Source organism: Achromobacter sp. NPDC008082, assembly GCF_042957345.1.
Classification (GTDB): Bacteria; Pseudomonadota; Gammaproteobacteria; order Burkholderiales; family Burkholderiaceae_B; genus Achromobacter; species Achromobacter kerstersii_A.
The window spans coordinates 967,854-1,023,087 of sequence record NZ_JBIBIB010000002.1; the positions used below are offsets into that span (position 1 = coordinate 967,854).

Here is a 55,234-nt window from a genome sequence, read left to right on the forward strand (position 1 = left end):
TCAGGTTGCGCAGCTGATAGGGCGGCAGATTGGCCAGAATGGGCTTGGCCGTGGCGCCGCGGAACATCGGGAACGGGCGGCCGCGCGCGTAGCTGGATTCAATGGAGTGATCGGTCCAGTAGCGGTCCACGCACATGACCTTGTCGCCGTAATAGCTGCACAGCATCAGGTTGGCGTGGAGTTCGTCGCCGGTTGCGCGCATGACGTCGCGCGCGGCGCGCATCAAAGGATCGTGCTGGCGCAGGTGGCGGTCCAGCTCGATGATGCGGGAACCCAGCACATAGGCGCCGCCGGCGGTGGGCGCCAGCAGGCCGCTTTCGGTCAGCGATTTTAGATAACGGTAGGCCGTGGCGCGCGAGCACTCCAGATGCGCCATGACGTCCTCCTGGAACGCGGCGGTGGTGTCGTCGCGAAAGAGGTCGAGTATGGACAGCATGCGATCGGGAGTGCTCATTGCTTCTGGGTTTGCCTAGTGAATGTGGAAGCCGCCGTTGACGTCGACCACGATGCCGGTTGAATAAGAGGACAGGTCCGAGGCCAGGAAAACGATGGCCTGGGCAACTTCAGCGGGCGAGCCGAAACGTTGCAGCGGAATGCCCTGTTTGAGTTCTTGTTCCCAATTTTCGCCGAATTTGCCCAGCGTCATGTCCGTTTCGATAATGCCGGGGGCCACGCAGTTGGCGCGGATGCCTCGGGGGCCCAATTCCCGCGCCAGCGCCTTGGTGAAACTGATGACGCCGCCCTTGGACGCCGCGTAATGCGAGCCGCCCAGCAAGCCGCCGCCGCGCAACGCCGCGGTGGAGCCCAGGTTCACGATGGCCGGGCGCCGCGTGCTTTCCAGCAGGGCAGGCAGCGCCGCGTGCGTGACGTTGTAGGTGCCGGTCAGGTTGACGTCGATCATGCGGCGGAACTCGTCTTCGGGCAGGTCCCAGATGCGCGTGGCGGCAACGATGCCCGCGTTGTTGACCAGCACATCGATGCCGCCCAGCGCCATGCGGGCCTGCTCGATTGCGGCCTCGCACGAGACGCCGCGCGACACGTCGCAGTGCAGGTCCACGCGGCCGTTGGCGAGCACGCCCGCGCCGCCCTCGGGGTAGGCGTAGTCCAGCACCGCCACCGTGGCGCCGTGCGCCAGAAACAGGTCTACCACGGCCGCGCCGATGCCCCGGGGGTTTGCCCCCCCGGTGACAACGGCGCGCTTGCCGGCCAGCAGTGCAAGCGCGCCGCCCATCACGACTTCACCAGCGAGCAGCCGCCGTCCTTCAGCGGGCGGAACGCCTGTTCGGCGGGAATCTTGCGCACCAGGTTGTAGTAGTCCCAGTCGCGCTTGGATTCCGCTGGCTTCTTGACCTGGAACAGATACAGGTCGCGCATGACGCGGCCGTCTTCGCGGATGCGGCCATTCTCGGTCATGAAATCATTGATGGGCGTGTCGTGCATTTTCTTCAGCACGGGTTCGGACGCGTCCGTGCCGGCGGCCTTGACCGCGTTCAGGTAATGCATCGTGGCGCTGTAGTTGCTGGCTTGCACCATCGACGGCATGCGCCCCGTGCGCTTGAAGTAGCGCTCGGACCATTGGCGTGCCTTGTCGTCCTGGTCCCAATAGAACGGCTCGACCAGATTCAGCCCCTGCGCGTATTCCAGCCCCACGCTGCGCACGTCCACGATGCTCATGAAGAGGGCGGCCACGCGCTGCTTGCTGCCCATGATGCCGAATTCAAATGCCTGCTTGATGCTGTTGATGGTATCGCCGCTGCCGTTGGCCAGGCCGATCACCTGCGCCTTGGAGGCTTGCGCCTGCAACAGGAACGACGAGAAATCCGAGCTGGCGATGGGGTGGCGCACGCTGCCTACCACTTGCCCGCCCTTGGCTTTCACCACCGCCATCGCGTCGCGTTCCAGCGAGTGGCCGAACGCGTAATCGGACGTGATGAAGTACCAGCTCTTGCCGCCGTCTTCCATCACGCCGTTGGCCACGCCGGTGGCGTACGCATAGGTGTCGTACGTCCAGTGCATGCCGTTGGGCGAACACGCCTTGCCCGTCAGGTCGGCCGACCCGGCGCTGGTGAAGATGACGACGCGCTTCATCTGGCGGGTCAGGTCCTGCACGGCCAGGGCGATAGCCGAATTGGGCACGTCCAGAATCAGGTCCACCTTGTCGTTCTCGTACCAGCGGCGCGCAATTGACACCCCGATGTCCACCTTGTTCTGGTGGTCGGCCGAGATCACTTCAATGGGCTTGCCCAGTACGGTGCCGCCGAAATCCTCAACGGCCATCTTCACGGCTTCCACGCCGAACTTGCCGGACAGATCGGCCATCATGCCGGACTGATCGCCCAGCACGCCGATCTTCACGACGTCATCGGACACCTGCGCCATGGCGGGCAGGGATACGGCGCCCAACACGCAGGCAGCAAGGCTGTTCTTGAAACGGGTCTTCATGGGGGTGTCTCCTTGGGGGGCTTGGTTCTTTTGCGCGCCGCCCTGTGCCGGGCGGTCATGCGGTCTTGCGGATTCACGCTGAATCCTGCCGGGGCAGGCGGACTTACTCCAGCGTCTGGCCGGCGTAAGCGTCGATAAACAGATTGGGTTTCAGGAAAAAGCTGAGCACCAGCGCGCCATTGGGCGCACGCGCCACGTGCTGATTGCCGCGGGGGCGCCAAACATAGTCGCCCGCGCAGACCTCGCCTTCGGCGTCCACGATGGAGCCTTCCAGGACGTAGGTCTGTTCGACTTCAACGTGTTCATGCAAAGGCAGCTCGGTGCCGGGCTGCCAGCGAAACAGCGCGGTGAGCAGGCCGGATTCCTTGTCCTGCATCAGCACCTTCATGTCGATGCCTTCCACCTGCGTGGGTTTCCAGGGCAGATCAGCCACTTTCAGGAAGCGTGAGGCCAGTGGCGGCAGCGCGTTGGCCGCAGGGCAGCCGGGGGTTTCGAGGGCCATGATTGTCTCCTAGCCAGAACTCGTTATGGAAGAAAAAGCAAAAATCTTGTTATTGAGTGTTTAAAAATAGTCGCGTATATTGAGATTGATGTCAACTTTGTTTTTGCATCGGGAAAGCAGGGGCGACATAGGCCGGGCCTAGAGATCCGGTGCATATAAGACAAGGAGACAAGCTTGAAACACGACTATCTGGACCAGACATTTGGTCTGGCGGGACGCGTCGCGCTGGTGACGGGCGCGGCCAGGGGATTGGGTTACGCCATCGCGCAGGCCTTGGGCCGCGCGGGCGCGCAGGTGGTGGTCAACGATCTGTCGCAGGACGCATGCGACGCCGCCTGCGCGCGGTTGGCGGCTGACGGCATCACAGCGCATGCGTCGCCCTTTGATGTGGCCGATGCCGCCGCCGTGGCATCCGCCGTGAGCCTGCTGGAAGACGCCGGCCTGTCCATCGACGTGCTGGTCAGCAACGCCGGCAATCAGAATCGCAAAGCGGTGGTTGATATGACGCCCGCCGAATGGCAGGCGCTGCAAAACGTGCACGTGAACGGCGCGTTCCATTGCGCGCGCGCCGTCTTGCCCGGCATGGGCAAGCGGGGCTTTGGCCGCATTGTGCTGATGTCGTCCGTGGCGGGGCAGGCCACCATGCCGAACATCGCCGCTTACGCCACCGCCAAGGGCGCGATTGCCGCGTTCACGCGCGCGCTGGCCGTGGAATACGGCGCAAGCGGCGTCACGTGCAATGCCCTGGCGCCAGGATTCGTGCGCACGGATTTCACGCAGGGCTTGCAGGACAATCCGCAGTTCCAATCATTCCTGTCGACGTCGGTGCCTGTGGGCCGCTGGGCCACCCCCGAAGACATTGCTCCCGCCGTGGTCTACCTGGCGTCGCCGGGCGCGTCGTTCGTCAACGGGCATGTCCTGGCGATCGACGGCGGCCTGCTGGCCCGCATGTAAGGAACGCCGCCATGACCCCAAGCACCCAAGCGGTTCTATCCGCACAGGGGCTGGTCAAGCGGTTCGGCGGCTTCAATGCCGTCGACGGCGTGACCCTTGCCCTGCAGGAAGGCTCTATCCATGCGCTGATTGGCCCCAATGGCGCGGGCAAAACCACCTGCTTCAATCTGCTGACCAAATTTCTGACGCCGGACGCAGGCGTCATTCACTACCGCGGACGCGACATCACGGCGCTGGCGCCCGAAGAGATCGCGCGGCTGGGCATCGTCCGTTCGTTCCAGATTTCGGCGGTGTTTCTGGGCCTGACCGTGCTGCAGAACATGCGCGTGGCGCTGATGCGCCAGCATGGCGACGGGCTGCGCTTCTGGCGCAGCCGGCGCAGCGTGGATCGCCTGAACGATCGCGCCATGGAACTGCTGGATGCGGTGGGCCTGGCGAACCTGGCCAGCACCACGGCGGCGCTGTTGCCATATGGGCGTAAGCGCGCGCTGGAAATTGCGATGACGCTGGCGCTGGAACCCGAAATCATGCTGCTGGATGAACCCATGGCGGGCCTGGGGCAGGAAGACGTCGCCCGCATCGCCGCGCTGATCCGGCGCGTGTCGGTAAACCGCAGCATCCTGATGGTGGAGCACAACCTGTCGGTTGTGGCCGACCTGTCCGACACCATCACCGTATTGGCGCGTGGCGCCGTGCTGGCGCAAGGCGACTACGCCGCGGTGTCGCGCGATGAGCGCGTCATCACCGCCTACATGGGCTCTGACGAGGAGGCGCACTGAGATGCTGGCCATCAAAGACCTCAACGCCTGGTATGGAGAATCCCATGTGCTGCATGGCGTGGACATCAATGTGAACCGGGGCGAACTCGTCACCATCCTGGGCCGCAACGGCGCGGGCAAGACGACGACGCTGCGCGCCATCATGGGCATCCTGGACAAACGGCGCGGCTCGATCCGGCTGAACGGACAGGAAACCGTGGGCATGGCGCCGCATCGTATCCCGCGTCTGGGTGTGGTGTATTGCCCCGAAGAACGGGCGGTGTTCCGCAGCCTGAGCGTGACCGAAAACCTGATGCTGCCGCCGCGTCTGGCGGCAGGCGGCATGTCGCTGGACGAGATCTACACGCTGTTTCCGAACCTGCGCGAACGCAGCGACAGCTCGGGCGGCAACCTGTCGGGCGGCGAACAGCAGATGCTGGCGATTGCGCGCATCCTGCGCACGGGCGCCCAACTGATCCTGCTGGACGAACCCACCGAAGGCTTGGCGCCGGTCATTGTGCAGCAGATCGGGCAGGCCATCCGCACGCTCAAAGAGCGGGGGTTCACCATCGTGCTGGTTGAGCAGAACTTCCGTTTCGCGACCAAGGTGGCGGACCGTCACTACGTCATGGAGCACGGTTGCGTGGTCGACCAGTTGTCGGCGGATGAGGCGCGCCGCGATCCCGCCCGGATCGCGCGCCGTCTGGGCGTCTGAAAGGAGAAGGCCTGTGTTCGAAATTTTCGGTGTGCCGTCCACGGCACTGTTCGGCCAGCTCCTGCTTGGCCTGATCAACGGATCGTTCTACGCCTTGCTCTCGATCGGGCTGGCGGTGATTTTCGGCCTGTTGAACATCATCAACTTCGCCCATGGCGCGCAGTACACGGCGGGCGCGTTCCTGGCCTGGATGCTGCTGAACTATCTGGGCGTGAACTACTGGGCCGCGCTGGTGCTGGTGCCGCTGATCATGGCGGTGTTCGCGGTGGTGGTCGAACGTTTGCTGATCTCGCGCACGTATCGCATGGATCACCTGTACGGCTTGCTGCTGACGTTTGGCATCGCCTTGCTGATCGAGGGCGGATTGCGGCAGGCCTATGGCGTGTCCGGGCTGCCTTACACCATCCCCAAGGCATTGACCGGCGGCGTGAACCTGGGCTTCATGTTCCTGCCCTGGTATCGCGGCTGGGCGGTAGCGGTGTCGCTGGTGCTGTGCCTGGCGGTATGGGTGCTGATCGAGAAAACGCGCGTGGGCGCCATGCTGCGCGCGGCGACCGAGAACCCGACCATCGTGCGTTCCTTCGGCATCAACGTGCCGCTGCTGATCACGCTGACCTACGCGCTGGGCGTGGCGCTGGCCTCGGTGGCGGGCGTGATCGCGGCGCCCATCTATCAGGTCAGTCCGATGATGGGGTCGAACCTGGTGGTGGTGGTGTTCGCCGTGGTTGTCATTGGCGGCATGGGCTCCATCATGGGCGCCATCATCAGCGGCTTTGGCCTGGGCATCATCGAGGGCCTGACCAAGGTGTTCTATCCCGAAGCCGCGAATCTGGCGATCTTCATCATCATGGTGCTGGTGCTGCTGTGCAAGCCCGCGGGGCTGTTCGGCAAACCGCTGCAAGTCCAGAACGTGCTGGCCGCCGAAGCCACGCGCGAGCCCGTGCAACTGAGCCGGCGCGCAATGCGTATCGCCATGGCGGTGCTGGCGGTGGTGGCGTTGGCGGCGCCGTGGTTTGTGTACCCGACGTTCCTGATGAAGGTGCTGTGCTTCGCGCTGTTTGCGGCGGCGTTCAACCTGCTGGTGGGGTACGTGGGCCTGCTTTCGTTTGGCCACGCGGCGTTCTTCGGCGCGGCCGCCTACGCCACCGGCATCGTGATGAAGCTGCTGGGCGCCACGCCCGAACTGGGGCTGTTGGCGGGCGTGTTGACGGGCGGACTGCTGGGCCTGCTGTTCGGCGCCATCGCCATCCGGCGCCAGGGCATCTATTTCGCGATGATCACGCTGGCGCTGTCGCAGCTGGTTTACTTCATCGCCGTGCAAGCCGGGTTCACGGGCGGCGAAGACGGCTTGCAGAGCGTGCCGCGCGGCAAGCTGTTCGGCCTGATCGACCTGGAAGGCGTGATGCCGATGTACTACTTCACGCTGGCCGTCTTTGCGCTGGGCTACGCGTTCGTGCTGCGCGTGCTGAATTCTCCCTTTGGAGAGGTGATCCGGTCCGTGCGCGATAACGAGCAGCGCGCGCGCTCGCTGGGGTATTCGACGTCGCGCTACAAGCTGCTGGCGTTCACGCTGTCGGCCTCGGTGGCGGGCCTGGCGGGCGGGCTGAAGGTGCTGGTGTTCGGCGTGGCCTCGCTGACGGACGTGCACTGGCACGCCAATGGCGAGGTGGTGCTGATGGCGCTGCTGGGCGGCATCGGCACGGTGTTCGGCCCGCTGGCGGGGGCATTCACCTTTGTGTCGCTGCAAAACTATCTGGCGCCGCTGGGTTCGTGGGTGCTGATTGTCCAGGGCGTGATCTTCGTCTTGTGCGTGCTGCTGTTTCGAGACGGCATCATGGGGTTGGTGTCGCGTGCCTGGCTGGCCGCGACCCGCGTGAAAAAGGAGTCCTGATGTTTCTGCATGTCGTGATGTTGCAACTGTCGGCCGCCGCCGACGCCCAATTCCATGCGCGCGTCCAAGGCTATTGCGACCGCATCCTTGCCGAATGCGACGGCGTGGCGGGCTACGCGTTCCGGCCCAACCAGGCCAGCCGCGCCGACGGGCTGACCCACGCCGTGGTGGCGGCCTTTGCCGACGGCCCGGCGCATGACCGCTACCAGGTCTCGCCCGCGCACCAGGAAATGAAGGCCTATATGGCAAACTTCATCGAACGCCTGGTGGTTTTTGACGGGGATATCCCTACGTTTTCCTGAACAAAACAGCGCAGCGCGTTCCTCCCGGAAAGGGATAAACTCGCGGATGATTTTTCACGTATCTGTCATAGGTTGATCACTCATGGACTACGTATTGCCTCCCCAGCCGCCCGTGGCGGCTCCTGTTGCCGGCAGCGCCGCGCTGTTCCCGGTGCGCCGTGTGTACTGCGTCGGCCGCAACTACGCCGAGCACGCCAAGGAAATGGGCTTCACCGGCCGTGAAGATCCGTTCTTTTTCTGCAAGCCGGCGGATGCCGTGCTGAGCGTGGCTGACGGCGAAACCGGCAAGATGGCCTATCCGCCCAAGACCTCCAACTTGCACTACGAGATGGAACTGGTCGTGGTGCTGGGCAAGGGCGGCCGCGACATTCCCGTCGAAGAAGCCAACGACTGCGTGTGGGGCTACGCGCTGGGTCTGGACATGACGCGCCGCGACCTGCAAGGCGAAATGAAGAAGCAGGGCCGCCCCTGGGAAATCGGCAAGGCGTTCGATCAATCCGCGCCGATGGGCCCGATCCACCCGCGCAGCGTCGTGGGCACGCTCGACAAGGGCGCGATCTGGCTGGATGTGAACGGCCAGCGCAAGCAGTCCAGCGACATTTCGCAAATGCTGTGGAACATTCCGGAAAGCATTTCGTATCTGTCGGGCCTGTTCGAACTGCAACCGGGCGACATCATCTTCACCGGCACCCCCGAAGGCGTGGGCGCGGTGGTGCAGGGCGACGTCATCACGGGCGGTGTGGAAGGCTTGGGCGAACTGCGCGTGCAGATCGTCTGACCCGTCTCGGCCTGGTTTTAGTTTCTATTGTTCAGGAGTTGACAGCATGCGCGGCAAGATCGTGCTGACCGCCTTCGTCGTATTCGGATTCGTGCTGGCCGGTTGCAATACCGTTGCAGGCATGGGTAAGGATATGTCCCGGGCCGGCAATGCCATCACCAACGCGGCCGATAAGTAATCATCGGCATCGTTGTTTGCAGGCAAGAAAAAACCCCTTGAGCCATCAAGGGGTTTTTTTTATGCGAAGCAGAATCGTGCTTTACAGCACATCCCCCGCATAGTCGGCCAGACGCGAACGTTCGCCGCGCTGCAAGGTGACGTGGCCCGAATGCGGCCAGCCCTTGAAGCGGTCGACGACGAACGTCAGGCCCGAACTGCCTTCGGTCAGATACGGCGTATCGATCTGGGCGACGTTGCCCAGGCAGATCACCTTGGTGCCGGGGCCCGCGCGGGTCACCAGCGTCTTCATCTGCTTGGGCGTCAGGTTCTGCGCTTCGTCGATGATCAGGTACTTGTTCAGGAAGGTGCGGCCACGCATGAAGTTCAAGGACTTGACCTTGATGCGCGAACGGATCAGGTCCATGGTGGCGGCGCGGCCCCAGTCCCCGTTGCCTTCGCCTTCGCCCATGTTGAGCACATCCAGGTTGTCTTCCAGCGCGCCCATCCAGGGCAGCATCTTTTCTTCTTCCGTGCCGGGCAGGAAACCGATGTCTTCACCGACAGGCACCGTGACGCGAGTCATGATGATCTCGGTATAGCGCTTGGTTTCCAGCACCTGCGTGATGCCCGCCGCCAGCGCCAGCAGCGTCTTGCCGGTGCCGGCCTGACCCAGCAGTGAGACGAAGTCGCACTCCGGGTTCATCAGCAGGTTCATGGCGAAGTTCTGCTCGCGGTTGCGCGCCGTAATGCCCCAGACGTTGTTCTTGCCGTGGGTGTAGTCGCGCAGGGTGGCCAGCACCGCCATCTTGCCGCTGACTTCGCGCACTTGCGCGTACAGCGGCATCTGGCCTTCGAAGTAGACGAACTGGTTGACGACAAACTGCGAGCACAGCGGGCCGTGGATGCGGTAGAAGGTGGTGCCGCCCTGCTGCCAGGATTCCACATCCTTGCCGTGCTTGTTCCAGAAGTCTTCGGGCAGTTGCATCACGCCCGAATACATCAGGTCGGAATCTTCCAGGACGTGGTCGTTGAAGTAGTCTTCCGCGGCCATGCCCAGCGCGCGCGCCTTCAAGCGCATGTTGATGTCTTTCGACACCAGCACCACTTCGCGCTGCGGGTACTTTTCCTGCAAGGCGCGCACCACGCCCAGAATCTGGTTGTCGGCCTTGCCCATGGGCAGGTCGGACGGCAGGGTGCTGTGAATGGCGGTTGTCTGGAACAGCAGACGGCCGGTGGCGTCCTTGTTGCCCAGCTTGGCAAGTTCCAGCCCTTCATCCAGCTGCGTGGCGTCTTGCACCAGCGCATCCAGCGAACGGCTGACCTGACGCGCGTTGCGCGCCACTTCCGACATGCCTTTCTTCTGGTGGTCCAGCTCTTCCAGCGTCATCATCGGCAGGAAGATGTCGTGCTCTTCAAACCGGAACAGCGAGCTGGGATCGTGCAGCAGCACGTTCGTGTCCAGAACGAACAGCTTGCGCGGTTCGTTCTGCGCACGAGGCTTGGCGCGCTTGGCGGGGGCGGGCTTGGCCGGGCGCGTTTCCGTGCGGGGGGCGGCAGCGGCGGGGGCAGGGGGCGGAACCTGGCGCGCGGGCGCGGGAATCTGCGCCTTGCGGGCCGGAGACGCCATGCCGTCGAGTTCGGGTTGGACGAGAAGCTCGTCCTCGTCGTCGTCAGCAAGAACGGCTTGGGTGTTGGACCGCGCAGCGGCGGTCTTGGTGGTGCGGGCCTGCGCCCGGGCGGTTTCGCCCGAGGGGAAGGTCAGGATGGCTGCGGGACGGGTGGGCAACTTCGGAAGCGGCATATGCGTCACTCTCCAGGGTGGGCCGGCTTAGCGCCTGACGGGTATTCCTGTACAGCTAACCGATGCTTTTTGCGGCCTGCAGGACTTCCTTGGCGTGGCCCGGGACCTTCACCCCGCGCCACTCCTGCACCAGCACGCCATAGGCGTCGATCAAAAAGGTGCTGCGTTCAATACCGCGCACCTGCTTGCCGTACATATTCTTCTGCTTGATGACGCCGAACAGATTGCACACGGTTTCGTCGGCGTCGGAGATGAGCGGGAAAGGAAGTTCGTACTTGGCCTTGAAGTTCTCGTGCGACTTCAGCGAGTCGCGCGAGATGCCAATCACCACGGCGCTGGCCGCCAGGAATTCGGCGTTCAGGTCGCGGAAGTCCTGGCTTTCGGTGGTGCAGCCAGGCGTGTTGTCCTTGGGGTAGAAATACAGGATCACGGCGCGGCCCTGGCATTGTTCCAGGCTGATCGGACCAATGGTGCTTTCAGCGGTGAACAGCGGGGCGGGCTTGCCGATACTGGGCGTCATTTCTGGGGTTCTCCGTTCGGGGGGATGAGGGCCACGACTACGCGCCGGCCCTCCGCCATCAGGATGTTGTAGGTGCGAGAGGCGGCGTGCGTGTCCATGATCTCGACGCCGATACCCATGGTCAACAGGGGACGCAGCACTTCAGGACGCAGGAACTGTTGCCGGGCGCCCGTGCCTACCAGCAGCACTTCGGGCGCATTGGCCGGGCGGCTGGGGCTGGCTTCTGGTTCGTCCAGAAAGGCCATGGGGTCGCGGACGGGCTCGACTAAGCCGGCCGCCTGATGCAACAGGGAAGAGGTGATGTCGGCCGGCGACTCAACGGGCCATTCGGACACTTCGCCTTCGGGGCCAAAAGCGACCGAGGAGGAAAAACGTACCTGGTTGACCTCGATATAACCCTCACCGTACGCGGTGACAGTGTTCAGAGCGGCCGTCGCAGGATCGGTATGCAGCTTCAATAAAAACTCCGGCTTTATGGGCTTGATAATAGCGCATCAAGATGACCTGATGTTGCGCGGTATCCACTCGGGAAATGGGGGTTTTTCCGCCCCATTTGCCGCCTAGGCGTCGTTGCGCTAGATTACAGGGTTTTGTTGCGCTGCAAACGTATGCGGGCGCGGCGTTCAGCCCCTGCGTTTTACCCCTGAAGGATTCCCCATGAGGAAGTTCTCTCGCATCGAGCGATTGCCTCCGTACGTTTTCAACATTACCGGCGAGCTCAAGATGGCGGCGCGTCGGCGGGGCGAGGACATCATCGACATGTCCATGGGTAATCCGGATGGCGCAACGCCCCAGCACATTGTCGACAAGATGGTGGAAGCGACCTCGCGTCCGACCACCCACGGCTACTCGGTGTCCAAGGGCATCCCGCGTTTGCGCAAGGCGATCTGCGACTGGTATCAGCGCCGCTACGCGGTAGAGTTCGACCCCGATTCCGAAGCCATTGTCACCATCGGCTCCAAAGAAGGCCTGGCCCACTTGATGCTGGCCACGCTGGACCGCGGCGACACCGTGCTGGTGCCGAACCCGAGCTACCCCATTCACATCTACGGCGCCGTCATCGCCGGCGCCAACATCCGTTCGGTGCGCATGACTCCGGGCGTGGATTTCTTCGAGGAACTGGAACGCGCCGTGCGCGAATCCTTCCCGAAGCCCAAGATGATGGTGCTGGGCTTTCCCAGCAACCCCACCGCGCAGTGCGTGGACCTGTCATTCTTCGAACGCGTGGTGGCGCTGGCCAAGGAACACGATATCCTTGTCGTGCATGACCTGGCCTACGCCGACATCACGTTCGATGGCTATGTGGCCCCGTCCATCATGCAGGTGCCCGGCGCGCGCGATGTCGCCGTCGAGTTCTTCACGATGAGCAAGAGCTACAACATGGCGGGTTGGCGCGTCGGCTATATGGTCGGCAACCGCGAGCTGGTCAACGCGCTTGCGCGCATCAAGAGTTATCACGACTACGGTACCTTCACGCCGATCCAGGTGGCGTCCATCGCTGCGCTGGATGGCCCGCAAGATTGCGTGAACGAGATCGTGGCCCAGTACCAAAGCCGCCGCGACGTGCTCGTGCGCGGTCTGCACGAAGCAGGTTGGAATGTGGAAATTCCCAAGGCGTCCATGTATATCTGGGCGCAAATCCCCGAGCCCTACCGGGCAATGGGCTCTTTGGAATTTGCCAAGCGTGTCCTGTCGGATGCGAAAGTAGCCGTGTCCCCCGGGATCGGCTTCGGCGAGTACGGCGACGACTACGTACGCTTCGCTCTTATCGAAAACGAGCAGCGCACCCGCCAAGCGGTGCGCGGCATCAAAGATATGTTCCGCAAGGACGGATTGCTGAAATGAATACCCCCCTACGCTCACCCGTCTCGCATGGCCCCGAGGGCAGCGCGATGAATCCCATGAAGGTGGGCCTGCTCGGACTCGGCGTGGTTGGCGGCGGCACGTGGACCGTGCTGTCGCGCAACGCGGAAGAAATTGCGCGCCGCGCCGGCCGCCGCATTGAAGTCACGCGCGCCGCGGTGCGCGATGTGGCCAAGGCGCGCGCCCGCGTGGGCGACTCGATCCTGGTCGACACCGATGTGCACGCGCTGGTTCGCGACCCCGAAATCGATATCGTCGTTGAGCTGATTGGCGGCGACACGCTGGCGCTGGAGCTGGTGATGGAAGCCATCGCCAACGGCAAGCATGTCGTCACCGCCAACAAGGCCCTGCTGGCCAAGCATGGCAACGAGATCTTCGCCGCCGCTTACGAGCGTGGCGTCATGGTCACGTTCGAGGCCGCAGTGGCTGGCGGCATCCCGATCATCAAGGCGATCCGTGAAGGCCTGACCGCCAACCGCATCCAGTGGGTGGCCGGCATCATCAACGGCACCACCAACTTCATCCTGTCCGAAATGCGTTCGCGCGGCCTGCCGTTTGCCGACGTGCTGGCCGAAGCCCAGCGCCTGGGCTACGCCGAAGCCGACCCGACGTTCGACGTCGAAGGCGTGGACGCCGCGCACAAGCTGACGCTGCTGGCCTCGCTGGCCTTTGGCGTGCCGGTGCAGTTCGACCGCGCTTACATCGAAGGCATCTCGAATCTGGCCGCCGAAGATATCGAACACGCCGAACGTCTGGGCTATCGCATCAAGCTGCTGGGCGTGACCAAACGCCGCCCCGACGGTATCGAGCTGCGCGTGCACCCTGCGCTGGTGCCGTCCGAGCGCCTGCTGGCCAACGTGGAAGGCGCGATGAACGCCGTGCTGGTCAAGGGCGACGCCGTTGGCCCCACGCTGTACTACGGCCAGGGCGCGGGCGAAGAGCCCACCGCATCGGCCGTGGTTGCCGACTTGGTTGACGTGACGCGCCTGCACACGGCCGACCCGGGCAACCGCGTGCCGCATCTGGCGTTCCAGCCGGACGCCATGTCTGACACGCCGATCTTGCCGATCGAACTGGTCAGCACGTCGTACTACCTGCGCCTGCGCGTGGACGATCAGCCCGGCGTGCTGGCGGATATCGCCCGCATCCTGGCTGACCGCTCCATCTCGATCGGGTCGATGATTCAGCAGCCTTCGCACATCGGCGGCGCCGACATCATCTTCCTCACGCACGAGGCCGTGGAAGGCAACGTCAACCAAGCCATCGAGCGCATCGAGTCCCTGCCGTTCGTGCGGTCCAAGGTCACGCGACTGCGCGTGGAGAACTTGACATGAAATACGTCTCTACCCGTGGCGGCATGGCCGCCCTGGAGTTTTCGGACATCCTGCTGGAAGGCCTGGCGCCCGATGGCGGCCTGGCCATGCCGGAGCAGTTGCCGCAGGTGTCCGAGCAGACGCTCGAATCCTGGCGCGGCCTGTCCTACGCGGATTTGGCGTTCGAAGTGTTGTCGCTGTTCGCCACCGACATTCCCGCTGACGACCTGCGCCGTTTGACGCGCGCCGCCTACACGCAAGAAATCTTCAACAGCGAAGACATCGTTCCGCTGCGTCCGCTGGACGGCGGCCTGTCGCTGCTGGGCTTGTCCGAAGGCCCGACGCTGGCCTTCAAGGACATGGCCATGCAGTTCCTGGGCCAGGTCTTTGAATATGTGCTGGCCAAGCGCGGCACCACGCTGAATATCGTGGGCGCGACTTCGGGCGACACGGGTTCCGCGGCGGAATACGCCTTGCGCGGCAAGCAGGGCGTGGCCGTGTTCATGCTGTCGCCGCACGGCCGCATGAGCGCCTTTCAGCGCGCGCAGATGTATTCGCTGCAAGACGAAAACATCCACAACATCGCCGTGCATGGCGTGTTCGATGAAGCGCAGGACATCGTCAAGGCCCTGGCTGGCGATCTGGAATTCAAGACGAAGTACCGCCTGGGCGCGGTGAACTCCATCAACTGGGCGCGCATTGCAGCCCAGGTGGTGTACTACTTCCACGGCTGGCTGCGCGCCACCGACAAGCCGGGCCAGCAGGTGTCGTTCGCCGTGCCTTCGGGCAACTTCGGCAACATCCTGTCGGGCCATATCGCGCGCAGCATGGGGCTGCCCGTGCGCCGCCTGGTGCTGGCCACGAACGAGAACAACGTGCTGGAAGAATTCTTCCGCACGGGTATCTACCGCCCTCGTCCGGCCGAGCAAACCTACGCCACATCCAGCCCGTCCATGGACATCTCGCGCGCGTCGAACTTCGAGCGTTTCGTGTTCGATCTGGTCGGCCGCGATGCCGCCCGTGTGAAGGCGTTGTGGACCGCGCTGGCCAAGGATGGCTCGTTCGATCTGTCCGCCATGCTGCCGGAATTCGAATCACGCTACGGCTTCGTGTCGGGCCAGAGCTCGCATGAAGACCGTCTGTCGACGATTCGTTCGGTCTACGAAGAAACCGGCGTGCTGGTCGATCCGCACACTGCCGACGGCGTGAAGGTGGCGCGCGAATTCGTTGAGCCGGGCGTGCCGATGCTGGTCCTGGAAACCGCCTTGCCGGCCAAATTCTCCGAGACCATCGAAGAAGCGCTGGGCCGTCCGGCCACGCCGCCGGGCAATCTGGCGAATCTGGAATCTTTGCCGCAGCGCGTGGAAGTCATGGAATGCAGCGTCGCCGCAGTGCGCCGTTTCATCGAGGCCAACGCCAAGGTGTAAACCTGCATCGCGCAAACCTGTAACCGCTTGCGGTTTGTGTAAGCGCAAAACCCCACCCAGGCTTGTCCTGCGTGGGGTTTTTTTACGATGTGGGACAGGGTGATTACGTTCTCATGCATTTTGACCACAACCCGACACGGATTAGGGGCCAGATTACCGATACAGTGATTCCACCTAATCACACTTGGAGAACACGCCCATGAACCTGAAGACCATGACGTTGGCCCTGGTGGTGACCGGAGTTGGGGTGCTGGCCGGATGCTCGTCGCCCTCGGTCATTCAGAATCGGGACGGAAGCTCGACCGTAACGCCCGACGCGCCGTCGTACGATAAAAAGTCTGGCATGTACGAATACGACAAGGACGGCAAGAAAGTTCAAGTCAACAAGGACGACGTGAAGTCCATCGAAGAAGTGAAGTAATCGCCACTGCGGAAGTAATCGCCACTGCGCCACTCGCGCAATGAAAAAAGCCCCTTGAGAAATCAAGGGGCTTTTCAATGGGGCGACGATTATTTCGCCGCCGCTTCCGAGTGGTAGCGGCCAACGCGTTCGACTTCGTTCTTCGAACCCAGGATCACGCTCACGCGCTGGTGCAGCGTGTCGGGCTGGATTTCCATGATGCGCTGCGTGCCGGTGATCGACGCGCCGCCTGCCTGTTCGATCAGGAAGCTCATGGGGTTGGCTTCGTACATCAGGCGCAGCTTGCCGGCCTTGCCGGGTTCGCGGGCGTCCCAGGGGTACATGAAGATGCCGCCGCGGGTCAGGATGCGATGCACGTCCGCCACCATCGAGGCGATCCAGCGCATGTTGAAATCCTTGCCCAAGGGGCCGGTCGACCCTGCCAGGCAATCGTCGATGTAGCGCTTTACGGGCGGGGCCCAGTGGCGCATGTTCGACATGTTGATGGCGAATTCCTTGGTGTCTGCCGGCACCTGGATGTTCTCGTGCGTCAGCACCCACGAACCCATTTCGCGATCCAGCGTGAAACCCACCACGCCGTTGCCGATGGTCAGCACCAGCATGGTCTGCGGGCCGTAGACGGCATAGCCGGCCACGACCTGCTTGTCGCCCGGTTGCAGGAAGTCCTGCTCGCAGACGGGGGCGCCCGACACGTTATGGGGGGCGTGCAGCACCGAGAAAATGGTGCCGATGGACACGTTCACGTCGATGTTCGACGAGCCGTCCAGGGGATCAAACAGCAGCAGGTATTCGCCCTTGGGGTAGCGGTTCGGGATGAGATGGATGGTTTCCATTTCTTCCGACGCCATGGCCGCCAGGTGGCCGCCCCATTCGTTGGCTTCGAGCAGGATTTCGTTGGACAGCACGTCCAGCTTCTTCTGCACTTCGCCCTGGACGTTTTCGCTTTCCAGGCTGCCCAGAACGCCGCCCAAGGCGCCCTTGCTGACAGCGTGACTGATGGCCTTGCAGGCGCGGGCAACCACTTCGATAAGCAGTCGCACTTCCGGCGCAAGGGCTTGGGCGGAGCGTTGTTGCTCCACCAGGTATTGAGTCAGAGTTTTACGTTTCAAAAAGGTCTCCCTATGCTGCGAATTCTAATGCCTTGGATACGATTTCCTGCACGTTGCGCGACAGGCCCTCATGCGCGCGCACCTGTTGCAGGGCGGCCTGCATGGGCGTGCGCAGCGCCGGTACAAAGCGCGACCAGTTGTCCAGCGCGCGGGCAAGGCGCGCTGCGATTTCCGGATTCAGTGCGTCCAGCGCCAGCACCTGCTCGGCCCAGAACGTGTAGCCGGAACCATCCGGATGGTGCATGCCGCGCGCGTTGTTCAGGCAGAACTGGAAAATCAGCGCGCGGGCGCGGTTCGGATTGCGCAGCGTGAAGGCGGGGTGCGTCATCAGCTCGCGCGCCGTTTGCACGGTGGTTGAACGGGCGGCGGCCTGCAAGGCGAACCACTTGTCGACCACCAGCGGATTGTCGCGCCACTTGTCGTAGAACGCGGCCAGCGCTTCCTGCGGGAAGTCGCCCTGGCCGTAATTGATCAGGGCCGACAGCGCCGCCATGCTGTCCGTCATGTTGCCCGCACGTTCGTACTGCTGTTCAGCCAGGCGCTGGGCATCGTGCTCGCCAGCGGCCATCAGGTGGCCGAGCGCCAGGTTCTTCAGCGCACGCATGCCGGCCGGCACGGGGGCGGGGCTGTATTCCCCCGGCGTCTGGTTCTGCTCGAATGCCTGGCGGAATTCGGCGGCCAGTTGGCGGCCAAGTTCGGCGCGCAGGAAGTCGCGGGCAACGGCCAGCGCGGGCGGGTCCACGGCTTGCATGCGTTCGGCCAGCGTCTTCTCGGACGGAAGCGCCAGCGCGCGGGCGCGGTAGGCGGCGTCGATCACCGGGTCGGTCAGCAGGGCGCGCCAGGCTTCGATGAAGGCGGCGTCGGCGTGCAACGTGCGGCCGGCTTGGCGGGCTTCGGCCAGCGCCAGGATCTGGCGCGTGGCCAATTCCTGGCCGGCTTCCCAGCGGGCGAACGGGTTCGTGTCATGGGCGGACAGCAGCGCAAGCTCTTCGTCGGTCCAGTCGTAGTCGACGATGACCGGGGCCGAGAAGTCGCGCAGCAGCGACGGCACAGGGCGTTCGGCAATGTCTTCGAACACCCATTGCTGGCTCTGCGTGGTGAGCTCGAGCAGCGCGGTTTCGTTCGCCGCGCCGTCATGGCGCAGCAGCAGGGCGCGGCCGTCTTTGTCCAGCAGGCCGATGGCAAACGGGATGTGGTACGGCGCCTTGACGTAGTCGGCGCCAGCCTTTCTTTCGACGCCTACCGGCTGGCAGTCCTGCGTCAGCGTGACTGTGCAGCGGCGGGCGGCGGCGTCATGGTCCAGGCGGACGGTGACGCGCGGCGTGCCGGCCTGGCGATACCAGCGGCGAAACACCGAGAGATCGCGGCCGGGGTGCTGGCGCACATACACCGATTCCATGGCGTCGACGAAGTCGTCGCAGGTGACGGCCTGGCCGTCGTGGCGGCGGAAATACTCGTCCATGCCGGCGCGGAACCCGGCTTCGCCCAGCAGCGTGTGCTGCATGCGAATGACTTCGGCGCCTTTCTCGTACACGGTGGCCGTGTAGAAGTTGCCGATTTCCTGGTAGCTCTCGGGCCGGATGGGGTGAGCCATGGGGCCGGCGTCTTCGGGGAACTGAGCGGCGCGCAGGGCGACGACGTCGTCAATGCGCTTGACGGCGCGGGCGCTGGCGGCAGCCGCCTCGTCCATGCCGTGCGCCATCATGTCAGCGCTGAATTCCTGGTCGCGGAAAACGGTCAGGCCTTCTTTCAGGCTCAGTTGGAACCAGTCGCGGCAGGTGACGCGGTTGCCCGTCCAGTTGTGGAAGTATTCGTGTCCGATAACGGATTCGATGCCTTCGTAGTTGGCGTCGGTGGCGCTGTCGGCGTCGGCCAGCACGTAGGCGGCGTTGAAGATGTTCAGGCCCTTGTTCTCCATCGCGCCCATATTGAAGTCGTGCACGGCGACGATCATGAAACGGTCCAGATCCAGCTCCAGGCCGAAACGGGTTTCGTCCCAGCGCAGCGCGCGCACCAGCGAATCCAACGCCCATTCGGTTTTGGTTTCGGAGCCCGGGTCGCTATATACCTGTAGCAGCACGTCGCGGCCGCTGGCCGTCTTGACCGTGGTTTCGCGATGCGTGAGGTTGCCGGCAACCAGCGCGAACAAATAGCAGGGCTTGGGGAACGGGTCTTCCCATTCGACCTCGTTACGGCCGTCGGGCAGCTGGCGCGACGCCATCAGGTTGCCGTTGGACAGCAGCACCGGGTATTGCGGCTGCGCCCGCAGCGTCACGCGGTAGCGCGACATTACGTCGGGGCGGTCGGCAAACCAGGTGATGCGGCGAAAGCCTTCGGCTTCGCATTGCGTGAAGAAATTGCCACCCGATACGTACAAACCCATCAACGTGGAGTTGGCCGATGGCTTGCAACGGCTGACGATTTCCACGGTGGCGTCTTGGGGCAGGCCGTAAATGGCCAGGTTGTGATCCGACAGGTGATAGCCGTCGGCGGCCAGCGCCTTGCCGTTGACGCCTACCGAGACGAGTTCCAGATCTTCTCCATCCAGGATCAGAGCGGCGTCGGCGCTGGCGCCGGACTTGCGCTGCACGTGCATCGTGCAGCGCACTTCGGTGGCGTCGGGCGCCAAGTCGAAGGCCAGAGCGACTTCGGGAATGTCGTAGGGGTAGGGCTGGTAGTCCTTGCGATAAACGGTAATGGGCGTGTCGGTGCGCATGGAGTTGCAGTCCTGGTTGAACGAGGAGTCTATTGTAGTAGGTGGTCGCGGGCGCAAGGCTGGGGCGTGCGGACTAGGGCAAACTTTTTGCCGTCGCCCCAGTCAAAGCTCAGTATGATGGCGCCGTCGCGCGCTACAGGAGTCGCAATATGTCCAGAATGTCCATGTTCAGAGTTGGCCGTTGGGCCGGATTATTGGCCGTGGCGGGGGCGCTGACATTGACGGGCTGCGCAGCCCCTACGGTGTCGGCTCGGGTCACTTCATTCCAGCAATGGCCAACCGGCGTTGAAGGCCAGACCTATCAGTTCGTCGCGTCCGATCCGAATCAGGTCAATAATCTGGAATACCAGTCTTATCAGGATATGGTGCGCGCCGGCATCGGCGCGACCGGGCTGGTCGAAGCGCCACCCGGAGCCAAAGGCCGTTTTGATGTGTCGTTCACTTACGGCACCAGCCAAACCCAAATCATGGTGCGCCGCCCGTATGACCCGTACTTCTATGGCGGTTATGGCTACGGCGGCCCGTACGGCCCGCGCCCGTGGGGTCCGGGCTACGGTTATTGGGGCCCGGATTGGGTCGACGTTCCCATGGCGGTCCAGCGCAATACGCTGAACTTGAAGATCCGCGATACCCAGCGGGGCGGCGCCGAGGTATATCGTTCCACGGCCTTCATACTCAGCCAGGGTGATGATTTCATGCACACAATGCCCTATCTGGTGCGTGCAATATTTGACAATTTCCCCGGAAATAACGGGGCGGAACGCGAGATTGAATTCCCGCTTCGCTAAGTCTGACTGCCTTCTGAAGACGTTCCATAAATAAAATCGGCGCACCAATTTGGTGCGCCGATTTATTTCTTACTGCGGAATAGCTTTTATTCTTTGATGAGAAAACTGTCGCGTGTGGCGCCAGTTGCTTCCTCAGCGGCGAGCCAGCGCGGGGCTTTACCGCGGCCGCTCCAGGTCTCGCCCGTTTGCGGGTGGCGATACTTCGGAGCAACGGCGCGCTTGGCAGCGTTGGCGGGGCGGGGAGCCGCGCCAGCCTTGCGTCGGCCGCCAGTGGCAGCGCGGGCCGGCTTGCCGGCGCCATAGGCGGCGATGATTTCTTCAGGCGTGATGTCGTATTCACGCATGGAGGTGATGATGGAAGAGATCACGGGCTTGCGACGCTTCGTTTGAAGGACTTCCGCCTTCTTTTGAAGCTTGTTGATTTCTTTCTCGATCTTTGCTTGCAGTGCTGCGTATGTTTCTCGGGCCATGGTTTATTCCTGATTATGGAACTGCTTTAATCGCCGGCGAAGTTATGTTTATTTGTTGTGCTTCGCATAATACAGAAGTTACGCCTTGACTTCTCTATTTTCGGACTAATTACTTTGTATCAAAAGAGTCGCATAGCCTTTAGGCTTGCGGATGTCCCCCTGGAACAAGTATTGGGAAAGATATTCCCAAATTTGGGACGGGTTGAAACAAATCTACGTTTGGCTCACAGGGCGTACGAATGCGCCGTACAGGCCCCAATCAAGAGCGGTTTTGTTTCATTTGACGCGCGGATCGAGGCGCGGAAGGCGTCAAGCGCAGAAGGTGGAGACGGTTGCTCCGTTTTAAAGTCTACGAGGTATACCTGTTTTCAGAAGCGAGGTCAGACGACCGAACTGGCCCTACTTGTGTTGATGAACCTTGTCGCTATGCATTTTGGCATTCCTGGTTTATGAGAATGGTATGGGCCACAGAAGTGCCGTCAGGAGCAGGGTGGACTGCATTTTCTTACCACTTGTATGACGACCTGGAACGACGCGGCGCCCCTTGTCTGCCAAGATCGTGGATGCCATGTTGTAAGCAACGTGTAAGCGATTCACGTGCAAAAAACTGTTATGTGATCGAACAATCTTTAGTTGTAATTACTTAACTTGATACTCAGTATTGCGGCCCCATCTGATTCATCTGTGAATAATCGACGGCATTTTCCGCCGCCGCCAGTCCGCACGCGATCCGGGGCGGCGCGGCCGGCAAGCCCCTTTGGGGTGTGTCTCTTTTGTCGCTTGCGCAGGACGCCGGACCCCGGTCGGCGGTACGATACGATCTTGAGCGTCCACGCATGTGCGCACCCGTGCCGCGCCGATGCCCCCTGAATAGAGCCTATGAAAATCATTGATCCCGCCATTGCATCCCTTGCCACCGCCAAATCGCTGCTGCTCGACCCCTGGGGTCTGACTGAAGCCGACATGGCGCGCGCACTGGGTGAAATCTTCACCCATAAGGTCGACTACGCCGACCTGTACTTCCAGTACACGCGCAGCGAGGGGTGGAGCCTGGAAGAGGGCATCGTCAAAACGGGCAGCTTCTCCATCAGCCAGGGCGTGGGCGTGCGCGCGGTAAGCGGCGAGAAAACCGCCTTCGCCTATTCCGATTCGCTGTCGGCGGACGCGTTGCTGTCGTCCGCGCATGCCGTGCGCGGCATTGCGCGCCGTGGCGCCGGCAAGGTCAAGGTGGCGGCGCAGGTCGAAGCCGAAATGGGCCGCAGCCTGTATGCCGACATTGATCCCGTCGCGACGCTGAGCGCACCGGAAAAGGTCGCGCTGCTGGAACGTATTGAACGCATGGCGCGCGCTCGCGACCCGCACGTCATTCAAGTCATGGCAGGCCTGGGCGCTGAATACGATGTGGTGCTGGTGGCCGGCAGCGATGGCCGCCTGGCCGCTGACGTGCGCCCGCTGGTGCGCCTGTCGCTGACCGTGATCGCCGAGCGCAACGGCCGCCGCGAAATGGGTCACGCAGGCGGCGGTGGCCGCCTTGGCCTGGCCTACTTCACCGACGAAATGCTGCAAGGGTATGTGGAACGCGCCGTGCACGAAGCCATGGTGAACCTGGAAGCGCGCCCCGCGCCCGCCGGTGAAATGACGGTGGTGCTGGGTTCGGGCTGGCCCGGCATCCTGCTGCACGAGGCCGTGGGCCACGGCCTGGAAGGCGACTTCAACCGCAAGGGTTCCAGCGTGTTCTCGGGCCGGATCGGTGAGCGCGTGGCGTCCAAGGGCGTGACGGTGGTGGATGACGGCACGCTGCCTGACCGCCGCGGCTCGCTGAATATCGATGATGAAGGCAACGCCACGCAACGCAATGTGCTGATCGAAGACGGCATCCTGCGCGGCTACATGCAAGACACGCTGAACGCGCGTCTGATGAAAACCGCCGCTACCGGCAACGGCCGCCGCGAATCGTTCGCGCATCTGCCGATGCCGCGCATGACCAACACCTACATGCTGGCCGGCGACAAGCCTGCTGAAGAAATCGTGTCGTCCGTCAAGCGCGGCCTGTACGCGGTGAATTTCGGCGGCGGCCAGGTCGACATCACCAGCGGCAAGTTCGTGTTCTCGGCCTCCGAGGCCTACATGATCGAAGACGGCAAGGTGACGTACCCCGTCAAGGGCGCCACCCTGATCGGCAACGGCCCTGACGCCATGACCCGCGTCACCATGATCGGCAATGACTTGCAGCTGGATTCGGGTGTGGGCACGTGCGGCAAGGACGGCCAGAGCGTGCCGGTGGGCGTGGGCATGCCGACCGTGCGCATGGAAGGCCTGACCGTGGGCGGCACCGCCTGAGCGTGAATTTCGGCCGTCGCATCCTTAAAAAACGATGTGACGGCCAAAAAGTTTTGTGCTAGAGTCAATCCCCATGAAATTCGCGTCCCCCGCCTTTTACTTTTATTTTTATAAGTTTCTGAAGCCGCTGGCGGAGGAAGGGACGCGCTCAATCTGAAGTTTGGAAAGAATCCCCCCCAAAAAAGCCGCCAGCGAACTGGCGGCTTTTTTTGTGCCGCCGGGATCGGGAGACCGATCGGGATGGACCCCGTTGGCGGGCAACCCAGGAGCAGTACCGTGTCACACAATACCGACGACCTTCGCATTCGAGAAATCAAGGAACTGAATCCGCCCGCGCACGTGATGCGCGAGTTCGCATGCACGAAAGAGGCGTCCGATACCGTTTTCGCCGCCCGCCAAGGCATGCACCGCATCTTGCACGGCATGGACGACCGCATGATCGTCGTGATCGGGCCGTGCTCGATCCACGACACGCGGGCTGCCATCGAATATGCGAAGCGTCTGAAGCCGGTACGTGACCGTCTGAGTGCTGACCTGGAAATCGTGATGCGCGTGTATTTCGAGAAGCCGCGCACCACCGTCGGCTGGAAGGGGCTGATCAACGATCCCGACCTGGACGGCAGCTTCGACATCAACAAGGGCGTGCGCGTGGCCCGTGAACTGCTGCTGGACATCAACAGCCTGGGGCTGCCGGCAGGTTGCGAGTTCTTGGACATGATTACGCCGCAGTACATCGCGGATCTGGTCTCCTGGGGGGCGATCGGGGCTCGGACGACGGAAAGCCAGGTGCATCGCGAGCTGGCTTCCGGCCTGTCGTGTCCGGTGGGGTTCAAGAACGGTACGGATGGCAATGTGAAGATTGCGGTCGACGCGATCAAGGCGGCGTCGCAGCCGCACCATTTCCTGTCGGTGACCAAGGGCGGGCATTCGGCGATTGTGTCGACGGCCGGCAACGAAGACTGTCACGTCATCCTGCGCGGCGGCAAGACGCCGAACTACGACGCGGCCAGCGTTGACGCGGCCTGCCAGGACGTGTCCAAGGCCGGTCTGGCGCAACGCATCATGGTGGACGCCAGCCACGCCAACAGCAGCAAAGACCCCGAAAACCAGCCGCGCGTGATCGAAGACGTAGCGCGCCAAATGGAAGCGGGCGACGCGCGCCTGGTGGGCGTCATGGTGGAAAGCCATCTGCTGGGCGGCCGCCAGGACATGGTGCCCGGCAAGCCCTTGGTGTATGGCCAAAGTATCACTGACGGCTGCATTGATTGGGATGCGTCGGTGGCGGTGCTGGAGCGTCTGGCGCACGCAGTGCGTGAGCGCCGCCGCGTCGCGCTGACCTCTGGCAAATAAGGCAAGACACACCGCAAGCCGCCTGCCTGGGGCGGTTTGCGGTGCAGCATGCGTTGCGGCGTAGAATATTCCGGTTAACGAACCCGAGAACACGCTGATCATGAACGCTCCTTTGCACGCTGAAACGTTGCGCCGCGCGGTGCCGGCCGCCTGTCTGGATGCCCTGCGCGCGCGCTTTGGCGACCGCCTGTCTGAGTCCTCTGCCGTGCGTGAACACCACGGCCGTGATGAATCGCCGTATCCGGCCATGCTGCCGGACGCCGTAGTCTTCGCGCACACCACCGAAGAAGTCGCCGAGGTCGCCAAGCTGTGCAATGAGCATCGCGTTCCGTTGATTCCGTACGGCGCGGGCTCGTCGCTGGAAGGCCACATCCTGGCGATCCAGGGCGGCATCAGCCTGGACTTGTCGCAGATGAACAAGGTCTTGGCGATCAACGCCGAAGACCTGACCGCCACGGTGCAGGCCGGCGTGTTGCGCAAGCAGCTCAACGAAGAAATTCGCAGCACCGGTTTGTTCTTCCCGATTGATCCGGGCGCCGACGCCAGCCTGGGCGGCATGGCCGCCACGCGCGCATCGGGCACGAACGCCGTGCGCTACGGCACCATGCGCGAAAACGTGATGTCGCTGACGGTGGTGACCGCCGATGGCCGCATCGTCCGCACGGCCGGGCGCGCACGTAAATCGTCGGCGGGCTACGACCTGACGCGTATCTTCATCGGCAGCGAAGGCACGCTGGGCATCATTACCGAAGTGACCGTGCGCCTGTACCCGCAGCCCGAAGCCGTGTCGGCCGCCGTCTGCAACTTCCCCACGCTGGATGACGCCGTGCAAAGCGTCATCGAAATCATCCAGATGGGCGTGCCGGTTGCGCGCGTCGAATTCATGGACGCGGCCAGCGTGCGGTCGGTGAACCAGTACAGCAAGCTGACCCTGCGCGAAACCCCGCTGCTGGTGTTTGAATTCCATGGCAGCCCGGCCGGTGTGCAAGAGCAGGCCGAAACCGTGCAAGCCATTACCGCCGAACATGGCGGCATGGACTTCGAATGGGCTGAACGCCCCGAAGACCGCAGCCGCCTGTGGACCGCGCGTCACAACGCCTACTTTGCGGGCTTGCAACTGCGCCCCGGCTGCCGCGCCAGCACCACCGACGTCTGCGTGCCGATCTCGCGCCTGGCGGATTGCGTGCGCGACACGGTTGAAGAACTGGACCGCGCCAGCTTCCCGTACACCATCGTCGGCCACGTGGGCGACGGCAACTTCCACGTGCTGATGCTGCTGGACGCCGACAACCCCCAGGAATGGGAAGAGTCGGAAACCATCAACCACAATCTGGTGCGCCGCGCGATTGCCGCCGACGGCACCTGCACGGGCGAACACGGCGTGGGCCTGCACAAGATGCAATTTATGGCGGAAGAGCATGGCGAAGATGCGCTGGATTTGATGCGCAGCCTGAAGCACGCGTTTGATCCGAACAACATCCTGAACCCGGGCAAGATCGTGTCCTGGTAGTGGGTCAAGGGAAAGCGGCGCGCCTTTCCCCGCGAATTCCGAAAAGCCGACGGCCTTGCCCGTCGGTTTTTTTTGCCTGATCGCCCCCCGCGCATTGCATCCACCGCCGCTAGTTTTCCAGTGACACGGCAAGCCAAATCCTTTATTCTGAATTTTCGTAGACAATTGTCCACAATATGGACAAACAGAAATGCCGTCTGCGCATCCCACAAAGCGGACTGGGTTTCAACAGAAAACCCGGCCATGACAAAGGAGACAAGGATGTTGATGAGACAAGGCTTGATGGTGGCCAGCCTGCTTGCGGCGGGCTTGACGGCTTCGTTGCCGGCGCATGCGCAGGCGGCGGATGCTTATCCGAATCAGCCCGTCACGCTGGTGGTGCCGTTCCAGCCGGGCGGCGGCACGGATGCCGTGGCCCGCACCTTCGCCAAAGTGTCGGCGCAGTATTTCCCGAAGGGCATGGTGGTGCTGAACAAGTCCGGCGCGGGCGGGGCGGTGGGCTGGAAGTATGTGCTGAACAGCAAGAACGACGGCCACACGCTGACGGTTGTGACCGCGGAATTCGTGATCCTGCCGCTGCTGGGCCTGTTCGATCACACGTACAAGGATTACACGCCGCTGGTGCAGTTGAACGCCGACCCGGCAGCCATCGTCGTGCCGGCCAATTCGCCGTACCAGACGCTGGAACAATTCATGGCGGCCGCGAAGAAGGCGCCCGCTACCTTGAATGTGGGCACGTCCGGCACGGGTTCCATCTACGACGTGGCGCTCAGCGCGTTCGAAGTGAAGTCGGACACGCGCTTCACGCACATTCCGTTTCCCGGTTCGGGGCCTGCGCTGCTGAACCTGTTGGGCGGCCAGCTGGATGCGGTGGCGACGAGCCCCGCCGAGGCCTCGGAATATGTGCGGTCCGGCAAGCTGCGGCTGCTGGTTTTGATGAGCGACAAGCGCGTGCCCGAATTTCCCGACGTGCCCACCGCGAAAGAGAAGGGCCTGGATGTGGCCTATGGCACCTGGCGCGGCATAGCCGGCCCCAAGGGCATGCCCCCCGCAACGGTGACCAAGCTGAAGGAAGTTTTTGAAAAGGTGGCGCAGGACCCGCAACTGATCTCGGCGATCAAGGCGCAGAACCTGGGCTATGTGTACGCCGATAGCGACACCTTCGAAAAGAAGATGGCGGCCGAGACCGCTGATTACGCTCAGGTCCTGAAAACCTTGAGCATCAAGTGAGCCGCGATGACGACGACATCTGCTATCCCCACCCCATACCGTTACCCCAACCCCAAGGAAGCGTTGCCCGACATCGTCGTGCCAAGCGTCATTCCGGATGACGAGCGCGTCTGGGTGCCGCAGGCCGACAACGTCTGGTTCCGGCCGCTCTGTCTGAACGTGTCGCAGGGTTATTGGATGAACCTGTTGCGCGTGCGCAAGTCGGGCGTGCTGAGCTGCCACCGCCATCCCCAGGCGGTGCACGGCTACGTCATCAAGGGATCGTGGCGCTATCTGGAACACGACTGGATCGCGCGCGAAGGCAGCTACGTCTTCGAGCCGCCGGGCGAAACGCATACCTTGTATGTGCCTGACGACGTGGAAGAAATGATCACCATGTTTCAGGTCAACGGCGTCATGTATTACTGCGACAGCGAAGGCCGCCACACCGGATACGAAGACGTGTTCACCAAGCTGGACATGTGCCGCAAGCACTACGAAAGCGTGGGCCTGGGTACAGACTACGTCGACCAATTCGTGCGCTGAGGACATCCCCCATGAGTTTTCAGACTGACTTGTTCAAGGGCAAGACCGCCGTGGTGACTGGCGGCACGCAAGGCCTGGGCCATGGCGTGGCCGAGGCCCTGGCACGATTGGGCGCGCGTGTGATTGCGGTGGGCTTGCCTTCGTCTGACGCGCCGCCTGCGGGCGTCGAGGTGGTGACGGTGGACGTCACGCATGCGGAAAACGTGGCGGCGTTTGCCGCTACGCTGGACCGCGTGGACATGCTCATCAACTGCGCGGGCGTGATCTTCCGGCAAGAAGAATTCAAGCTGCCGGTGTTCGAACGTGTGCTGGACATCAACCTGACGGGCACCATGCGCGTGTGCGAAGCCTTGCACCCGCAATTGGCGCGCGCCCAGGGTTGCATCGTCAACACGGCGTCGATGCTGAGCTTTTTTGGGGGCGGGCTGGTGCCGGCGTATAGCGCCAGCAAGGGCGGGGTGGCGCAACTGACCAAGTCCTTGGCCATTGCCTACGCGGATGCGGGCATCCGCGTGAACGCGGTGGCGCCGGGCTGGATCGCCACGCCGTTGACGCAAGCGCTGCAAAACGATCCCGCGCGCGCCTCGCGCATTCTGGAACGCACACCGCTGAAACGCTGGGGGCTGCCCGCCGATGTGGCGCAAGCCGTCGTGTTCTTGTGTTCGCCTGCCGCCGCCTTTATGACGGGGGTGGTGATGCCGGTGGACGGGGGCTACATGGTAACCTGACCCGCGTGAAAATCGCTCGCGACAAGCCTTCGTCAAGCCCCGCCTCCAGCGCCAAGCCGGTCGCCGGCACGGCCTCGTTTTCCAAGTTCATGCGCGTGCTGGATGTCATCGCATCCAGCGGCGAAACGGCTTGGACGGTGAACGAACTGAGCGCCCGGCTGGACTACCCGCGGCCCACTATTTACCGCATCGTCGATGCGCTGCTGGCCGAACAATTGATCGTGCAGCAGCGCAACGGCCAGACGTTTGGCTTGGGGCCGCGGCTGGTCAGCCTGGCGAGCCGTGCGCTGGAAAGTTCCGACATCCGGCAACTGTGCAAAGACCATCTGTTCGATCTTAAAGCGCACACGCAAGAGACCGTGCATCTGGCGGTGCCGGACCGCGCCGAGATGACCTACATCGACAAGCTCGAAAGCCCGAAGGCGGTTCGCATGAATTCGCGCCTGGGCAGCCGCGTCACGATGTATTCCAGTTCGGTCGGCAAAGCGTATCTGGCGCATCTGGACCCCGACGCGCGTGACGCCATCATTCAAACCTTGGATTTCAAGGTGTTCACCGCGGCCACGCTGCGCACGCCGGACGCGTTGCGCAAAGAGCTTGAGCAGATCCGCCGCCAGGGGTTTGCGGAAGACCGCGAAGAAAACGAGAAGGACATCTTCTGCTTCGGTTGCGCCATTACCGACAAGCAGGGCCAGCCCGTGGCGTGCGTCAGTTTGAGCATTCCGGCATTTCGCATGAGCGAAAACCGGGTGGACAGTTATATCCAGCCGCTGGTCGACACCTGCGCCGCCATCTCCCGAAAACTGGCGCTGCTGGATTATTCCGCCTGATTGCGTGCGGCTTTTCAGCGACAAAAATCGCACCTATTACGGCTGGTTACGTGTCGCTTTGCCCCGGTCGTTGCATGGATGCGGGTAAATCCCGGCCTGTTTTAACAGAGCGCTCGCGCTATTGTTGCGCTCATGAATTCACTGGTCGAAACCGGCCTGGCACAAGTGCAGGCGCCTTATTCGTTGCAGCAGCTCATCGAGGCGTTGTCGGCCGCGTTGCCCGCGCACTGCGTGTTGTTTCGCGAAGAAGATACCCGTCCCTACGAGTGCGACGGGCTGTCGTTGTATCGCGCGCTGCCGGCTGTTGTGGCATTACCCGAAACCGAAGAGCAGGTGCAGGCCGTCATGCGGATCTGCAAGCGCCTGAACGCGCCCATCGTCGCGCGTGGCGCAGGCACCGGCCTGTCTGGCGGCGCCATGCCGCACAGCCAGGGCGTGCTGTTGGGCCTGTCCAAATTCAACCGCATCAAGCATATCGATCTGGCCAGCGCCACCGCCGTCGTGCAGCCTGGCGTGCGCAACCTGGCCATTTCCGAAGCGGCATCGCCTTATGGCCTGTACTACGCACCTGACCCGTCCAGCCAGATTGCCTGTTCCATTGGCGGCAACGTGGCCGAGAATTCCGGCGGCGTGCATTGCCTGAAGTACGGGCTCACCGTACACAACGTGCTGCGTGTGCGCGTGGTCACCATCGATGGCGACATTGTTGAACTGGGTTCCGAAGCGCCGGATGCGCCGGGCCTGGATTTGCTGTCTGTGTTTATCGGCTCCGAAGGCATGCTGGGCGTGGTCACCGAAGTGACCGTCAAACTGATACCGAAGCCGGCCTGCGCCCAGGTCGTCATGGCCAGCTTTTCCAGCGTGGAAGCGGCGGGCAATGCGGTCACGCAAGTGATCGCGGCGGGCATGATTCCCGCCGGCCTGGAAATGATGGACCGCCGCGCGACCCACATGGTCGAACCCTTCGTGTGCGCCGGCTACGACATGGACGCGCAAGCCATTTTGCTGTGCGAGTCCGATGGCACGCCTGAAGAAGTCGCGCACGAAATCGCGCGCATGGAAGCGGTGTTTCGCGACGCCGGCGCCACGCGCTGCCAGGTGTCCACGTCTGAAGCCGAGCGCCTGAAATTCTGGGCGGGCCGCAAGAACGCGTTTCCGGCTGCGGGGCGCGTGTCACCCGATTATTACTGCATGGACGGCACGATTCCGCGCCGCCATCTGGCGCGCGTGCTGGGCGCCATTGAACAGATGGAAGATGAGTTCGGGTTGCGCTGCGCCAACGTGTTCCATGCGGGCGACGGCAATCTGCATCCGCTGATTCTGTTCGATTCAAATAAGCCGGACGAGGTGGAGCGCGCCGAGAAATTCGGTGCGGCCATTCTTGAGCTGTGCGTGCAGGTAGGAGGAACCGTGACCGGAGAGCACGGTGTGGGTATGGAGAAGATAAATCAAATGTGCGTGCAATTCTCTCGCGAAGAACTCGACGCGTTCCTGGCGGTCAAGCGGGCGTTTGATCCGCCGTGCCTGCTGAATCCTGAAAAAGTCATTCCCACGCTGGCCCGCTGCGCCGAATACGGCAAGATGCACGTCCATGCGGGTGAGATGCGCTTCCCCGATCTCGCCCGTTTCTAGGACGTATCTCCTATGGATTTTGTCCTGTCGGAATTGTGCGACCAGGTCATGACCGCCCGTGCCGGTCACAAGCCTTTGTTTGTGATGGGGGGCGGCAGCAAGGCGTTTTATGGCAACTACCGCCCGGTAACGCCGCAAGACGGCCACTGCCTGCTGGACATGACGCCGTATCGCGGCATCGTCAGTTATCACCCTTCTGAACTGGTGGTGACCGTGCGCGCAGGCACGCCGTTAGCCGAACTGGAGGCGGCCTTGGCCGAGAACGGTCAGATGCTGGCTTTCGAACCGCCGCATTTTGGCGAGTCCGCAACCGTAGGCGGCTGCGTGGCGGCAGGGTTGTCCGGCCCGCGCCGCATGAGCGCGGGCGCGCTGCGCGACTTCATCCTGGGAACGCGATTGCTGGATTCGGAAGGGCGCGTCCTGTCGTTTGGCGGCGAGGTCATGAAGAACGTAGCGGGGTACGACGTGTCGCGGCTATTGGCCGGATCGCACGGCATCTTCGGCGCCATTCTTGATGTGTCGATGAAGGTTGTGCCGCGTCCCATGGAAGAACTGACGCTGGTGCTGCCCGCGACCCAAGCGCAAGCGCTGGCCAGTTTTGCCTTGTGGCGCGGCAAGCCGCTGCCCATTTCCGCCACCAGTTGGACGGGCGGCGATGGCGACGGCCAGGGCGCGATGCACGTGCGGCTGTCGGGCGCGCCGCCCGCCATCGCCAGCGCGCGGCAAGTGGTAGGCGGCGACCCGATGGAGCCTGATGCCGCGCAAGCCTGGTGGCGCGCGTTGCGCGAACAGACCCACGAATTTTTTGCGCCAGACCGGCCGTTGTGGCGCCTGGCATTGCCGCCGACGGCCGCCGCGCTGGCGCTGGGGCCGACGCTCATCGAATGGGGGGGCGGACAGCGCTGGCTGACCGGTCCTTATGACGCCACCGAGCTGCGGGAGATCGCCGCGCGCTTGGGCGGCCACGCCACGCTGTTTCGTGCGGGCCATCTCCAACCGCCAGCCGATGGCGTGTTCCATCCGCTTGCGCCGGGCGTCGCGTTGATTACGCGCCGGCTCAAGCAGGAGCTCGATCCCGCCAGTTTGTTCAACCCCGGCCGCCTGGTCCTGGAGCTATAGCGCATCATGCAAACCAACCTGGCATCCTGGGCCCGCGACACCGAGCTGGGCAACGAGGCCGACGCCATTCTGCGGCGGTGCGTGCATTGCGGCTTCTGCACGGCCACCTGTCCGACCTATCAGGTACTGGGCGACGAGCTGGACAGCCCGCGCGGGCGCATCTACTTGATCAAGCAGGTGCTGGAAGGCGCTGAACCCACGCAGTCCACCCAACAACACTTGGACCGGTGCCTGACCTGCCGCAATTGCGAAACCACATGTCCGTCGGGGGTGGAGTACGGTCATCTGATCGACATTGGCCGCAAGATCGTGGACGAGCGCGTGCCGCGTTCCTGGGCGGACAAAACCAAGCGCAATCTGCTGCGCCGGACCATGCTGTCGCCGTTGTTCGCGCCAGCGATGCGGGTGGGCCAAGCCATGCGCGGCCTGCTGCCCGACGCGCTTAAACGCAAGGTGCCGGAACGCCGCGATGCCGGTGCGTTGCCTGACGTGGCGGCGCACCCGCGCCAAGTGCTGATGCTGACGGGCTGCGTGCAGCCGGCGATGATGCCGACAATCGACGCCGCCACCATTCGCGTGCTGGATGCCGTGGGCATCGGCGCGCGGCTGGCGCCGGGCGCGGGCTGCTGCGGCGCGGTCAGTTTTCACCTGGATGCGCAAGACGAGGCGCTGGCGCAGATGCGCGCCAATGTCGACGCGTGGTGGCCGCTGGTGCAAGACGGGGCGGTTGAGGCCATTGTGATGAACGCGTCGGGCTGCGGCGCCATGGTGAAGGAATATGCGCACCATTTGAAGCATGATCCGGCCTACGCGCAGAAGGCCGCGGACATCGTGGCGCTGGTGAAGGACGTGGCGGAAATTGTCGCGCCGCATGCGGAACAACTGCGCGCGCGCCTGGCGCCGGGAACGCGCGCGGCGTTTCATCCGCCGTGCACGTTGCAGCATTGGCAGGGGCTGCGGCCGCTGTCGGAGCGTTTGCTTGTGGACTTGGGATTCGAGCTGCTGCCGTTTGCCGACAAGCATTTGTGCTGCGGATCGGCGGGGGCGTACTCGGTGCTGAACCCGGAGATTGCGCTGGAGCTGCGCGACCGCAAGCTGGGCGCTATCACGGCGAGCGGGCCGGATGTGATTCTGTCGGCCAACATCGGCTGCATTGGCCATTTGCAAAGCGGCACCGACACGCCGGTGCGGCATTGGGTGGAAGTGGTGGATGCGCAACTGCAAACGTCCACGAACGCCTGATATCAGGCATTCGTGGACCCGGGCGGTTTACTCCACCGCCTTGACCATATCTTCCAGCACCTTCTTCGCATCGCCGAACACCATCATCGTCCGGTCCATGTAGAAGAGTTCGTTGTCCAGCCCCGCGTAGCCGGACGCCATCGAGCGCTTGTTCACGATGACCGTGCGCGCCTTGTAGGCTTCCAGAATCGGCATGCCGGCAATGGGCGACTTGGGATCGTTCTTCGCGGCCGGGTTGACCACGTCGTTCGCGCCCAGCACCAGCACCACGTCGGTCTGCGCAAACTCGCTGTTGATGTCTTCCATTTCGAAGACCTGGTCGTACGGCACTTCGGCCTCGGCCAGCAGCACGTTCATATGGCCCGGCATGCGGCCCGCGACGGGGTGGATGGCGTACTTGACTGTCACGCCGCGCTCGGTGAGCTTGGTGGCCAGTTCCTTCAACGCGTGCTGAGCGCGCGCCACCGCCAGGCCGTAGCCCGGCACGATGGTCACGCTTTCGGCATTGGTCATCAGGAAAGCGGCGTCGTCCGCGCTGCCTGACTTGACGCTGCGCTGCTGCCCGCCGCCCGCATCCGCCGCGCCGCCCGCCTGGCCGCCAAAGCCGCCCAGGATCACGTTGAAGAACGACCGGTTCATCGCCTTGCACATGATGTAAGACAGAATCGCGCCTGACGAACCCACCAGCGAACCGGCGATGATCAGCATCGGGTTGTTCAGCGAAAAGCCGATGCCGGCCGCCGCCCAACCCGAATAGCTGTTCAGCATGGACACCACCACGGGCATGTCCGCGCCGCCAATCGGGATGATGATCAGCACGCCCAGCACAAACGCGATCAGCGTCATGATGATGAAGGGCGTCCATTCCTGCGTCAGCATGAACCACACACCGCAGGCCAGCATCGCCAGCGCAAGCGCCAGATTCAGCATGTGCTGGCCAGGGAACACGACGGGTGCGCCCTGGAACAGCCGGAACTTGTACTTGCCCGACAGTTTTCCAAACGCGATGACCGAGCCCGAGAACGTGATGGCTCCCACAAACGTGCCGATGAACAGCTCGAAGCGGTTGCCGGTGGGAATCAGCATGCCGGCGGCGACAATGCCGAACGCATGCGGCTCCGCCACCACGGCGACAGCGATGGCAACCGCCGCCAAGCCGATCATGCTGTGCATGAACGCAACCAGTTCGGGCATCTTCGTCATCTCGACGCGGCGGGCCATCACGGTGCCGATGGTGCCGCCGACCAGCAGGCCCAGCACGACCCAGCCCAGCCCGATTGTGGCGGCGCCTTCACGCGCCAGCCCCACAATCAGCGCTGCCGTGGTCAGCACGGCAATCGCCATGCCGGCCATGCCGAACGCGTTGCCCAGCCGGGACGTCGTGGGATGCGACAGGCCCTTGAGCGCCTGGATGAAGCAGACGGACGCAATCAGATAAAGCAGGGTGACGAGGTTCAGCGAGATCATTTCGCTTCCTCCTTGCCCGGCTTTCTGTCCTTTTTCTTGAACATTTCAAGCATGCGGCGCGTGACGAGGAAGCCGCCGAACACATTTACCGCAGCCAGCGCCACGGCGAACACGCCCATGCCGCGCGCAAGCCCGCCTTCAGTCAGCGCGGCGGCCAGCATGGCGCCCACGATGATGATTGCCGAGATGGCGTTGGTGACCGCCATCAGCGGCGTGTGCAAGGCGGGCGTGACGTTCCACACGACGTGATAGCCGACATAGATGGCCAGCACGAAGATGATGAGGTTCATCAGGGTGGGGTTGATCGCTTCCATGTTCAGGTTCTCCGCAACACATTGCCGCCTTCGCACACCAGGCAGGCCGCCACGATTTCATCGTCGCGCTGGATCGCCAGCGCGCCGTCCGCATTGATGATGAGCTTCAGAAAATCCTGGATGTTGCGCGCATAGAGCGCGGAGGCATCCGTGGCGACCAGGCCGGGCAGGTTGGTCAGCCCGATGATCGTCACGCCATGCTTTTCCACCACCAGGCCTTTCTCTGACAAGGGGCAGTTGCCGCCGCGTTCGACCGCCAGGTCCACCAGTACCGAACCCGGCTTCATGGCCGCAACGGTTTCCGCCGAGACGAGCGTGGGGGCTGGCCGCCCGGGAATCAGCGCGGTGGTAATGACAAGGTCGGCCTGCTTGCAGCGTTCGGACACCAGCGCCGCCTGCCGCGCCATCCAGCTGGGCGGCATGGCGCGCGCGTAGCCGCCGGTGCCTTGGGCGATCTCGCGTTCTTCATCGGTTTCGAAAGGCACGTCGATGAACTTGGCGCCCAGCGACTCGACTTGCTCGCGCGCGGCGGGCCGCACGTCAGAGGCTTCGACCACCGCACCCAGCCGCTTGGCCGTGGCGATGGCCTGCAAGCCCGCCACCCCGGTGCCCAGCACGACGGCGCGCGCGGCTTTCAAGGTGCCGGCGGCGGTCATCATCATGGGAATCAGCCGGCCGTAGTGGTGCGCGGCGAGCAGCACGGCCTTGTAGCCGGCCAAATTGGCCTGGGACGACAGCACGTCCAGGCTTTGCGCACGAGTGATGCGGGGCGCGGCTTCCAGCGCGAATCCGACGAGTCCTGCCGCGGCCATCTGTTCCAGGCCTTCGGCGTCGAACGGATCAAGCATGCCGATGACGACAGCGCCCGATTTCATCTGGGGCAATTCAGCGGAAGAGGGCGCGCGAACCTTCAAGACGAGTTCCGCGCCCAGCGCATCCTGGGCGGAACCGAGCGTAGCGCCCGCGGCCTCATAGGCGTCATCCAGAAAGCGGGCGGCGGTGCCGGCCCCACGCTCCACGACAACGGTGTGTTTGCCGCCTACGTACTTCTTGACGGTCTCCGGTGTTGCTGCGACACGGGTTTCCCCGTCTCGGGTCTCTTTTGGTATCCCGATGTGCATCGACGCCTCTCCTCAGAAGGTTCGCCGTAGTTATACACGTTAATGCCCCCACGCTGCGCTCATTGCATTCGCTTGCTGCCTCCCGAGCGGGGCGAGGCCGCCTTGGGGCGGCCCTGCGGCGGGCTGATGAGTCCTCTGTTTGCCGGGCAAAAAAAAAGCCCCATGGCGAACCATGGGGCTCGGGGTTTACACCCCCACTTGCTCCGGCCAGTCTTACCACGCCGCTGGCCGGCACTTGCTCGCAAACGTCCGGCGTCAGGCCGTTTGCGCGCGAGTCCAGTTGATCAGCGCAGCGGTAAGGTCGCGCAGATCGGCCTTCAGGCGGCCATAGTTTTCCGTCGGACGCAGCGTGACTTCGTCCATATACAGCTTGCGGTTGATTTCGATCTGCAAGCTGTGGCGGCCTTCTTGCGGGCGGCCAAAGGCGCGCACCAGTTCGACGCCCTTGTAGGGATCGTTCACCGTCACGTTGTAGCCGCGTTCGCGCAGCCAGGCCGCGATGAATTCGCGGAAGGCCGGGTCGCTGGTGCTGCCGTCGCGGTCGCCCAGCACGAAGTCGGGGTGGACCAAGCCGGGGCGGTCGGTGGCGAAAGCGCCGGCGACGCTGGGCATGGAGTGGCAGTTGATGTGCCAGACCTTGCCGAATTTCTGGTGTGCCGAATCCAGCACTTGGCCAAGCGCCGCGTGGTACGGCTTCCAGCAGGCGTTGATGCGGTGGCGCACTTCTTCCACCGTCAGCTTGCGGTTGTACAGCGGGGTGCCGTCATCCAGCATGCGCCAGATCAGGCCCTTGCCCAGCTTGACCTTGGGCGATGCGTTGATGGCATCGGGCCAGGCTTCGTCCAGCAGCAGTTCGTCGATCTCGTCGGGGGCGCGGTTGGCGTCGATGTAGGCGCGCGGAAACGCGGCGGCAATCATCGGCACGCCCATGTCCAGCGCGTCGCCCCACAGGTCGTCAACCCAGGTGTCCTCGGCAGTGCGCAGTGCGCCAAAGTCCACCGCGGCCGCGAAATCGGGAGGGTAGGCGGTGCCGCTGTGCGGAGAGTCCAGCACAAGCGGGGCCGAGGGTTCCGAATCCGGATATTGCTGCGGAAGGTCGAGCCGGTAAGACAGGGGTTGGGTAATTCGCATATAGAGGTGTTGCGTTCGTGAATCGGAGGCCCCCGCCGCACAAGCTTGCGCGGTGGGGGCCGAAGATCGCTTAGTCGATCTTCACGTTGGCTTCTTTGGCGATGCGCTTGTTCTTGGCGATTTCAGCGGCGATCTGCTTGCCGAAGTCGGCCGAGCTGTTGGCGGCGGGTTCAGCACCCAGCGCTTCCAGGCGCGACTTGACGTCGGCTTCCGCGCTGACCTTCTGCACGGCGGCGTTCAGCTTGGCCAGAATCGGCTCCGGCAGCTTGGCCGGGGCAACCAGACCGAACCAGGACGCGTCGTTCACGGCCGGCAGGCCGGCTTCGGCGAACGTGGGCACGTTGGGCAGGCTGGCCACGCGCTTCGGCGAAGCAACGGCCATGGCGATCAGACGGCCGGACTGCACGTGCGGCAGCGTGGACGGCAGGTTGTCATACATGACGTCGACCTGGCCGGCCAGCGCGTCGTTCAGCGCCGGGCCCACGCCACGGTACGGAACGTGCATCAGGTCGGTGCCCGAGGCCATCTTGAACAGTTCGCCCATCATGTGCGAGACCGAACCGTTGCCGGCCGATGCGTACGTCAGCTTGCCCGGCTGGCTTTTGGCCAGCGTGATGAACTCGGCCATGTTCTTGGCCTGCACCTTCGGGTTGATCGTCATGATGTTCGGCACGGCCGCCAGGTTCGAGATCGGCGTGAAGTCCTTCTCGCCATCGAACGGCAGGTTCGGGTAGATGGCCGGGTTGATGCCGTGCGTGCTGACGGTAGCGATGCCCAGCACGTAGCCGTCGGGCGCGCTGCTGGCGACGAATGCGCTGCCGATCGAGCCGCCGGCGCCGCCGCGGTTTTCCACCACAACGGTCTGACCCAGTTCCTTGCCCAGCTTGTCCGCGAACAGGCGGCCGACGATGTCGGTGGTGCCCCCGGGCGGGAAGGGAACGATCAGGCGGATGGGCTTGCTCGGATACGCATCTTCAGCGTGCGCGATACCCGAGATCAGCGGCGTGGCCAAGGTCGCAGCAGCGACACAGAGGCCCAGGACTACATTACGGCGTTGCATGAATTCCCCTAATAAATGGAAAGCGGATGCGCAAAGGCAGACGCAAACGCAATGATTCTTTCCTGGCGGGGCGGTTTGCGCAAACGAAAGTTTCTCCGTAAGCTATGACTTTTTTTCATGCCTCTCTGTTGGCGTCACCGTCCCGGCGTTACTTTTGTGTAACTTTTCCGGCACGTTTCGCTGATCTGCCGGGCCGGAGCCCCACCCATGCGTGGGGGCGAACCATGCGACGTTTCTGTCCCTCTTTAACCGATCTGCAGGCCTTTGAAGTGGCCGCCAGACACAGCAGCTTCACGCGCGCGGCGCAGGAACTGTGTGTGACGCAGGGCGCCGTCAGTAAACAGGTGAAACATCTGGAAGAGTTCGTCGGCGTCGAACTATTCCTGCGGATCAGGCAAGGCCTGGTCCTGACCGAAGCGGGCCGCAGCTATCTGACGAAGATTCAGGCGGGGCTGGGCCAGATCGAGGCCGCAACCGTAGAGCTGATTGCGCATCAGGGGCAGGGCGGCACCCTTAACCTGACCTGTATGCCGACCTTCGGCGCGCGCTGGCTGATCCCGCGGCTTACCGCCTTCATGCGCCTGCGCCCCGACATCCACGTAGAGTTTCTGCCGCATCGCCAGGGCTACGATTTTTCGACGCCGGAACTGGATGCCGCCGTGCGCTTTGGCGAAGGGTTGTGGCCGGGCAGCGGGTCTGACTACATCGTTGGACGAGAGATCGTGCCCGTCTGTAGCCCGCGCCTGATCCCTGGCGGCTGCCCGTCGCCGGAAGCGTTGCTGGCGTATCCGCTGCTGCACCACACGTCGGCGCTGGAAGGCTGGCGCGACTGGTTCGAGCAAGCTGGATGCGATTCGCGCCGCAGCCTGGAGGGGGCGCGCTTTGATCAGTACGCGCTCTTGTCGCAGGCGGCCGCGGCGGGGTTTGGCGTTGCGCTGATTCCGCGTTGCCTGATCGAAGACGAACTGCGCGACGGCAAGCTGGCCGTCGCCATCCAGCTGCCCATCCGCGCGCGCATGGGCTATTACCTGTGCTATCCCGAGCAGAAGGCCAACCTGCCTACGTTGCAGGCCTTTCGCACCTGGCTGATGGAAGTCTCGCGGGCGGCTGAGCCGCAGCCGCGGGAAGATGCCGTGTCCGATTTAAAATAAGCGCCATCATGAGTCAAATATCCACCAAGAAAGGCCGCGTTGTGGTCGGCATGTCGGGCGGGGTCGATTCTTCGGTCACCGCGTGGCTGCTCAAACAGCAAGGCTATGACGTCGTTGGCCTGTTCATGAAGAACTGGGAAGACGACGACGATTCCGAATACTGCTCCACCCGCCAGGATCTGCTTGACGCCGCCAGCGTCGCCGACCTGGTGGGCGTGGACTTCGAGTTCGTCAACTTCGCCGCCGAATATAAAGACCGCGTGTTTGCGGAATTCCTGCGCGAGTATTCCGCGGGCCGCACGCCCAACCCTGACGTGCTGTGCAACGCCGAGATCAAGTTCAAGGCGTTCTTGGACCACGCCATGGCGTTGGGCGCCGAGCACATCGCCACCGGTCATTACGCGCGGGTGCGCGAGGTGCCGGCAGACGGCGGCGGCACGCAGTTCCAGCTATTGAAAGCGCTGGATGCGTCCAAGGACCAAAGCTACTTCCTGCATCGGCTGAATCAGGCGCAGCTGTCGCGCACACTGTTTCCGCTGGGGGAAATCCACAAGACCGAAGTGCGGCGCATTGCGCACGAGATCGGCTTGCACAACGCGGCCAAGAAGGATTCCACGGGGATCTGCTTCATCGGCGAACGCCCGTTCCGCGAATTCCTGAACCGCTATCTGCCGACCGAGCCGGGTCCGATCCTGACGCCCGAAGGCCAGAAGGTCGGGCGCCACGAGGGCTTGTCGTTCTATACGCTGGGGCAGCGCAAGGGCCTGGGCGTGGGCGGCGTGAAGGGCCGTCAGCGTGAAGATGGCACGGCTGAAGCCTGGTACGTGGCGCGCAAGGATCTGGAGCGCAACATTCTTTACGTGGTGCAGGGGCATGACCACCCCTGGCTGCTGTCGGGCCAGTTGCAGGCGCAAGACGCCAGTTGGGTGGCCGGGCATCCGCCCGCCATCGCCAGCTATGGCGCCAAGACGCGCTACCGTCAGGCGGACGCCGCTTGCCGCCTGGCGCGCGCCGAAGGCGATACCTTTGCGCTGGATTTCACCGAGCCGCAGTGGGCCGTGACGCCCGGGCAGTCGGCTGTGCTTTACGATGGCGAGGTTTGCCTGGGCGGCGGCATCATCCTGTAAAGGACGCTGCCGTCTGGTGCGTGTGGGTCCGGACAAGGCCCCGCGGGTGTGATCCCTGCGGGGCCTTGTTCATGAGAAGCAAGTATTCAAAACAAAACGAGAGGAGACGGTTGTGGATGTGTCGATGTTGATTTGCCTGCTGGTGTTGGGCGCGGTGGTGGGGTTTGCCGCGGGGCTGCTGGGCATTGGCGGCGGGATGCTGCTGGTGCCGTTCCTGACGATGCTGTTCGCCTGGCAGGGCATGCCGGCTGATCTGGTCGTGCACGCGGCCATCGCCACGTCGATGACGTCCATCTTGTTCACCTCTGTGTCCAGCGTCCGGGCGCACCAGCAGCGGGGCACCATCAAATGGAACATCGTGTGGGCGATGGCGCCGGGCATCATCATCGGCGGGCTGGTGTCGGGCGGGGCGGTGTTCGCCGCGCTCAGCACCTTGTGGCTGTCGCTGTTCTTCGCGCTGTTCGTGGGCTATTCGGGCTGGAGCATGCTGCGCAACAAAAAGCCCAAGCCGGCGCGCCAGATGCCTGGCGTGGTGGGCACCAGCGCGGCCGGGGCAGGCATCGGTTTCCTGTCGGGCCTGGTGGGGGCGGGCGGCGGTTTCCTGTCCGTGCCGTTCATGGTCTGGTGCAACGTGGCCTTGCATAACGCCGTGTCGACGTCGGCCGCGCTGGGCTTTCCCATTGCGCTGGCCAATAGCGTGGGCTATGTGGTGTCGGGCCTGAACGAAGGCGCATCGCGCCCCGGCATGCTGGGCTATATCTATTGGCCGGCGTTGCTGGCGCTGGTGTGCACCAGCGTGCTGACGGCGCCGATGGGCGCGCGCATGGCGCACCGCCTGCCCGTGCAAACCTTGAAGCGCGTGTTCGCCTGCCTGCTGTTCGCCCTGGCCGCCTACATGTTGTTCAAGGCCTGGCAGACGTTTGCCGCCCAATAGCGCGGGTTCGACAATACGCGGCCGGAATCTGTCGGCCGCCGCAATGAAAATCGGCCGCAATGCGGCCGATGTCTTATCAGGCGCCCATCGTGGATGGGCGGTCTGTGGCGGTCAGGCGGTCTTGGGAACCGTGTCGAGGAACGATTGGCGCTGGGACAGCTTGTCGTACAGGCGGGCCAGGTTCAGGTGGTTGGCACGCCAGTCAAGCTCGGCGAAGCGCAGGTCCAGGTAGCCCAGCGCGCAGCCGACGGCGATGTCGGCCAGGCTGTAGTTGATGCCCATACAGTGCGCGTTTTCGCCCAGGCTCTTGTTCATGGCGTCGAGACTGGCGTGGATTTTGCTGAACTGGCGTTCAATCCATTCCGGGCTGCGTTGCGCCTCGGGGCGCTGGTTTTCCTTGACGATAGCCACGCACGCATCCAGCACGCCGTCTGCAATGGCTTCCCAGCACTTCACAGCCGCGCGGTCGCGGCCCTGCTGCGGGATCAGGCGGGCAACGGGAGACAGGGTGTCCACGTATTCGACGATGACGCGCGAATCGAACAGCGCGCCGCCGTCTTCCATGACCAGGCAGGGAACCTTGCCCAGCGGGTTGTACGTTTGGATCTGCGTGTCGGCGGACCAGACGTTTTCGAGTTCAAGCCGGTAGTCCAGCTTTTTCTCGGCCATGACGATACGCACTTTGCGTACGTATGGACTGGTAAGCGAGCCGATCAGTTTCATGGAGTCACAAGCGGAGTCGAAAAGCGGCCGAAGTATAGCAGGCCGTATGACGGTCTAACCGGCCGCCGGCCGGAATCTTCGCCAGTTTGCCACAATGTTGCGCGCCCTCGGATGATAAAATCGTCGGGTTTTCCCATCCGTAGCTATTTCTTCTCCAGACCATGCAAATCGCCGATCAATTGAGCCAACTGAATGCCCTTTCGCCATTGGATGGCCGTTACGCTTCCCGGAGCGACGCGCTGCGCGGTCTGCTGTCCGAAGCCGGCTTCATGGCGCACCGTGTCGAAGTCGAGGTGGCGTGGCTCGTCGCCCTGTCCGACGCCGGCCTGCCCGAGCTGCCCTCGTTCTCTGAAGCCGCCCGCCAGCGCCTGCAACAGCTGGTGCAGGACTTTTCGGAATCCGACGCCGCCCGCATCAAGGACATCGAACGCGTCACGAACCATGACGTGAAGGCCGTTGAGTACTGGCTGAAGGAAAAAGTGGCCGATGACGCCGAGCTGGCCCGCGCCGCCGAGTTCATCCACTTTGCCTGCACCTCTGAAGACATCAACAACACCTCGCACGCGCTGATGCTGTCGCGCGCCCGCGATCAGGTTGTGGTGCCGCGCCTGCGTGAACTGGCCGCCAAGCTGAACGACATGGCCGTGGCCCAGGCTGACCAGCCGATGCTGTCGCGCACGCACGGCCAGCCGGCCAGCCCGACCACGCTGGGCAAGGAATTCGCCAACGTGGCCGCGCGCCTGAACCGCGCCATCGCCGCCGTTGAAGCCGTCGAACCGCTGGCCAAGCTGAACGGCGCCACCGGCAACTACAATGCCCACCTGTCCGCCTATCCGGAAATCGACTGGCCCGCTTTCAGCCAGCGCGTGCTGTCCGGCCTGGGCCTGACCCAGAACCGCCACACCATCCAGATCGAACCGCATGACTGGATGTCGGCCTTGTTTGACGCCATCACGCGCGCCAACATCATCGTCCTGGATCTGGACCGTGACGTCTGGGGCTACGTGGCGCTGGGCTACTTCAAGCAGCGCCTGAAAGAAGGCGAGGTCGGCTCGTCGACCATGCCGCACAAGGTCAACCCGATCGACTTCGAAAACTCCGAAGGCAATCTGGGCCTGGCCAACGCCGTGTTGCGCCACCTGGCCGACAAGCTGCCGATCTCCCGCTGGCAGCGCGACCTGACCGACTCCACCGTGCTGCGCAACCTGGGCGTGGGCCTGGGCTATTGCCTGGTGGCATGGGACGCGTGCATGCGCGGCCTGGGCAAGCTGGAAGTCAACACGGCCGCCATCGACGCCGACATCGACGCGTGCTGGGAAGTGCTGGCCGAACCGGTTCAAACCGTGATGCGCCGCTATGGCCTGCCGCAACCGTACGAACAACTCAAGGCCTTGACGCGCGGCAAGGGCATCACCGAAGAAGCCCTGCGAGAATTCATCCAGGGCCTGGCGCTGCCGGAAGAACCCAAGGCCCGTCTGCTGGCGATGACCCCCCGCTCGTACATCGGGCTGGCCGCCGAGCTGGCTCGGGCGGTATAGTCGCCATGCCGCGCGCGTCATGCGCGCGGCATCCTTGTTGTTCTCACGGGAGATTGCAATGAAGAAGTTGTCCACGCTTGCCGCGTTGGCCTGTATGACCGTTGGGCCGCTGTTGGCGACGACCGCGTCGGCGCAGTTCGCCAAGCCCGAAGATGCGGTCAAGTACCGCCAATCGGCGTTGACGCTGATGGCCTCGCATTTCGGGCGCATGACGCCGGTGGTCAAGGGCCAGGCGCCCTACGATGCCGCGCAGATCAAGGCCAACGTTGAAGTGTTGAAGACCTTGTCGGCGCTGCCGTGGACGGCTTTCGGTCCGGGTACGGAAGGCGGCGATGCCCGCCCCGAAATCTGGAGCGACGCCGCAGGTTTCAAGCAAAAGCAGCAAGCGTTCCAGGACAACATCGTGAAGCTGTCAGCAGCTGCTGACGCAGGCGATCTGGACAAGCTGCGCGCGGCCTTCGGTGATGTCGGCGCAAGCTGCAAGGCCTGCCACGATTCCTACCGCAAGAAGAAGTAAGGCGCGAGCCGTTCGCGGGCGGCCTTGATCGCTGCAAACAAAAAGCCCTTCGAAAATTCGAAGGGCTTTTTGTTTTGTCCTGCGCGGCGCGTGTTCAGGAAAAGGACATGTCGGCCACCACTTCCAGCGACCGTATCCACAACACCAATCCTGTCACGCAGGCGCCCAGCAGCAGCGCGCGCAGCCAAACGGCAATGCCGTCTTGTGCGGGCGGCGTGCCGGCGGGCAGGTCCTTGGCGTCGACATCCCCCGTGATGATGGCGCGCACCAGGCGCTTGCGGCGAACCACTGCATACCAGGCGACGGCTGCCAGGTGCAGCGCGATCAGCGCAATGATCACCCACTCGTTCAACTTGTGCCACGAGGTCAGCGCGCCGGCAGTTGCTTCGCTGACATAGCCGAACAAGGGGCCTTGCGTCATGATGTCGTCGGTGGTGAACAGCCCGCTGACGGCTTGGAAGCCGACGACAAGCAGCAGCGCCAGCACCGACAACGCGCCTAGCGGGTTGTGGCCGGCGGGCGCGGCTGCGCCTTTCAGGTAGCGGGCAATGGAGCCGGGGCCGCGCACAAACTGGGTGAAGCGGACATAGCGCGGGCCGACGATGCCCCACAACAGCCGGAAGATGATCAGGCCCAGCGCCGTGCAGCCAAAGCGCACATGCCAATCCATATACAGGCCGCCCAGCTTTACGCTGACGAACGCGCCGACGATACAGACGACAAGCGCCCAGTGAAAGAGGCGGGTGGGAAGATCCCAGATGCGGATCGCGAGACGATTGTTCTGCATGGTGAGCGTGCCCGGACTAAGGTGCTTGCGACTTTATCACGCGTAAAAAGCACTCGCCGCGCATGGTGCGCGGCGAGGTCGAACTGGCTCCATGAGCCAGGGTGTGGCGTTTAGTGCGTGGCGTTGCTGCGCACGGACTCGATGCGATGCACGTGTTCGTGGCGGAAGCGGATACGCTGGCCGGGCGCCTTTTGCGACGTCACGCCGCAAGGCACGACTTCGGTCGTGTAGGTCGTCGTGCCGTCGATCGGCGCGTTGAAGATGACCGTGGCGCGAATGGCCGGGCCGTTGGCCGGTTGCAGATAAACGATGTCGCCAATGTGGATCGGCGTGTTGTCCAGCATCGTATGAGCCGGGCGTCGGATCAGGTCCGAGGTAGTGAAACGAGTATTCATGGTGTGTGTTCTCTTAAGTTCTAGTTATTAGAAAGCGGCGTCTAGTTCATGCCACGAAGGGGCGGACGTACCAAAAGCGCCTCGCGACTTCGCGTTTGCCATGTCCGGCCGGGTAACGTCTTACAGACATATCGGACAGGCATGCATGACAGTAACGCACAAGTGTTGCCGTCAGTTTGCGCATTCTCATGTTTTTGCTTGCGCGCGTAACGGGGTGATGCGGGGGTGTTGCGTCCGATGCCGTCAGTCAGTCCAGGACGGTATCGGTTCAGGCCAAGTGGCGTGCATGTCGGGGCATGCGCTCTTCAGACCTGAGGGGCCACGCAGAGCGGGTTGACTCTGGTGGTTGCTGTGCAGCGTTGTCGTGAGTGCGACTCGGTCTGCAACGTGTTTGGTCGCTTCTTTCCAAACCGGACTGGCGGTGTGGTGAAGATGTGTTTGGCTATTGCCGTGGGTTCCAGGTGGAAGTCGGCGGCTTGCGTTTTCGCGTTATGGGTTTTCGCAAACCGGATCGAATTTCCGGGTGGCTGGCGGCTCGCGGTTTTTACGGGCGGGGGGCCGGCCAAGCTCTGGAGGGGTACTTCCAGCGTGCTTTCAGCCTATTTATTTTCGGAAATATGGCGGCGTGAAGGCACATCAACTAACGATGATATCGCTAGTCGGCGGGTTTTGCAAGTCTTTTTTGGGGGCTGCGGCTTGGGCGCCGGGTTTTCGCCAGGGGGGGCAGGCCCCCTCATGGGCGCTTAGTGCTCGGCCGCGCGGGCTTGGCGTTGGGCTTCGATGATCAGCCCTTCCAGACGCGGCGACATCCGCAGGGCCACTTGCGCGCCCATCGAGCCGTCTGGCTGGCGCTCGGTTTCCAGCGCCAGGCCGATATGCTCGTCAGTGAAAGCCTCGGGTGCGGCATCAAGGTCGGCATAGCGCGCCACCAGGGCGTCCACGGCTTTCTGTGCACCGGCCAAGGCGTCGTCAGACAATTGGCCCTGACCCAGATACTGGTTCACGACACGCGCCAGATCGTTCATGAAATACAGCAGAGCGGCCGCGCCTCGGCAATCGGGCAGGGTGAAGCCCCAAGGGGCCGGGGAAGCATGTTGAGTCATGGGTGAAGCCAAACCTGGGTTACGCGCGGCCGTTGCGGCCAGCATTGAATATAAGCGGGCATTTTACGGGAAGGCGCGGACGCGTTCCGGCCGGCCCTGCGCATCGTGCATACTTCTTCGCTTTCTGATTGTCGTGCTCCTGGCCGTCATGCCATCCAACTGTCCTGCTTCATGATCCGACCCGCCCAATCATGATCGGACCTGCCCAATCATGATCCGACCCGCCCACGTAAGCGACCTGACCCGTCTCGCCGACATCGAACGCTCCGCCGCACAGCGCTTTCGCGGCACGCCGATGGACTGGGCTGCCGACGGCGAGCCGCTGCCGCTGGACGTGCTGGTCGCGGCCCAAGCGGCCGGCCTGTTGTGGGTGGCGTTGCGCGACGGGCAGCCGTGCGGTTTTGCCCTGGCCAAGCCGATGGATGGCGACCTGTATCTGGTGGAAATGTCCGTGGCCTTGCCCGCGCAAGGCCAGGGCCTGGGGCGGGCGTTGATGCAGGCGGTGTTGGCGCACGCGCGCACGGCAGGGTATGGGGCCGTTGTGCTGACGACCGACCGCGAGCTGCCGTGGAATGCGCCGTTCTATCAACGGCTGGGCTTTGTGGAATTGACGCCGCCGTATTCGGCGGGGTTACGCGCGCGCCTGCAAACGGAAGCGGATGCGGGCTTCGATGCCGCACGGCGGTGCGCCATGGCCTGTTCGCTCCAGGCCTGACCCCTGTGTCAACTCGCTTCGATCGCAACAAAATCCGCCCGCAAGCGGCCGTGGGCCAGCGCTTCGGGATAATCTGCCCCCATGCGCCCGCCATCCACGCAGCGGGCAAGGAGAGGATACGGATGTCACTGTGGCGAGCCTGCCTGGCAGGCCTGGCGATGGCCTCAATGCTGTTCATGACGGCCTGCGTCAATAAAGAACCCCAGGAACGCGTGGCGTTCATCCAGCTGCTGCAATCTCGTGTGACCAGCGACGCGCTGCTGCCGCTTGCCGCCTTGACCAAGGCCGAGAAGGAAGCGGTGGGCGACTACGACGATGCGTACGGCGTCATGACCGATTTCCAGCAAGAAATGGCCAAGGCGGCGGGCGCGTTGCGCGACGTGCTGGCGGTGGAGACCCTGCGGTCGGTGGGCGAAATCGTGGAACGCAAAGCGGCGTTCGAGGCGGCTCGCAAAACCCTGGCCGACAGCGCGGGCAAGCTTCAGGACGCGCGCGACAAAGCCGACAAGGCGCGGGCCAGCCTGACGCTGCCAGAAGATCTGGCGCCCGTCTACGACGGCGTCTATGACGATGCGGTGACGGCGCCTGCCGCCGAGCTGATGCAGGCTGCGACGCGCATGGATTCCGTGGCGCATGATGCAATAGGCATCGCGGATTTCGTCGCCGCCAACGCTGCCGAAATTGAACTTGTGGACGGCCAGGCGCGGGTGGCCACGCCCACGCTCCAACAGGAACTGAACCTGCGATTGCAGGGCCTGAATGCGCAATCGGCGGGGCTTGCCGAAGCGCGCGAAACCATTCTGCTTGCGGCGGGCCGCGGGTCTTGAAAGCATCTGGTAGCGGGCGCTTTGTACAATGCGGGTCTCGCGGCGTTCGCCGTGCCTGGAACGGAATATGAGTCAATCATCCAGCTTGCACTTCAGGACCTTTCTGCTCCTGCTTGTCGTCGTCACCATCGCGTTCGGCTGGTTATTGTGGCCGTTCTATGGCGCCGTGTTTTGGGGCGCCATTCTTGCCATTATCTTTGGGCCCTTGCAACGCCGGCTGGTCAAGCGTTGGGGGGGCAGGCGCAATCTTGCCGCGCTGATCACCTTGTTGGGGGTCTTGCTGCTGGTCATCCTGCCGCTGGTCGCCATCAGCGGGTCGCTGGTGCGTGAAGGCGCGAACCTGTATCAGAGCATCAAGTCGGGCGAGCTGAATTTCGGCGCCTACTTCCAGCAGGCGATGGCGGCATTGCCGCCGTCGGTGCACGACCTGCTGGCGCGCTTTGATCTGGCCGACATCCCCAGCTTGCAAGAAAAGCTCAGCGCGGGCGCCATGCAGGCCAGCCAGTTCCTGGCGACCCAGGCCTTGAGCATCGGGCAGGACACGTTCCAGTTCGTGATCAGCTTCGGCATCATGCTGTACTTGCTGTTCTTCCTGTTGCGTGACGGGCCGCAGTTGTCCGCACGCATCAAGCGCGCCATGCCGTTGAGCGACGCGCACAAGCAGCATCTGTTCCGCAAGTTCACGACCGTGATCCGCGCCACCGTCAAGGGCAACATCGCGGTTGCGGCGGCGCAGGGCGCATTGGGCGGCATCATCTTTTCGATTCTGTCGATTCAGGGCGCGCTGCTGTGGGGCGTGATCATGGGCTTCCTGTCGCTGCTGCCCGCCGTGGGCGCAGGCCTGATCTGGGCGCCCGTGGCCATCTACTTCCTGCTGACCGGCGCCGTCGTCAAGGGCGCGGTGCTGATCGCGTTTGGCGTGCTGGTCATCGGCATGGTCGACAACGTGCTGCGCCCGATTCTGGTGGGCAAGGACACGAAGATGCCCGACTACGTGGTGCTGATTTCCACGCTGGGCGGCATGGCGCTGTTCGGCCTGAACGGTTTTGTGATCGGCCCGCTGATCGCCGCGCTGTTCATGGCCTGCTGGGATCTGTTCTCGCCGTCGTCGGACGAGCTGCTGGCCAAGCCGGAAGACGCGCCGCCGTCCGCCAAGTAAGGCCCGCGCGGGTGTATCGTGTAGCAGGGCCGGTCTGAACAGGCCGGCCCTTTTGCATTGCCGATTATCTTTGCCGGCCTATGGCTTTGCCGGCTTGCCCACACAGGAGCGCGTAGCAATGGAATGGAAACTGCATCGGTCAGGCTGGATCGAAGAACGCAATTTCGATATTGAGTTCGCCGAGGTGCCCGAAGGGTTTCATGCGCGGGTGCGCATCATCGGATTCCCCCCGCTTGAAGACACCAAGAATGTTTTCCCCACCGAGGCGCTGGCGGAGAAGGGCGCGCTGACCTTGCTGAAGAGTCAGTTCGCAGGCACGCCCGACCTGGAAGAAAAATAGCGCGGCATCCACCGCGCTTGGTCTTTGACGCCTAACGCAGCCTGAACAGGTTGTCGCCGATGCGCAGGTCGCGGTCGGTGCGGGGCTGCGTGCGAACCAAGCCTTGCTTGAGCGCCTGCTGCAGATCCGACACGCCGGTTTCGTCTGCGGTGTCCATGGAAAAGCTGACGGCCTTCAGGTGGCCGAGCAGGCTCCATTTATCCGCCGCGTCCGGTGAGTAGAGGGGCAGCCGCTCAACCGTGCTGGTCTGCACATCGCTGAGCGGGGTGACGTACAGCACGATGTCATCACGGCCGTCGCCCGTCAGGTCGGCGAAGACCAGTTGGCAGCGGGGTTCCGCGGCCGGGCGGGACAGCCCCGGGGATACGCCAGGCTTGGCGGGCGTGGCGCAGGTTTTGGCTTGCGAGGGATAAGTCTGTACCAAGTACGCCCACCACGACGCGGGCACCTCGGTGTTCGCGGGGATTGTGGTGAAGGCCGGCACGTTCGCCATGTCCTGGGCAAGCTGCTGTTCGTTGTCCGCCCAGCGGAAGTAGCCGCTTTTCAACGCTTCTTTGGCAACGGCCGCAATGCGCGGGTCTCGTGCATTGGCCGCCCCATCGGCCAGTTGCTGTACGGCCTCCACGCCCCACTTGCCGAAGTCTTCACCCACACGGTAATACGTGAACTCGTGGGGATCGAGGCGTCCGTCGATCATGCGCTGCAACTGGCTTTGGGCCGTCAGCCGCATGGGGTTGGCAATCGGGGTGATGAACGCCACCAGCACGGCCAGCGTGGCGGCCGCGGCGATCAGGTTGGTGGCCCCCAACACCGGGTAGTAGCGCTTGGGGCGCAAGGCCGCCCAGCTGTAGCCCGCCCCGTATAACACCAGGATGCCGCTTGCGGCCACGCCCCAGGCGCGCAGCACGGTCCAGCCATATTGATCGACGCGGACGATAGCGCCGTACAAGGCCACCGCCGCCAGCGGCAGCAGGCACACCATGGCTGCGCGCAGCAGTCCGCCCAGTCGTGCCCCAAACGGGGCGGCGTCGGCATGGTCTTGCCAGGCAGCGTTGATCAGCTTGATCCACACGAGCGAGAACGCAATCAGCGCGCCCGCCGACAATTGCACGGCCTGCAAGCCCAGCGCCATGCGGGCCGCGAGCGCCAGCGTAAAGGCCACGCCCACCAGCGTGACCAGCGGCAGCAACCAGGCGTTAAGCGTCAGCCAGGAACGTTGCAGGGTGTCCGTCAGTGCGGGCCGGCGGCGCACGCCCACCAGGCATGCCGCCAGAATCATCGGCCACACCGCATAGCGGAACGTTGAATTTTCAACGACCCGCTGCACGATCCCGATGCCGATCATCTTGAACATGGCGCCCGCCGCCGTCAGCAGCAGGCACACGGCCCCCGCCAGGAATAGGCTCAGGGCCAGGTGGACGGCATTGCGCCACGCGGCGCGAAATACCGCCGGGTAATTCCATTGCGCGCGGGTGGCGTCCAGCGCCTGGATTACCGGCAGCAGGATGAAGCCCGCCGTGCCGGTCAGCAACAGGGCAACGCTCATTTCGCTGCCGCGGAGCCAGCCGCCGCGTTCATTGGGAAGCGAACCGAACGCGGCCGTCAGCCCGTAGGCCGTGATTGCGGGCAGGATCAGTCCATAGACGGCCAGCGCGACGAGCCAGCGTCTGGCGCTGGTCATCCCCGCAAGCATAGCGCCTGCCAGCGGCGCCAGCGTCAGCCATTGCACAATGAAATACAGCGCGTAGGGGTGGCCCCAAGGCCATGCCCGATGCGCCATGAGTTCATTCATGGCGACGCCAAGCAGGGCGGCGATGACGCCATAGACCAGCACGGTCTTGTCGGGCGCGCTCAAGGCGCTGCCGGAGGTCGGTTTAAGGGACGGATTATTCATGGCGGCGATAGTAGCAACGCGTGGGGCTATCCGCGCATGCAACGCGTTGCGATCCGTATCCGTCTGTCAGGAAGTCATCGCGCAGCGCAATATTTCGGAGTAAATTGGGGACGCGACGTTGCCGGTTAATTAAGGCTTTAGCCCCGAAATCCGGCCGTTGTGCGCGGATTGTGCGGTTGCGGAGGTCTGCAATAATTTCTGAATTTCATCCACCCGGCGTAATGATCGGGAAGGACGTATCGGGAGGCGCATGGGTCCAAAAGGGGTAGGCAATGGCTGATGGCGAAAGCCTGGCAGGGGTGAGGACGCGCCCGCAGCACCGCTATTCCATGCGGACCGGTCTGCTGGCCCTGGTCTTCACCTGTATCGCGCCGGCGCTGGTCGTGGCGTCGGTCGCGGTGTACGAAAGCTATGTCGTCCAAAAGGAACGCATCTTTCGCGACACCATCTTTCTGGCCCGCAATCTGGCGTCCATCCTCGACCGTGAACTGACCGGTGTGGAAGCGGGCGTGCAGATGCTGGCGTCATCCCCGGATCTGCTTAACGGTGATTTTGCGGGCTTTCATCAGCGTGCGCGGGAATCGGTGCGGTTCCAGATCGTCGACAGCTATGTGCTGACCGACAAAGAAGGCCATCAGGTACTCAACACGCTGGTGCCCTACGGCACGCCTCTGCCGATGTCGGGCGCGCCCGACGACTTGAGTCAGGTGTTTCGCACGCGTTCCCCGGTCTTGACCCACTTGTTCACGGGCGGCGTCAGCGGCAGGCCCACCATTGCGTTGGGCGTGCCCGTCCTGCGCGCGGGGGATGTCGCCTACAGCCTGAATGTCGGCATTTCGCCCGACCGGATCGGGGCGGCGCTAGGCCGGCGCGCCTTGCCTGATGGCTGGGTTGCCGCCGTGCTGGACAGTTCCGGCACTATCGTGGCCCGCACGCGCGACGCGTCCAAATTCGTGGGCCAGAAGGCCGTCCCTTCGCTGACCCGCGCCGTGATGCAGGACAGCGAAGGCGCATTGGAATCCACCACCAAGGAAGGCACGCCCGTCTACACGGCGTTCGCCCGGTCGGCTGTGTCGGGGTGGACGGTAGCGGCCGGTGCGCCCATGACTTTATTGACCACGGACCTGTACCGCTCCATCGCCTGGCTGGCATTGGGCACTTTGTTTGCGTTTGGCCTGGGGCTGTGGCTGGCGTTGCGGTTGGCCAGCAGCCTGACGTCGGCGGTGCAAGGCCTGGTCGGCCCGGCGCTGGCGTTGGGCGAAGGCCGCACCGTCGAGCTGGCGGGCACCCGCGTCAAAGAGGCCGAGGAAGTCGGTACGGCGTTGTTGCAGGCGTCACGCATGCTGGCGCACGCGCAGCATCTGGCGCACTATGACCCGCTCACCGGGCTGTGCAACCGGGTGCTGTTCGGCGAGCTGGTCTTGCGGGAATTGGCCGTGGCGCAGCGCACGGGCGAGCCCTTCGCCATCCTGGCGATCGACCTGGACGGCTTCAAAGCGGTCAACGACATGCACGGCCACGCCGCAGGCGACACCGTGCTGAAAGAGGCCGCTGACCGCATGGGCCGCGCCATCCGCGTGTCTGATGTGGCGGCCCGGCTGGGGGGTGACGAGTTCGCCGTCTTGCTGATGGGCGTCGGCAAGGAGCAAGCGCAACCCGTGGCCGAAGCCTTGGTCGACAGCCTGTCCTTGCCCTATCCGGGCATCCGTGTGTCGGTGTCGGCCAGCGTCGGCATAGCCGTGTATCCGGACTCCGGCATCACGATGCTGCAATTGCTGGAGCGGGCCGATGTGGCGCTGTACCAGGCCAAGGGGCAGGGCAAGCGGCGCGTGGCGTCGGACCTGTAAAAGTGGGAAATTAGCGCTCCAGCATTCGTGGGCGGTGGGCCGCTTCAGACCCCGGGACGCGGCGGCGCTTGGGGGGCCAGCGCAGTCAGGACCTCGCCTGATTTCAGCCGATACCGCTTGTCGCCCAGCGCGTCCACCTGTTCCCCTTCCGATGTCCGAAGGATATAGCGCGTAGCGGGCGGGGGCGGCGAGTCCGGCGTGGGCGGACCGTCCGCTTGCAGGAACACTTCTATGCGATAAAGCCGGCCAGATTCCGTGCTGGCAAGAACATCACTCAGTCTGCGTATTGAAATGGCCATGCGCCTGCTACTCCCTCTTCGTCATGGTGTGGGCGGATATGTCGCGTTTGCTCGCACGGAGTTTGCTGTGTGCAAGCAGGTCACTACGATAACGTCTGGTTTTCGCTAAACTGCCCGGCTGCACAGCGCCCGCTCGCACGGCGCTCATTGGCGCGGCGCCCGCTCGCACGGCGCCTGCTTCAAGCGCAGGCAGCAGGACAACAGGAAAGCAGAACAGGTAATGCAGATTTCTCTCGGCCGCAATGCGGCCACCATCCTTGGGTTGCTGGCGATCGTGCTGTGGGGCACTGTCGTCGGTTTGATTCGTGGGGTCAGCGAGAATTTCGGCGCCATCGCAGGCGCCGCGCTTATCTATACGGTGGGTTCGATCTTCCTGGTCGGTTTGCTGGGGTTTCCGAAATTACGCTTGTTTCCTCGGCAGTATCTGCTTGTCGGCAGCCTGTTGTTCGTCGCCTACGAGATTTGCCTGTCGCTCTCGCTGGGCTTTGCCAATGATCGCGGGCAGGCCATTGAGCTGGGCATCGTCAATTATCTGTGGCCTTGCCTGACGGTGGTGCTGGCGATCTTCATCAATGGGCAGCGGGCCAGCGGCTGGGTCGTGCCTGGGATATTGCTTTCCATATGCGGCATCGTCTGGGTTGTGGGCGGATCAGGCGGATTATCGTGGGCGCGCACCGTCACGAATGTGTCGAGCAACCCCCTCAGTTATGGATTGGCATTCAGTGGCGCCATTATCTGGGCGCTTTATTGCAACGTGACCAAGCGCTTCGCCGACGGTAAAAATGGCGTCGCGCTGTTTTTCATGCTGACCGCGGCGGTCTTGTGGATCAAATACTTCCTGAGCGCCGAGCCGCCCCTGGCATTTTCCGCGTCCGCCACGCTGGAACTCTGCGTGACCGGCGGCGCGATGGCGGCCGGTTATGCGTTGTGGAATGTGGGAATACTCAAAGGCAACCTGACCTTGCTGGCCACGGCGTCGTACTTCACCCCGGTGCTGTCGACCTTTTTCGCAGCCGTGTGGCTGTCTACCCGCCTGACCGTGTCGTTCTGGCAAGGCGTGGCGATGGTTACCGCCGGCTCGTTGTTGTGCTGGGCGGCAACGCGAGGCAAATCCGCCCGAGGCGGGTAGCCCAGGGCGGATGGCTCGGGGGAAAAACGCGCTTAGTCGATCAACATGCTTTGGGCGACGGCGTAGCCCAGCGGGATCAACAACAGCGAAGCAAAGGTGGAACTGACAATCGCCGCCGATATCTTCAGCCAGGGCTCGGGCCCTGCACTTTGAATCGTTTGAATCACCAACGCGACGATACCCATAACCATCAAACAGCTGATTACCACTGCTACGTAAGT

The 55,234-nt window shown here is 63.4% G+C and carries 54 protein-coding genes (2 of these 54 only partly in view); 33 read left to right on the forward strand and 21 right to left on the reverse strand.

What is annotated here, in order from left to right; genetic code table 11:
- The 4 genes from ACFZAI_RS11435 to ACFZAI_RS11450 all read right to left on the reverse strand — a co-directional run.
- Nucleotides 1-454: the 5' portion of an IclR family transcriptional regulator gene (locus tag ACFZAI_RS11435; protein ID WP_391566974.1), read on the reverse strand. It extends 383 nt beyond the left edge of the window; 454 of the gene's 837 nt are visible here — the first part of the coding sequence; its start codon is at nt 452-454; the stop codon falls past the left edge of the window.
- A 15-nt stretch (nt 455-469) separates the two neighbouring features.
- Nucleotides 470-1,231, reverse strand: coding sequence for an SDR family NAD(P)-dependent oxidoreductase (locus ACFZAI_RS11440; protein ID WP_391566975.1), 762 nt, complete (start codon nt 1,229-1,231; stop codon nt 470-472).
- The gene (locus ACFZAI_RS11445; protein WP_391566976.1) at nt 1,231-2,442 is read right to left on the reverse strand and encodes an ABC transporter substrate-binding protein; all 1,212 of its coding nucleotides are present in this window, start codon (nt 2,440-2,442) and stop codon (nt 1,231-1,233) included. The genes ACFZAI_RS11440 and ACFZAI_RS11445 overlap by 1 nt, the downstream gene beginning before the upstream one ends.
- A 103-nt stretch (nt 2,443-2,545) precedes the next feature.
- On the reverse strand, nt 2,546-2,944 hold the full coding sequence (locus ACFZAI_RS11450) for a cupin domain-containing protein (protein ID WP_054423485.1): 399 nt from the start codon (nt 2,942-2,944) through the stop codon (nt 2,546-2,548).
- Between the two features lie 174 nt (nt 2,945-3,118).
- Here ACFZAI_RS11450 and ACFZAI_RS11455 point away from each other — a divergent pair, with 174 nt between their 5' ends.
- The 7 genes from ACFZAI_RS11455 (at nt 3,119) to ACFZAI_RS11485 (ending at nt 8,520) form a co-directional block, all read left to right on the forward strand.
- Complete coding sequence (locus ACFZAI_RS11455; RefSeq protein WP_391566977.1) at nt 3,119-3,898, forward strand: SDR family NAD(P)-dependent oxidoreductase; 780 nt, start codon at nt 3,119-3,121, stop codon at nt 3,896-3,898.
- 11 nt (nt 3,899-3,909) lie between these two features.
- The gene (locus ACFZAI_RS11460; protein ID WP_391566978.1) at nt 3,910-4,677 is read left to right on the forward strand and encodes an ABC transporter ATP-binding protein; all 768 of its coding nucleotides are present in this window, start codon (nt 3,910-3,912) and stop codon (nt 4,675-4,677) included.
- A 1-nt stretch (nt 4,678) separates the two neighbouring features.
- The gene (locus ACFZAI_RS11465; RefSeq protein ID WP_391566979.1) at nt 4,679-5,371 is read left to right on the forward strand and encodes an ABC transporter ATP-binding protein; all 693 of its coding nucleotides are present in this window, start codon (nt 4,679-4,681) and stop codon (nt 5,369-5,371) included.
- Between the two features lie 13 nt (nt 5,372-5,384).
- Complete coding sequence (locus tag ACFZAI_RS11470; RefSeq protein WP_391566980.1) at nt 5,385-7,262, forward strand: ABC transporter permease; 1,878 nt, start codon at nt 5,385-5,387, stop codon at nt 7,260-7,262.
- Entirely contained in the window at nt 7,262-7,564 is a 303-nt protein-coding gene (locus tag ACFZAI_RS11475; RefSeq protein WP_391566981.1) for a Dabb family protein, read from the forward strand. Before ACFZAI_RS11470 ends, ACFZAI_RS11475 begins: the two co-directional genes overlap by 1 nt.
- An 82-nt stretch (nt 7,565-7,646) precedes the next feature.
- On the forward strand, nt 7,647-8,342 hold the full coding sequence (locus ACFZAI_RS11480) for a fumarylacetoacetate hydrolase family protein (RefSeq protein ID WP_054423472.1): 696 nt from the start codon (nt 7,647-7,649) through the stop codon (nt 8,340-8,342).
- Nucleotides 8,343-8,388: 46 nt separating this feature from the next.
- Nucleotides 8,389-8,520, forward strand: a complete 132-nt coding sequence (locus ACFZAI_RS11485) for an entericidin A/B family lipoprotein (protein WP_008164311.1) — start codon at nt 8,389-8,391, stop codon at nt 8,518-8,520.
- 81 nt (nt 8,521-8,601) lie between these two features.
- Here ACFZAI_RS11485 and ACFZAI_RS11490 read toward each other — a convergent pair whose 3' ends face one another.
- Genes ACFZAI_RS11490 through ACFZAI_RS11500 form a run of 3 tightly spaced genes read right to left on the reverse strand, consistent with a single transcriptional unit; the run spans nt 8,602 to nt 11,280 of the window.
- Nucleotides 8,602-10,302, reverse strand: a complete 1,701-nt coding sequence (locus ACFZAI_RS11490) for a PhoH family protein (RefSeq protein ID WP_391566982.1) — start codon at nt 10,300-10,302, stop codon at nt 8,602-8,604.
- Between the two features lie 55 nt (nt 10,303-10,357).
- A complete protein-coding gene (locus tag ACFZAI_RS11495) occupies nt 10,358-10,822 on the reverse strand; it encodes a peroxiredoxin (RefSeq protein WP_391566983.1) in 465 nt (154 codons plus the stop codon).
- On the reverse strand, nt 10,819-11,280 hold the full coding sequence (locus tag ACFZAI_RS11500) for an Mth938-like domain-containing protein (protein WP_054423467.1): 462 nt from the start codon (nt 11,278-11,280) through the stop codon (nt 10,819-10,821). The genes ACFZAI_RS11495 and ACFZAI_RS11500 overlap by 4 nt, the downstream gene beginning before the upstream one ends.
- Before the next feature lie 199 nt (nt 11,281-11,479).
- On the opposite strand from ACFZAI_RS11500, the gene alaC reads away from it, so the two are divergent.
- The 4 genes from alaC (at nt 11,480) to ACFZAI_RS11520 (ending at nt 15,846) form a co-directional block, all read left to right on the forward strand.
- Entirely contained in the window at nt 11,480-12,667 is a 1,188-nt protein-coding gene (gene alaC, locus ACFZAI_RS11505; RefSeq protein ID WP_391566984.1) for an alanine transaminase, read from the forward strand.
- Nucleotides 12,668-12,714: 47 nt separating this feature from the next.
- Nucleotides 12,715-14,019 (forward strand): homoserine dehydrogenase, encoded by a 1,305-nt coding sequence (locus ACFZAI_RS11510; RefSeq protein ID WP_054423463.1) that lies wholly within the window; start codon nt 12,715-12,717, stop codon nt 14,017-14,019.
- A complete protein-coding gene (thrC, locus tag ACFZAI_RS11515; RefSeq protein WP_391566985.1) occupies nt 14,016-15,425 on the forward strand; it encodes a threonine synthase in 1,410 nt (469 codons plus the stop codon). The genes ACFZAI_RS11510 and thrC overlap by 4 nt, the downstream gene beginning before the upstream one ends.
- 199 nt (nt 15,426-15,624) lie before the next feature.
- A complete protein-coding gene (locus ACFZAI_RS11520; protein ID WP_006224988.1) occupies nt 15,625-15,846 on the forward strand; it encodes a YgdI/YgdR family lipoprotein in 222 nt (73 codons plus the stop codon).
- An 89-nt stretch (nt 15,847-15,935) separates the two neighbouring features.
- Here the strand turns inward: ACFZAI_RS11520 and ACFZAI_RS11525 are convergent, their stop codons facing one another.
- Both ACFZAI_RS11525 and pepN read right to left on the reverse strand, forming a co-directional pair.
- Nucleotides 15,936-16,955: a class 1 fructose-bisphosphatase gene (locus ACFZAI_RS11525; RefSeq protein ID WP_391566986.1), complete on the reverse strand. Its 1,020-nt coding sequence runs from the start codon at nt 16,953-16,955 to the stop codon at nt 15,936-15,938.
- Nucleotides 16,956-16,965: 10 nt separating this feature from the next.
- On the reverse strand, nt 16,966-19,671 hold the full coding sequence (pepN, locus tag ACFZAI_RS11530) for an aminopeptidase N (protein WP_391566987.1): 2,706 nt from the start codon (nt 19,669-19,671) through the stop codon (nt 16,966-16,968).
- A 149-nt stretch (nt 19,672-19,820) separates the two neighbouring features.
- Between pepN and ACFZAI_RS11535 the strand changes: the two genes are divergently transcribed.
- Nucleotides 19,821-20,459 carry a DUF4136 domain-containing protein gene (locus ACFZAI_RS11535; RefSeq protein WP_391566988.1) on the forward strand — a complete coding sequence of 213 codons (639 nt, stop codon included), beginning with the start codon at nt 19,821-19,823 and terminating at the stop codon, nt 20,457-20,459.
- Nucleotides 20,460-20,545: 86 nt separating this feature from the next.
- Here ACFZAI_RS11535 and ACFZAI_RS11540 read toward each other — a convergent pair whose 3' ends face one another.
- The gene (locus tag ACFZAI_RS11540; RefSeq protein WP_391566989.1) at nt 20,546-20,929 is read right to left on the reverse strand and encodes an H-NS family nucleoid-associated regulatory protein; all 384 of its coding nucleotides are present in this window, start codon (nt 20,927-20,929) and stop codon (nt 20,546-20,548) included.
- Nucleotides 20,930-21,808: 879 nt separating this feature from the next.
- Here ACFZAI_RS11540 and tldD point away from each other — a divergent pair.
- From tldD to glcF, 10 genes are all read left to right on the forward strand, one after another.
- The gene (gene tldD, locus ACFZAI_RS11545) at nt 21,809-23,269 is read left to right on the forward strand and encodes a metalloprotease TldD (protein ID WP_175177709.1); all 1,461 of its coding nucleotides are present in this window, start codon (nt 21,809-21,811) and stop codon (nt 23,267-23,269) included.
- Nucleotides 23,270-23,509: 240 nt separating this feature from the next.
- Nucleotides 23,510-24,619, forward strand: coding sequence for a 3-deoxy-7-phosphoheptulonate synthase AroG (aroG, locus tag ACFZAI_RS11550; protein ID WP_391566990.1), 1,110 nt, complete (start codon nt 23,510-23,512; stop codon nt 24,617-24,619).
- A 100-nt stretch (nt 24,620-24,719) separates the two neighbouring features.
- Entirely contained in the window at nt 24,720-26,129 is a 1,410-nt protein-coding gene (locus tag ACFZAI_RS11555) for an FAD-binding oxidoreductase (RefSeq protein WP_391566991.1), read from the forward strand.
- Between the two features lie 261 nt (nt 26,130-26,390).
- Complete coding sequence (locus tag ACFZAI_RS11560) at nt 26,391-27,359, forward strand: Bug family tripartite tricarboxylate transporter substrate binding protein (RefSeq protein WP_391566992.1); 969 nt, start codon at nt 26,391-26,393, stop codon at nt 27,357-27,359.
- Nucleotides 27,360-27,365: 6 nt separating this feature from the next.
- On the forward strand, nt 27,366-27,884 hold the full coding sequence (locus tag ACFZAI_RS11565; RefSeq protein WP_391566993.1) for a 2,4'-dihydroxyacetophenone dioxygenase family protein: 519 nt from the start codon (nt 27,366-27,368) through the stop codon (nt 27,882-27,884).
- Nucleotides 27,885-27,895: 11 nt separating this feature from the next.
- A complete protein-coding gene (locus ACFZAI_RS11570) occupies nt 27,896-28,612 on the forward strand; it encodes an SDR family NAD(P)-dependent oxidoreductase (RefSeq protein ID WP_391566994.1) in 717 nt (238 codons plus the stop codon).
- Nucleotides 28,613-28,701: 89 nt separating this feature from the next.
- The gene (locus ACFZAI_RS11575) at nt 28,702-29,442 is read left to right on the forward strand and encodes an IclR family transcriptional regulator (RefSeq protein WP_391567111.1); all 741 of its coding nucleotides are present in this window, start codon (nt 28,702-28,704) and stop codon (nt 29,440-29,442) included.
- A 132-nt stretch (nt 29,443-29,574) separates the two neighbouring features.
- Entirely contained in the window at nt 29,575-31,074 is a 1,500-nt protein-coding gene (locus tag ACFZAI_RS11580) for an FAD-linked oxidase C-terminal domain-containing protein (RefSeq protein ID WP_054423441.1), read from the forward strand.
- Between the two features lie 12 nt (nt 31,075-31,086).
- Entirely contained in the window at nt 31,087-32,193 is a 1,107-nt protein-coding gene (glcE, locus tag ACFZAI_RS11585) for a glycolate oxidase subunit GlcE (RefSeq protein ID WP_391566995.1), read from the forward strand.
- Between the two features lie 6 nt (nt 32,194-32,199).
- Nucleotides 32,200-33,435, forward strand: coding sequence for a glycolate oxidase subunit GlcF (glcF, locus tag ACFZAI_RS11590; protein WP_391566996.1), 1,236 nt, complete (start codon nt 32,200-32,202; stop codon nt 33,433-33,435).
- Between the two features lie 27 nt (nt 33,436-33,462).
- Here the strand turns inward: glcF and ACFZAI_RS11595 are convergent, their stop codons facing one another.
- From ACFZAI_RS11595 to ACFZAI_RS11615, 5 genes are all read right to left on the reverse strand, one after another.
- Nucleotides 33,463-34,902, reverse strand: coding sequence for an NAD(P)(+) transhydrogenase (Re/Si-specific) subunit beta (locus tag ACFZAI_RS11595; RefSeq protein WP_391566997.1), 1,440 nt, complete (start codon nt 34,900-34,902; stop codon nt 33,463-33,465).
- Complete coding sequence (locus ACFZAI_RS11600) at nt 34,899-35,216, reverse strand: NAD(P) transhydrogenase subunit alpha (protein ID WP_006224972.1); 318 nt, start codon at nt 35,214-35,216, stop codon at nt 34,899-34,901. The genes ACFZAI_RS11595 and ACFZAI_RS11600 overlap by 4 nt, the downstream gene beginning before the upstream one ends.
- 2 nt (nt 35,217-35,218) lie before the next feature.
- Nucleotides 35,219-36,337: a Re/Si-specific NAD(P)(+) transhydrogenase subunit alpha gene (locus ACFZAI_RS11605; protein ID WP_391566998.1), complete on the reverse strand. Its 1,119-nt coding sequence runs from the start codon at nt 36,335-36,337 to the stop codon at nt 35,219-35,221.
- Between the two features lie 255 nt (nt 36,338-36,592).
- A complete protein-coding gene (locus ACFZAI_RS11610) occupies nt 36,593-37,468 on the reverse strand; it encodes an N-formylglutamate amidohydrolase (protein ID WP_391566999.1) in 876 nt (291 codons plus the stop codon).
- 70 nt (nt 37,469-37,538) lie between these two features.
- Nucleotides 37,539-38,528, reverse strand: coding sequence for a Bug family tripartite tricarboxylate transporter substrate binding protein (locus ACFZAI_RS11615; RefSeq protein WP_391567000.1), 990 nt, complete (start codon nt 38,526-38,528; stop codon nt 37,539-37,541).
- 224 nt (nt 38,529-38,752) lie between these two features.
- On the opposite strand from ACFZAI_RS11615, the gene ACFZAI_RS11620 reads away from it, so the two are divergent.
- From ACFZAI_RS11620 to ACFZAI_RS11630, 3 genes are all read left to right on the forward strand, one after another.
- Nucleotides 38,753-39,679, forward strand: coding sequence for a LysR substrate-binding domain-containing protein (locus ACFZAI_RS11620; RefSeq protein ID WP_391567001.1), 927 nt, complete (start codon nt 38,753-38,755; stop codon nt 39,677-39,679).
- Nucleotides 39,680-39,687: 8 nt separating this feature from the next.
- Nucleotides 39,688-40,806 (forward strand): tRNA 2-thiouridine(34) synthase MnmA, encoded by a 1,119-nt coding sequence (gene mnmA / locus ACFZAI_RS11625; protein WP_391567002.1) that lies wholly within the window; start codon nt 39,688-39,690, stop codon nt 40,804-40,806.
- Nucleotides 40,807-40,918: 112 nt separating this feature from the next.
- Complete coding sequence (locus tag ACFZAI_RS11630; protein WP_054423430.1) at nt 40,919-41,740, forward strand: sulfite exporter TauE/SafE family protein; 822 nt, start codon at nt 40,919-40,921, stop codon at nt 41,738-41,740.
- A gap of 111 nt (nt 41,741-41,851) precedes the next feature.
- Here the strand turns inward: ACFZAI_RS11630 and ACFZAI_RS11635 are convergent, their stop codons facing one another.
- Nucleotides 41,852-42,463, reverse strand: a complete 612-nt coding sequence (locus ACFZAI_RS11635; protein WP_391567003.1) for a glutathione S-transferase — start codon at nt 42,461-42,463, stop codon at nt 41,852-41,854.
- A 161-nt stretch (nt 42,464-42,624) separates the two neighbouring features.
- On the opposite strand from ACFZAI_RS11635, the gene purB reads away from it, so the two are divergent.
- Together purB and ACFZAI_RS11645 are read left to right on the forward strand one after the other, a co-directional pair.
- Nucleotides 42,625-44,001 (forward strand): adenylosuccinate lyase, encoded by a 1,377-nt coding sequence (purB, locus tag ACFZAI_RS11640; RefSeq protein ID WP_391567004.1) that lies wholly within the window; start codon nt 42,625-42,627, stop codon nt 43,999-44,001.
- A gap of 58 nt (nt 44,002-44,059) precedes the next feature.
- On the forward strand, nt 44,060-44,518 hold the full coding sequence (locus ACFZAI_RS11645; protein WP_175169740.1) for a cytochrome c: 459 nt from the start codon (nt 44,060-44,062) through the stop codon (nt 44,516-44,518).
- Nucleotides 44,519-44,612: 94 nt separating this feature from the next.
- Here the strand turns inward: ACFZAI_RS11645 and ACFZAI_RS11650 are convergent, their stop codons facing one another.
- From ACFZAI_RS11650 to ACFZAI_RS11660, 3 genes are all read right to left on the reverse strand, one after another.
- Complete coding sequence (locus ACFZAI_RS11650) at nt 44,613-45,305, reverse strand: cytochrome b/b6 domain-containing protein (protein WP_391567005.1); 693 nt, start codon at nt 45,303-45,305, stop codon at nt 44,613-44,615.
- 110 nt (nt 45,306-45,415) lie between these two features.
- Nucleotides 45,416-45,700, reverse strand: a complete 285-nt coding sequence (locus tag ACFZAI_RS11655; RefSeq protein ID WP_391567006.1) for a hypothetical protein — start codon at nt 45,698-45,700, stop codon at nt 45,416-45,418.
- Nucleotides 45,701-46,443: 743 nt separating this feature from the next.
- Complete coding sequence (locus ACFZAI_RS11660) at nt 46,444-46,803, reverse strand: hypothetical protein (protein WP_175169742.1); 360 nt, start codon at nt 46,801-46,803, stop codon at nt 46,444-46,446.
- Between the two features lie 211 nt (nt 46,804-47,014).
- Between ACFZAI_RS11660 and ACFZAI_RS11665 the strand changes: the two genes are divergently transcribed.
- The 4 genes from ACFZAI_RS11665 to ACFZAI_RS11680 all read left to right on the forward strand — a co-directional run bounded on the left by ACFZAI_RS11665 (nt 47,015) and on the right by ACFZAI_RS11680 (nt 49,844).
- The gene (locus ACFZAI_RS11665) at nt 47,015-47,518 is read left to right on the forward strand and encodes a GNAT family N-acetyltransferase (RefSeq protein WP_391567007.1); all 504 of its coding nucleotides are present in this window, start codon (nt 47,015-47,017) and stop codon (nt 47,516-47,518) included.
- 122 nt (nt 47,519-47,640) lie between these two features.
- Entirely contained in the window at nt 47,641-48,345 is a 705-nt protein-coding gene (locus tag ACFZAI_RS11670; protein WP_391567008.1) for a DUF3053 family protein, read from the forward strand.
- A gap of 67 nt (nt 48,346-48,412) precedes the next feature.
- A complete protein-coding gene (locus ACFZAI_RS11675) occupies nt 48,413-49,504 on the forward strand; it encodes an AI-2E family transporter (protein WP_391567009.1) in 1,092 nt (363 codons plus the stop codon).
- 118 nt (nt 49,505-49,622) lie between these two features.
- A complete protein-coding gene (locus ACFZAI_RS11680) occupies nt 49,623-49,844 on the forward strand; it encodes a hypothetical protein (RefSeq protein WP_054423419.1) in 222 nt (73 codons plus the stop codon).
- 31 nt (nt 49,845-49,875) lie between these two features.
- Here the strand turns inward: ACFZAI_RS11680 and ACFZAI_RS11685 are convergent, their stop codons facing one another.
- A complete protein-coding gene (locus ACFZAI_RS11685; protein WP_391567010.1) occupies nt 49,876-51,738 on the reverse strand; it encodes a DUF4153 domain-containing protein in 1,863 nt (620 codons plus the stop codon).
- A gap of 272 nt (nt 51,739-52,010) precedes the next feature.
- Between ACFZAI_RS11685 and ACFZAI_RS11690 the strand changes: the two genes are divergently transcribed.
- Together ACFZAI_RS11690 and yddG are read left to right on the forward strand one after the other, a co-directional pair.
- Nucleotides 52,011-53,585 (forward strand): diguanylate cyclase, encoded by a 1,575-nt coding sequence (locus tag ACFZAI_RS11690; RefSeq protein ID WP_391567011.1) that lies wholly within the window; start codon nt 52,011-52,013, stop codon nt 53,583-53,585.
- Nucleotides 53,586-54,104: 519 nt separating this feature from the next.
- Nucleotides 54,105-55,013, forward strand: a complete 909-nt coding sequence (yddG, locus tag ACFZAI_RS11695; protein WP_391567012.1) for an aromatic amino acid DMT transporter YddG — start codon at nt 54,105-54,107, stop codon at nt 55,011-55,013.
- A 32-nt stretch (nt 55,014-55,045) separates the two neighbouring features.
- On the opposite strand, the gene ACFZAI_RS11700 is transcribed toward yddG, so the two are convergent.
- Nucleotides 55,046-55,234 carry the 3' portion of a hypothetical protein gene (locus ACFZAI_RS11700; RefSeq protein WP_054423414.1) on the reverse strand. Its footprint extends 3 nt past the window's final position, so 189 of the gene's 192 nt are visible here — the last part of the coding sequence; its start codon lies beyond the right edge, outside the window; its stop codon occupies nt 55,046-55,048.

Coding starts and splice junctions, on each gene's coding strand:
- ACFZAI_RS11675 (WP_391567009.1), top strand. CDS start 48,413: ATGAGTCAATCATCCAGCTTGCACTTCAGGACCTTTCTGCTCCTGCTT.
- ACFZAI_RS11450 (WP_054423485.1), bottom strand. CDS start 2,944: ATGGCCCTCGAAACCCCCGGCTGCCCTGCGGCCAACGCGCTGCCGCCA.
- ACFZAI_RS11670 (WP_391567008.1), top strand. CDS start 47,641: ATGTCACTGTGGCGAGCCTGCCTGGCAGGCCTGGCGATGGCCTCAATG.
- ACFZAI_RS11655 (WP_391567006.1), bottom strand. CDS start 45,700: ATGAATACTCGTTTCACTACCTCGGACCTGATCCGACGCCCGGCTCAT.
- tldD (WP_175177709.1), top strand. CDS start 21,809: ATGAAAATCATTGATCCCGCCATTGCATCCCTTGCCACCGCCAAATCG.
- ACFZAI_RS11690 (WP_391567011.1), top strand. CDS start 52,011: ATGGCTGATGGCGAAAGCCTGGCAGGGGTGAGGACGCGCCCGCAGCAC.
- ACFZAI_RS11650 (WP_391567005.1), bottom strand. CDS start 45,305: ATGCAGAACAATCGTCTCGCGATCCGCATCTGGGATCTTCCCACCCGC.
- aroG (WP_391566990.1), top strand. CDS start 23,510: ATGGACCCCGTTGGCGGGCAACCCAGGAGCAGTACCGTGTCACACAAT.
- ACFZAI_RS11560 (WP_391566992.1), top strand. CDS start 26,391: ATGTTGATGAGACAAGGCTTGATGGTGGCCAGCCTGCTTGCGGCGGGC.
- ACFZAI_RS11495 (WP_391566983.1), bottom strand. CDS start 10,822: ATGACGCCCAGTATCGGCAAGCCCGCCCCGCTGTTCACCGCTGAAAGC.
- ACFZAI_RS11615 (WP_391567000.1), bottom strand. CDS start 38,528: ATGCAACGCCGTAATGTAGTCCTGGGCCTCTGTGTCGCTGCTGCGACC.
- ACFZAI_RS11485 (WP_008164311.1), top strand. CDS start 8,389: ATGCGCGGCAAGATCGTGCTGACCGCCTTCGTCGTATTCGGATTCGTG.
- ACFZAI_RS11605 (WP_391566998.1), bottom strand. CDS start 36,337: ATGCACATCGGGATACCAAAAGAGACCCGAGACGGGGAAACCCGTGTC.
- ACFZAI_RS11575 (WP_391567111.1), top strand. CDS start 28,702: ATGCGCGTGCTGGATGTCATCGCATCCAGCGGCGAAACGGCTTGGACG.
- thrC (WP_391566985.1), top strand. CDS start 14,016: ATGAAATACGTCTCTACCCGTGGCGGCATGGCCGCCCTGGAGTTTTCG.
- ACFZAI_RS11535 (WP_391566988.1), top strand. CDS start 19,821: ATGTCCAGAATGTCCATGTTCAGAGTTGGCCGTTGGGCCGGATTATTG.
- yddG (WP_391567012.1), top strand. CDS start 54,105: ATGCAGATTTCTCTCGGCCGCAATGCGGCCACCATCCTTGGGTTGCTG.
- glcF (WP_391566996.1), top strand. CDS start 32,200: ATGCAAACCAACCTGGCATCCTGGGCCCGCGACACCGAGCTGGGCAAC.
- ACFZAI_RS11460 (WP_391566978.1), top strand. CDS start 3,910: ATGACCCCAAGCACCCAAGCGGTTCTATCCGCACAGGGGCTGGTCAAG.
- glcE (WP_391566995.1), top strand. CDS start 31,087: ATGGATTTTGTCCTGTCGGAATTGTGCGACCAGGTCATGACCGCCCGT.
- ACFZAI_RS11685 (WP_391567010.1), bottom strand. CDS start 51,738: ATGAATAATCCGTCCCTTAAACCGACCTCCGGCAGCGCCTTGAGCGCG.
- alaC (WP_391566984.1), top strand. CDS start 11,480: ATGAGGAAGTTCTCTCGCATCGAGCGATTGCCTCCGTACGTTTTCAAC.
- mnmA (WP_391567002.1), top strand. CDS start 39,688: ATGAGTCAAATATCCACCAAGAAAGGCCGCGTTGTGGTCGGCATGTCG.
- ACFZAI_RS11580 (WP_054423441.1), top strand. CDS start 29,575: ATGAATTCACTGGTCGAAACCGGCCTGGCACAAGTGCAGGCGCCTTAT.
- ACFZAI_RS11480 (WP_054423472.1), top strand. CDS start 7,647: ATGGACTACGTATTGCCTCCCCAGCCGCCCGTGGCGGCTCCTGTTGCC.
- ACFZAI_RS11665 (WP_391567007.1), top strand. CDS start 47,015: ATGATCCGACCCGCCCACGTAAGCGACCTGACCCGTCTCGCCGACATC.
- ACFZAI_RS11540 (WP_391566989.1), bottom strand. CDS start 20,929: ATGGCCCGAGAAACATACGCAGCACTGCAAGCAAAGATCGAGAAAGAA.
- ACFZAI_RS11555 (WP_391566991.1), top strand. CDS start 24,720: ATGAACGCTCCTTTGCACGCTGAAACGTTGCGCCGCGCGGTGCCGGCC.
- ACFZAI_RS11565 (WP_391566993.1), top strand. CDS start 27,366: ATGACGACGACATCTGCTATCCCCACCCCATACCGTTACCCCAACCCC.
- ACFZAI_RS11660 (WP_175169742.1), bottom strand. CDS start 46,803: ATGACTCAACATGCTTCCCCGGCCCCTTGGGGCTTCACCCTGCCCGAT.
- pepN (WP_391566987.1), bottom strand. CDS start 19,671: ATGCGCACCGACACGCCCATTACCGTTTATCGCAAGGACTACCAGCCC.
- ACFZAI_RS11620 (WP_391567001.1), top strand. CDS start 38,753: ATGCGACGTTTCTGTCCCTCTTTAACCGATCTGCAGGCCTTTGAAGTG.
- ACFZAI_RS11490 (WP_391566982.1), bottom strand. CDS start 10,302: ATGCCGCTTCCGAAGTTGCCCACCCGTCCCGCAGCCATCCTGACCTTC.
- ACFZAI_RS11510 (WP_054423463.1), top strand. CDS start 12,715: ATGAATCCCATGAAGGTGGGCCTGCTCGGACTCGGCGTGGTTGGCGGC.
- ACFZAI_RS11595 (WP_391566997.1), bottom strand. CDS start 34,902: ATGATCTCGCTGAACCTCGTCACCCTGCTTTATCTGATTGCGTCCGTC.
- ACFZAI_RS11635 (WP_391567003.1), bottom strand. CDS start 42,463: ATGAAACTGATCGGCTCGCTTACCAGTCCATACGTACGCAAAGTGCGT.
- ACFZAI_RS11645 (WP_175169740.1), top strand. CDS start 44,060: ATGAAGAAGTTGTCCACGCTTGCCGCGTTGGCCTGTATGACCGTTGGG.
- ACFZAI_RS11680 (WP_054423419.1), top strand. CDS start 49,623: ATGGAATGGAAACTGCATCGGTCAGGCTGGATCGAAGAACGCAATTTC.
- ACFZAI_RS11465 (WP_391566979.1), top strand. CDS start 4,679: ATGCTGGCCATCAAAGACCTCAACGCCTGGTATGGAGAATCCCATGTG.
- ACFZAI_RS11520 (WP_006224988.1), top strand. CDS start 15,625: ATGAACCTGAAGACCATGACGTTGGCCCTGGTGGTGACCGGAGTTGGG.
- ACFZAI_RS11570 (WP_391566994.1), top strand. CDS start 27,896: ATGAGTTTTCAGACTGACTTGTTCAAGGGCAAGACCGCCGTGGTGACT.
- ACFZAI_RS11600 (WP_006224972.1), bottom strand. CDS start 35,216: ATGGAAGCGATCAACCCCACCCTGATGAACCTCATCATCTTCGTGCTG.
- ACFZAI_RS11610 (WP_391566999.1), bottom strand. CDS start 37,468: ATGCGAATTACCCAACCCCTGTCTTACCGGCTCGACCTTCCGCAGCAA.
- purB (WP_391567004.1), top strand. CDS start 42,625: ATGCAAATCGCCGATCAATTGAGCCAACTGAATGCCCTTTCGCCATTG.
- ACFZAI_RS11440 (WP_391566975.1), bottom strand. CDS start 1,231: ATGGGCGGCGCGCTTGCACTGCTGGCCGGCAAGCGCGCCGTTGTCACC.
- ACFZAI_RS11475 (WP_391566981.1), top strand. CDS start 7,262: ATGTTTCTGCATGTCGTGATGTTGCAACTGTCGGCCGCCGCCGACGCC.
- ACFZAI_RS11445 (WP_391566976.1), bottom strand. CDS start 2,442: ATGAAGACCCGTTTCAAGAACAGCCTTGCTGCCTGCGTGTTGGGCGCC.